General features: G+C 42.6%; 36 protein-coding genes and 1 pseudogene (1 of these 37 running past the window's edge). 9 read left to right on the top strand and 28 right to left on the bottom strand.

Annotated features, from left to right (window positions below; translation table 11 throughout):
* The 3 genes from R2Q85_RS23455 to R2Q85_RS23445 form a co-directional block, all read left to right on the top strand.
* On the top strand, positions 1-368 hold the 3' portion of the coding sequence (locus tag R2Q85_RS23455) for a DUF4890 domain-containing protein (RefSeq protein ID WP_316814244.1). Its footprint begins 40 nt before the window's first position; only the last 368 of its 408 coding nucleotides appear in the window; the start codon falls outside the window, past its left edge; the stop codon is at positions 366-368.
* Between the two features lie 121 nt (positions 369-489).
* Positions 490-1,539 carry an alpha/beta hydrolase gene (locus tag R2Q85_RS23450; protein WP_316814243.1) on the top strand — a complete coding sequence of 350 codons (1,050 nt, stop codon included), beginning with the start codon at positions 490-492 and terminating at the stop codon, positions 1,537-1,539.
* Between the two features lie 123 nt (positions 1,540-1,662).
* Entirely contained in the window at positions 1,663-2,037 is a 375-nt protein-coding gene (locus R2Q85_RS23445; RefSeq protein WP_316814242.1) for a hypothetical protein, read from the top strand.
* Positions 2,038-2,087: 50 nt separating this feature from the next.
* Here R2Q85_RS23445 and R2Q85_RS23440 read toward each other — a convergent pair whose 3' ends face one another.
* From R2Q85_RS23440 to R2Q85_RS23375, 14 genes are all read right to left on the bottom strand, one after another.
* Positions 2,088-2,651 carry an RNA polymerase sigma factor gene (locus tag R2Q85_RS23440; RefSeq protein ID WP_316814241.1) on the bottom strand — a complete coding sequence of 188 codons (564 nt, stop codon included), beginning with the start codon at positions 2,649-2,651 and terminating at the stop codon, positions 2,088-2,090.
* A gap of 164 nt (positions 2,652-2,815) precedes the next feature.
* Positions 2,816-6,904 carry a two-component regulator propeller domain-containing protein gene (locus R2Q85_RS23435; RefSeq protein WP_316814240.1) on the bottom strand — a complete coding sequence of 1,363 codons (4,089 nt, stop codon included), beginning with the start codon at positions 6,902-6,904 and terminating at the stop codon, positions 2,816-2,818.
* A 77-nt stretch (positions 6,905-6,981) separates the two neighbouring features.
* Positions 6,982-9,714, bottom strand: a complete 2,733-nt coding sequence (locus R2Q85_RS23430; RefSeq protein ID WP_316814239.1) for a hypothetical protein — start codon at positions 9,712-9,714, stop codon at positions 6,982-6,984.
* Between the two features lie 28 nt (positions 9,715-9,742).
* Positions 9,743-10,786: a LacI family DNA-binding transcriptional regulator gene (locus R2Q85_RS23425; protein ID WP_316814238.1), complete on the bottom strand. Its 1,044-nt coding sequence runs from the start codon at positions 10,784-10,786 to the stop codon at positions 9,743-9,745.
* A gap of 17 nt (positions 10,787-10,803) precedes the next feature.
* Positions 10,804-11,658 (bottom strand): hypothetical protein, encoded by an 855-nt coding sequence (locus tag R2Q85_RS23420; protein ID WP_316814237.1) that lies wholly within the window; start codon positions 11,656-11,658, stop codon positions 10,804-10,806.
* 40 nt (positions 11,659-11,698) lie between these two features.
* Positions 11,699-12,658, bottom strand: a complete 960-nt coding sequence (locus R2Q85_RS23415; RefSeq protein ID WP_316814236.1) for a DUF5017 domain-containing protein — start codon at positions 12,656-12,658, stop codon at positions 11,699-11,701.
* A gap of 25 nt (positions 12,659-12,683) precedes the next feature.
* Entirely contained in the window at positions 12,684-14,777 is a 2,094-nt protein-coding gene (locus R2Q85_RS23410; protein ID WP_316814235.1) for a RagB/SusD family nutrient uptake outer membrane protein, read from the bottom strand.
* Positions 14,778-14,797: 20 nt separating this feature from the next.
* The gene (locus R2Q85_RS23405) at positions 14,798-18,076 is read right to left on the bottom strand and encodes a TonB-dependent receptor (protein WP_316814234.1); all 3,279 of its coding nucleotides are present in this window, start codon (positions 18,074-18,076) and stop codon (positions 14,798-14,800) included.
* 153 nt (positions 18,077-18,229) lie between these two features.
* The gene (locus R2Q85_RS23400; protein ID WP_316814233.1) at positions 18,230-22,204 is read right to left on the bottom strand and encodes a glycosyl hydrolase; all 3,975 of its coding nucleotides are present in this window, start codon (positions 22,202-22,204) and stop codon (positions 18,230-18,232) included.
* Positions 22,205-22,250: 46 nt separating this feature from the next.
* Positions 22,251-24,722 carry a glycoside hydrolase family 95 protein gene (locus R2Q85_RS23395; protein WP_316814232.1) on the bottom strand — a complete coding sequence of 824 codons (2,472 nt, stop codon included), beginning with the start codon at positions 24,720-24,722 and terminating at the stop codon, positions 22,251-22,253.
* A 44-nt stretch (positions 24,723-24,766) separates the two neighbouring features.
* On the bottom strand, positions 24,767-26,500 hold the full coding sequence (locus R2Q85_RS23390; protein ID WP_316814231.1) for a hypothetical protein: 1,734 nt from the start codon (positions 26,498-26,500) through the stop codon (positions 24,767-24,769).
* A 26-nt stretch (positions 26,501-26,526) separates the two neighbouring features.
* Positions 26,527-29,304 (bottom strand): hypothetical protein, encoded by a 2,778-nt coding sequence (locus R2Q85_RS23385; protein ID WP_316814230.1) that lies wholly within the window; start codon positions 29,302-29,304, stop codon positions 26,527-26,529.
* A gap of 1 nt (position 29,305) precedes the next feature.
* On the bottom strand, positions 29,306-31,642 hold the full coding sequence (locus R2Q85_RS23380; protein ID WP_316814229.1) for a hypothetical protein: 2,337 nt from the start codon (positions 31,640-31,642) through the stop codon (positions 29,306-29,308).
* Between the two features lie 88 nt (positions 31,643-31,730).
* Positions 31,731-33,632 carry an alpha/beta fold hydrolase gene (locus R2Q85_RS23375; protein ID WP_316814228.1) on the bottom strand — a complete coding sequence of 634 codons (1,902 nt, stop codon included), beginning with the start codon at positions 33,630-33,632 and terminating at the stop codon, positions 31,731-31,733.
* 324 nt (positions 33,633-33,956) lie between these two features.
* On the opposite strand from R2Q85_RS23375, the gene R2Q85_RS23370 reads away from it, so the two are divergent.
* On the top strand, positions 33,957-34,364 hold the full coding sequence (locus R2Q85_RS23370) for a Dabb family protein (protein ID WP_316814227.1): 408 nt from the start codon (positions 33,957-33,959) through the stop codon (positions 34,362-34,364).
* Positions 34,365-34,633: 269 nt separating this feature from the next.
* Here R2Q85_RS23370 and R2Q85_RS23365 read toward each other — a convergent pair whose 3' ends face one another.
* From R2Q85_RS23365 to R2Q85_RS23330, 8 genes are all read right to left on the bottom strand, one after another.
* Positions 34,634-36,268 (bottom strand): glycoside hydrolase 43 family protein, encoded by a 1,635-nt coding sequence (locus tag R2Q85_RS23365; protein WP_316814226.1) that lies wholly within the window; start codon positions 36,266-36,268, stop codon positions 34,634-34,636.
* 33 nt (positions 36,269-36,301) lie between these two features.
* A complete protein-coding gene (gene fucP / locus R2Q85_RS23360; RefSeq protein WP_316814225.1) occupies positions 36,302-37,543 on the bottom strand; it encodes an L-fucose:H+ symporter permease in 1,242 nt (413 codons plus the stop codon).
* 31 nt (positions 37,544-37,574) lie between these two features.
* Positions 37,575-39,473, bottom strand: coding sequence for a glycoside hydrolase family 97 protein (locus R2Q85_RS23355; RefSeq protein ID WP_316814224.1), 1,899 nt, complete (start codon positions 39,471-39,473; stop codon positions 37,575-37,577).
* Between the two features lie 29 nt (positions 39,474-39,502).
* Positions 39,503-40,720, bottom strand: coding sequence for a glycoside hydrolase family 88 protein (locus R2Q85_RS23350; RefSeq protein WP_316814223.1), 1,218 nt, complete (start codon positions 40,718-40,720; stop codon positions 39,503-39,505).
* A gap of 92 nt (positions 40,721-40,812) precedes the next feature.
* Positions 40,813-42,747 carry a glycoside hydrolase family 127 protein gene (locus R2Q85_RS23345; protein ID WP_316814222.1) on the bottom strand — a complete coding sequence of 645 codons (1,935 nt, stop codon included), beginning with the start codon at positions 42,745-42,747 and terminating at the stop codon, positions 40,813-40,815.
* Positions 42,748-42,760: 13 nt separating this feature from the next.
* Positions 42,761-44,599 (bottom strand): glycoside hydrolase family 97 protein, encoded by a 1,839-nt coding sequence (locus R2Q85_RS23340; RefSeq protein WP_316814221.1) that lies wholly within the window; start codon positions 44,597-44,599, stop codon positions 42,761-42,763.
* Positions 44,600-44,627: 28 nt separating this feature from the next.
* Positions 44,628-45,641: an alginate lyase family protein gene (locus tag R2Q85_RS23335; RefSeq protein WP_316814248.1), complete on the bottom strand. Its 1,014-nt coding sequence runs from the start codon at positions 45,639-45,641 to the stop codon at positions 44,628-44,630.
* A 189-nt stretch (positions 45,642-45,830) separates the two neighbouring features.
* Positions 45,831-46,019: a hypothetical protein gene (locus tag R2Q85_RS23330; RefSeq protein ID WP_316814220.1), complete on the bottom strand. Its 189-nt coding sequence runs from the start codon at positions 46,017-46,019 to the stop codon at positions 45,831-45,833.
* A gap of 289 nt (positions 46,020-46,308) precedes the next feature.
* On the opposite strand from R2Q85_RS23330, the gene R2Q85_RS23325 reads away from it, so the two are divergent.
* On the top strand, positions 46,309-46,527 hold the full coding sequence (locus R2Q85_RS23325) for a DUF6965 family protein (RefSeq protein WP_316814219.1): 219 nt from the start codon (positions 46,309-46,311) through the stop codon (positions 46,525-46,527).
* 2 nt (positions 46,528-46,529) lie between these two features.
* Here R2Q85_RS23325 and R2Q85_RS23320 read toward each other — a convergent pair whose 3' ends face one another.
* The 3 genes from R2Q85_RS23320 to R2Q85_RS23310 all read right to left on the bottom strand — a co-directional run bounded on the left by R2Q85_RS23320 (position 46,530) and on the right by R2Q85_RS23310 (position 48,389).
* Complete coding sequence (locus R2Q85_RS23320; RefSeq protein ID WP_316814218.1) at positions 46,530-46,811, bottom strand: hypothetical protein; 282 nt, start codon at positions 46,809-46,811, stop codon at positions 46,530-46,532.
* Between the two features lie 94 nt (positions 46,812-46,905).
* A complete protein-coding gene (locus R2Q85_RS23315; RefSeq protein WP_316814217.1) occupies positions 46,906-47,634 on the bottom strand; it encodes a LytTR family DNA-binding domain-containing protein in 729 nt (242 codons plus the stop codon).
* Between the two features lie 83 nt (positions 47,635-47,717).
* Positions 47,718-48,389 (bottom strand): hypothetical protein, encoded by a 672-nt coding sequence (locus tag R2Q85_RS23310; protein ID WP_316814216.1) that lies wholly within the window; start codon positions 48,387-48,389, stop codon positions 47,718-47,720.
* A 193-nt stretch (positions 48,390-48,582) separates the two neighbouring features.
* Here R2Q85_RS23310 and R2Q85_RS23305 point away from each other — a divergent pair, with 193 nt between their 5' ends.
* Positions 48,583-50,631 (top strand): histidine kinase, encoded by a 2,049-nt coding sequence (locus R2Q85_RS23305; RefSeq protein WP_316814215.1) that lies wholly within the window; start codon positions 48,583-48,585, stop codon positions 50,629-50,631.
* A 55-nt stretch (positions 50,632-50,686) separates the two neighbouring features.
* On the opposite strand, the gene R2Q85_RS23300 is transcribed toward R2Q85_RS23305, so the two are convergent.
* The 3 genes from R2Q85_RS23300 to R2Q85_RS23290 all read right to left on the bottom strand — a co-directional run bounded on the left by R2Q85_RS23300 (position 50,687) and on the right by R2Q85_RS23290 (position 53,490).
* A complete protein-coding gene (locus tag R2Q85_RS23300) occupies positions 50,687-51,604 on the bottom strand; it encodes a sugar phosphate isomerase/epimerase family protein (RefSeq protein ID WP_316814214.1) in 918 nt (305 codons plus the stop codon).
* 182 nt (positions 51,605-51,786) lie between these two features.
* Entirely contained in the window at positions 51,787-52,611 is an 825-nt protein-coding gene (locus R2Q85_RS23295) for an alpha/beta hydrolase family protein (RefSeq protein WP_316814213.1), read from the bottom strand.
* A 9-nt stretch (positions 52,612-52,620) separates the two neighbouring features.
* A complete protein-coding gene (locus R2Q85_RS23290; protein ID WP_316814212.1) occupies positions 52,621-53,490 on the bottom strand; it encodes an ROK family protein in 870 nt (289 codons plus the stop codon).
* A 236-nt stretch (positions 53,491-53,726) separates the two neighbouring features.
* Here R2Q85_RS23290 and R2Q85_RS23285 point away from each other — a divergent pair, with 236 nt between their 5' ends.
* From R2Q85_RS23285 to R2Q85_RS23275, 3 genes and pseudogenes are all read left to right on the top strand, one after another.
* Positions 53,727-54,815: a helix-turn-helix domain-containing protein gene (locus tag R2Q85_RS23285; protein WP_316814211.1), complete on the top strand. Its 1,089-nt coding sequence runs from the start codon at positions 53,727-53,729 to the stop codon at positions 54,813-54,815.
* A gap of 324 nt (positions 54,816-55,139) precedes the next feature.
* Positions 55,140-55,655, top strand: a complete 516-nt coding sequence (locus R2Q85_RS23280) for a gliding motility-associated C-terminal domain-containing protein (RefSeq protein WP_316814210.1) — start codon at positions 55,140-55,142, stop codon at positions 55,653-55,655.
* A 91-nt stretch (positions 55,656-55,746) separates the two neighbouring features.
* Positions 55,747-57,671: pseudogene (locus R2Q85_RS23275) on the top strand (hypothetical protein); the annotation flags it as partial.

Genomic DNA, 57,671 nt, shown 5'->3' with positions numbered 1-57,671 from the left:
TGGGTACCATGGCATTCGCACAACAACAAGACAGCACCAAAAGAACGCGTAAAACTCCCGAAGAAAGAGCGCAGCACTTTACAGACGCCTTAGCAAAACAGCTTTCGCTTACTGAAGATCAGAAAACAAAAATCTATGCGATCAATCTGGAAGGCATGAACAAGGCAAAAGGTAGCCGGACAAAAGGCCAAAGACCAGACCGGGCAGCCATGAAAGCCTCCATGGACGAAAGAGATCAAAAGATCAATAGCATTTTAAATAAGGATCAGCGCAAAACTTACCAGAAGCTAAAAGCTAAAAGAGCCGAATCGTTTAAAAAACAGGGCAAAAGAGCGGAAAGAAAAGCCCCGGCAACAGAAAAAATATAATAAAACTGAATGGAGATATCGTGAGGGTGATTAAAAAGCGACAGTGTGAGCTGTCGCTTTTTTTTGGATGCTGAACTTAACCTCATTAAATTTATATTTGAAGGATAACAGCTTCTCCAAAATGAACCAGCAAAACAAAAACAATCCTTTACCAAAAAAACGACACAGCCGGACGGTGCTGATCTGGACCCTCGGCATAATAGTATTATTGATGTCCCTTACCTTTATCACCATGCAATTGAGCCCCTGGCCCTCCGCCATGCTCATCCGTTATGGATTTAACAAAGGCGGCAAAGCAACAAACCTCGCACTCGAACCCTTTGTACCGCAAGGAATTGCCCGGCAGCTTAACATTCCTTACACCAACACCTCCAATCCAGACACGAAGCTGGACATCTATTCGCCCGCCACAGTTAAGGGCGACAGTGGCACATTCCCGGTAATTGTATGGATTCACGGTGGTGCCTGGCTTGCAGGCAGTAAAGAATATGTTGGAAATTATTGCAAAATACTCGCAGGCAAAAACTATATCGTAGCGGCAATAAATTATTCTCTGGCGCCGGCAAGCACGTACCCTACACAATTGTTCCAGGTAAACCAGGCCATTGCATTTCTCAAAAAAAATGCCTGGAAATATAACATTGACCCCTCCAGATTTATACTTGCAGGTGATTCCGGAGGCGCACAGGTTGCTGCCCAAATGGCTGGAGTAATCAGTAACAGGGATTATGCTAGGGAAATAAACATAGAACCTTCTTTAAGCAATACTGAGCTCGCAGCTACATTGCTGTATTGCGGTGCATACGATTTTAGTCTGATCACACTGAAGGGGAGTTCTGCCTGGTTTTTAAAAACTGTGCTCTGGTCATTTACCGGAGATAAGCACTTTAGCAACAATCCCGCTTTTAACTCCATTTCCATAACCAAAAAAGTTACAGTTGCATTTCCTCCTACCTTTATCTCTGTAGGTAATGATGATCCTTTGGCCATACATTCACATGCCTTGGCAGCAAGGTTAAACAGTCTGGGTGTAAAAGTAGATAGCTTGTTTTTCACTAAAGACCACCAACCAGCCTTACCCCACGAATACCAGTTTAACCTGAATGGAAAAGATGGGCAGTTAGCGCTGCAAAAATCATTGCAATTTTTATCAGAACAGGTAAAAAGGTAAAATAATGAAATACCCACTCGTTATATCCAACTGTATAGCCATCTAATTGAAAAATTTTCTTCCCCGTTTTTGACCACCTAATCTTCAAAAAAAATTAGATTCACAATAATTAACTTAAGAACAATGAATCTAAAAACAGTATGTCTTCATTGTAAGGAGACTATCAAAGGACGCTCAGATAAAAAATTCTGCGATGACCACTGCCGCAGTGCCTACAACAATAACAATTATACAAACCGCAGCAGCCTGGTTAAAACAACTCATAAAACCCTTCAGAAAAACAGGCACATCCTCCAAACCTTAAACACTACAGGAAAATCCAAAGTCAGCAGGAAAGCCTTACAAGACAAAGGCTTCGACTTTAGCTATTTTACCGGCATCTACCATACCGGCAAAGGAGCCACTTATGTTTTCTGTTACGAAATGGGATATTTAAGCTTAAGAAATGAAGAGGTATTGCTGGTGAGGAAAATCGATTTCCCGAGGTGGCATGGCTGATCATATAGTGAACCATAAGATACGGGAAGCTCTTTTGATTATACGGTGCTTTAAGCAGCATACACAGCCGACAGTTCCGAGACCTGCCGCAATGATTGTACTGCACGATAAACGTGGTTGATAACAGATTGATAACGGATTCCAAGTACTGTCGCGATCTGCGGATAACTAAGCTCATCATAGAACCTCATATTGAGTATCTCTCTTTGTTTTGCAGGGAGTGAATTTAGCGCCGATAACACCAACTCCTTTGTCAGGCTATTGGATTCCTTTGAAACGATAATATCTTCGGTAGAGAAAACGTGCTCAGCCGGTGGCATAAGAACCAGTTTTGAATCGCGGTGTTTTTTCAAACGGATGTAATTTAGCACGATTGATCGGGTGGATCTATAGAAATAAGCCTCAATATTTTTTATTGCCCCGATCTTTTCCCTGTTTTCCCAGAACTTAACAAACAGGTCCTGTAAAAGATCGTCAACAAGATCATCATCATTGAGCATCTTTGATGCATATACAAATAGTTTGGGATAAAGTTTGGCGTGCAGGGTTCCATAATCCTTTTGACTTCCGGCAAGTGAGCCATCCCATAATGCAATCAATTTCTCAGACATCATAACATATCAATATTTGGTTGATACGAAGATGCATCGCAGGCAAAAAAACGATGAGTATAAATTCATAAAATAGGAGTGCATTTTCGCCTAACCGATTTAGCACACCAATAAAGTCCTGTTTTCAGAATAAGAACCGGGATAAATGATCAAATACTGAAGCATGCTTATTTAATTTTGTACCGTTTGTTAAAAGACTTCCTGTGTCTTTTGATAAACTCTGATGGATTTAACCCGAAAAGCCTGGAAAACTGCTTTCCAAAATATTTGGCATCATTGAATCCAGACCTGAATGCTACCTCAGTTACATTATGATCTGAGTTGATCATTAGTTCTGCGGCCTTACGAAGCCTGATGAACCTGATAAACGAATTTACCGATTGCCCGGAAATGGATTTCACCCGTTTATACAAGGTAGAGTGACTCATCCCTACTTCCTCTGCGAGGGCTTTGATACCAAAATCAGAATCCGTCAGATGCATTTCTACAACCTGTATACAGGTGTCCAGAAATTTCTTGTATTCCTCAGAGACCACCACTGAATTGGATTGAAGTGTGATTTCATTAAAGAAATAATTTTGCAGGTTGTTACGGTTTTTCAGGAGGTTGGCAACCCTGGCAACCAGATATTCACGCTCAAAGGGTTTGTTGATATAATCATCTGCACCCCCATGAACGCTCTTGAGCTTGATCTCCTGGGATGAACTGGCCGTAAGGAGGATTACAGGGATATAGGAAAGCGTAGGATTAGACTTGATTTTCTGACAGAGCTCAATCCCGTCAATCCCCTGCATCCTGTAATCAGTTATGATCAGGTCTGGAAGCTTCTCTGCCGCAAGCTCAAGTCCCTGCGCGCCATTTTCTGCTTCGTATACGGTATAGGTACTCTTAAATAGCCCAATAATGTATTTTCTGATATCCCTTTCATCATCAACCACCAAAATGGATTGCCTGTCACTGACCAGACTGGTTTCAAGGCTGATCAGTTCATTCTCCGATTGTTCGCTTTGATCTTCGGCAGTGAGTTCATCAAATAAATCGGATTCCTTATGGTCATCCAGGCTAAGCATCCCATCCAGATGTCCCGTACCCTTAAGCAGACTGATGCGGAAAATGCTTCCCCCCTCGCTGCTATTTTCAAAAGAGATCGTTCCGGAATGCGACTCCATAAATTGCTTAGCTAAATAAAGACCTATTCCAAATCCCGATTTATACACGCCATCCTTGCGCTCAACCTGATAAAAACGCTCAAATATCCGATCTTTGGCTGTGTCTGGGATACCAGGGCCGGAATCCGCTACCGTAAGCACCAGTTCCTGACCTTTTTCGCTAAGCCTTACAGTTACCCTACCACCTTTTGGGGTATATTTCAGCGCATTGGAAAGGAGATTAAAAAGTACGATCTCCACCTTGATCCTGTCTGCATATACTACTGCATCATTGGCAACAGATTCATACCTGTAATCAATGTCATTTGAGGCCGCCTGTTGGGTAAAACAGAGGTAAACCTCCTTGCTTAGTTTATCCAGGTTCAGTCTGGAAGCCTTGATGTCATCAAAGCCAGCGTCCGCCTTTCTAAAAAGCAGCAGCTGATCAACCAGGGTAAGCATCCTTTTGGCATTACGCTGTATCATATTCAGCTCTGCATTTTCCTGTCCGCTGGAAGTGTCTTTACTGATGAGATCATTAATAGGATTAATAATCAGCGAGAGCGGAGAACGAAACTCGTGGGATATATTGGTAAAAAAGGACATGCGTTTTTCCGTAAGTGCCTTTTCCTGCTCATTGATCAGCCTTTCCTTCTCATGGGCAATACGTTCCAGCCGCACCTCATATTCCAACCTCGTCTGGGCCGTTCTGTAACGCTGATAAGTATATAGCAGGGCGGCGATAACGGAAAAGTATCCGAAATAGGCCCACCAGGTTCTGTACCATGGGGGCAGCACAGTAATTTTTAGGGCGATCTCTTTTTTACCCCATGTTCCCGCAGCATTTGTACACTTAACCCTAAAAACATAACTACCTTCAGAAATATGTGTGTAGGTTGCTTTTCTCACCGTTCCTGAATTGTTCCATCCACGGTCCCAGCCTTCCATGATATACTGGTAAGAAATTTTGTCCGGCGATGAATATTCAAGCGCAGTAAAACCAAATGAGAATACTGCCTGGTCGTAAGGCACCCTGATCTCCTTTATCGTCTCCTTATCCGCATCTAAGATCAGATCAGGTTTTTTTTCTAAGGGAATGTTGTTAATGCTCAGGTCCGTAAGGAGCAGGTTTGGTTGAGGACGGGCCGGGACAATCTGGTGTGGATCAAAAATACTGAAGCCCTTTATGCCGCCAAAAACGATCTCTCCGGATTTGAGCCTGATACCGGCATTTACCTGAAACTGGTTGCTTTGCAATCCATCGCTTTGGTAAAAATTTCTGAAAGTCCGTTTCTTCAGGTTCATTGCAGATACTCCATAATAGGTGCTCATCCAAAGATTTCCCTGGTCGTCATCAATAAGGGTCAATACCGAATTGTTGCTAAGTCCTTCTGCGGTAGTAAAGCGAGCTATTGATTTCCCGCTTACCGGATCGAATAAAATAAGTCCGCCTCCTTCGGTTCCGATCCAAAGCAAGCCCTCACTGTCTTCATAGATTGCCCTGACGGTATAGCCTACATCATAAAAAACATGACGTTTTCCCCCTTTGTCAATCTTAACCAATTGGGTAAGGGTGCCTCCCCATAGGGTACCCTTTTTGGTTTGCATCATGGTAAAGAGATCGCTCAGTCTTAAATCGAAAAGCTCAAAGTTTTCCGTTAGCCTGTTCAGCTTGTAAAGTGCCCCGAAAAAACTTCCCCTGCGCAATGTTCCTGCCCAGATATCCTTGTCTGCATCCTCAAAAACGGTAAAGGCAACCTTCATCTCTGCACCGGTATGTGGATTGATCAGCTGATAGCGGCTAAACTTTCCTGTAGCCGGATCAAAGCGGTTAGGCCCCTCAGTAAAAGTGCCCATCCAGATTTGTCCCTTATCATCGGAAATCAGGGAAGTGATGAGATCAGAAGAAACCGAACTGGGATCTGCAGATCGCCTGAAATTGGTAAACCGATCAGTTTTTCTGTCCCATATGCGCAAGCCCGCTCCATCCGTACCGATATAAAGCCCTCCCCCTGGTCTTTCCAGGAATGCGGAGATGGCGTTGCCCTGAAAAGAATTGTTCCCGGGATTTTGTGACCATGTTCTAAACGTCTTCTTAAGGGGATCCACAACAGTCACCCCGCTAAAAGAAGTTCCGATCCATTTCCTGGAATTATGGTCTATGAATATCGAAAAGATCTGTTCTCCGTTCAGCCTGTCACCATTGCTCCCCACAGCCAATGGGGCTGCAGTATCATTTTTCGGATTATAGTGATACACGCCATCTCCGTTAGTGCCCAGGTAAAGATCACCATCTTTATCCAGGGTTATACTGGAAACGATCTTGCCTGCAAGTTCGTTCTGCGAACCAGGGACCCATACCATTTCTTTTTTTGCGATGTCATAACGGTATAGCCCGTTAAAAGTTCCGATAAAAACCTGTTGAGCCGTTACGGCCATAGCTATCGCGAGTCCTATTTTCGTATCGCAAAGAATGAGCTTGCCTTTCAGAGGATCCAGATAACAAAGGCCCAGGTTCTGGGCAAATACCCATACTCTGCCGTTCCGTTCTACTTTTACCGACTGAACACCATAAGAAGTAGTCTGGATATCATTCAAAATCAGCGGAACCTGTTCAGTAACAACGGAGCCTCTTTTACTGATCAATAAACCCAGCCCCTCGGTGCCGATGAGCATGGTATTTTGAGGGCCCGGAACGATTTCCCTGATTACGTTAGTGATTGGAGCGACCTTTCCTGTTGTAAAATTACGGAAACTTGCCGTTGTAAATGTTCCCTTCAAGTCATCATAAACGCTCAGCCCCTGCCGGGTACCGATCCAAAGATTATAGTCCGCATCACTGTTAATGGTATGTATGATGTTGTGGACCAGTGAAAGTTTATCGTTGATCTGGTTCCTGAATACCTTGAAACCATAACCATCATAGCGGCTTAGTCCATCTTTGGTCCCGAACCAGAAGAAACCCTTTTTATCCTGATAAACAGAACGTACAAAATTATTGGAAAGCCCATCTTCTATACCTAAATGACGCACAGTGGGAGGATCTACGGGAGCACCTATGCAAAGAACGGAGTAGAGCAACAGAAAGGATAAAAAGGCTTTAAGCACGTCAGTTGGAATTCTAGATGACTAAAATAACGAAACATTATTACAATAAGACATTTTTAGCTATCCCATTTTTCACTTTATAAGTCAATTTTTTGATAGGATAATTTTCCGAACTTCGTTGCTCTTCCTTTACCCTTTGTAATTGAAACAGGTGCTTCGCAGGTAAGATAATAAGCTCCATTTTTACACGTAAGGACCGCCGATGTTTTCTCTTTAGCAGTTATTGTAAAACCTTTTGCCTTCAACTCCATACCATTCCCCAGGAAAAGCGTATAATCATCATTGTCTTCAGTTACAATTGCGTAAGTAGCCCTGGCCGACATGTTTTCGTATCGCACAGTTTCATCCTTCACCGAAGAAAAAATATAATCCTTTCTGCCCGTTTTACTTTTTACCAGGATGCCAACAAAATCAGGTGAAGCGTCAACCGGCTTAAATGAACTTATCGATTCAATAGATTTCCCTTCTTTTGCTGTGCTTGGTTCAAAAACAGACACAAAGGGGTGTTTCCAGGCTTCGCCATGCTGACGCGCGGCGATAGTTAAAAACGGGGCTTTCTCAACATCATAGGGAATCCCATGTCCATCTTTGCGAAAGGCTTTAGTAGGCGGCGATTTTATGGAGAATACCTCTCTGCCCGGATAACCTTTCATCCAAAGGTTCATGTAAACATGATTGCCGCCTGGCATACTCATTTTCCATTCGGCTTTATAATCTTTACCGGTACTTACCGACTTTTTGTCCCACATATAATCTAAAGCGAACAAATGCCCTCCCGCAAAAGCCATCTCTTCACTGGGTTTCAATATTAAGGCCTGATTATTGTCATCCGTGAGGGTCATTTCCTGTCCTAAATTGTGATAAAAATAATCGTGAAATTTATCTCCCTGACGCTGTTTTTTTGAGCGAAATATATCTACATAATAGCCAGTTGATTCACCAGTACGTATGATGCTTAAAAAACGATTCTGATCACTCCTGCTTTCCGGTTCCAGGAAATAAACATCAGAAAATGTAACATCCGGATAAAAACCTTCTTTTTGTTCTGGTTTTGGATAGCAGCTCAGCAAGTCAAATGCGTGATTGCTCAACATTTCCGGATAGGCTGATATGCCATCAACCATAACGGTATTATGAGCTGGAAACTGCGAATAATATTCTTTATAATCTGGTTGAAAATAGGTAGATCCAATGCCCGATTCAGCGCCCTGTACAAAACCTTTACCATATAATTCTATGGAAACTCCATTGGCATGCATATGATTGCCTAATGAGGCGTTTTGTGAAATCATTAAGCCATTGTCTTTATCATCGTAGCCAGTGCGCTGAACAAACCAGCTTACATTAGGGGCATAAAATGTTTGTGTGATGAAATCCTGAATCCTTCCCGGCGATATTTGTTGATCTAGTTTTAAGGGTTTACTGGTAAAAAATGAGGATACCTGGGGAGCAAGGTCCTGAACTCCTGAATACCCCAGCTCTGCCTTAGGGCTAAACAGCCGGTACATTTGGGTAAATGTAGTCTCCTCTTCCTTACGTTTATACTTTTGGGCCATCCTTACCATGTCACTAAATGCTTCGGTATAAACAGGCCCATAATGTGTATCGCCAAAGGCTGTGATATGTCCATTTGGAAACAGGTATTGGGGCAACATTTTAACTGCCTTAGTCATAACGGGCGTATAAGGCAGTAAATTCTGGTTAAAAGTATTGTCGTAATCACGGATAAAATTGGTCAGATCTTTGGTAACACCCTGTGAATAACCAGGAGATTCGGCCCATACACCGGTATTGGCATCATATCCATACTGCATGAATTTGGTCAATGACCATTGACGTGCTGATGTTTTGTTCAGGATATAGTCTATGTAATATTCACGTCCCTTACCATCTGCATATTTTTTGTTTTCTTCCAATACCATGGCTACTTTTAAGATGAACTTGGCCTGGTGCAGATTCCAGTTATTTTGAGGAACCCCATTTTTAATGGTGATGTCTATCCATTTTTTTAATGTGGCTTCGTATTTATCCGTTTTATCTCCATGTTTTGAACGGACATAGGGGTAAAGGAAATCATACAAATAGGCAAGCTCATTTAAAATACGCTCCTGGATCACCTCAAAGGTAGATAACCCCACTAAGGTCTGAGCATGGCTATTGTTTAAATCAATGGGCTCATTACGGTAATACATGCCCATCATATAGGTATCGAAAATAGCGTAGGCAAACTTTGCATACTTTTCATCACCGTAAAGCCAGTAAATAAAAGCAGCATCCTTACCAAGCCCCATAATTTGTTCGTTAATGCTTTCTATGCCTGAAGCGTTGGCTTGTTCGCCCCATTCCAAAGGCATACCTGCTTTTTTGGTATTGTGAAAATAAACACCTTTGGTATCATCCATATAAGGAGTAATATCTTCTAATTTTGGCCTGCTGTATACTGCAGCCTGGCCCCTGGTACTGCCAAAACGAACTGTTGGTACTGGCGCCTCCCCGTCTGCGTGTGAATATACCCCACCCTTTATGTATACATTTGTGGCTTTACTTTTCCAGTACATCATTAGCCTGGAGGACATCCAGGTTGGGTCGCTAACATGTTGATCAACGTATTTATCAATCCGGTTTTTGATACCTTTCAGTACCTCTTGTGCCCATTTTTCTTTTTTAATCTGTTCAAGAACAACTTGTTTACCTGCAACAGTAGTCATCAGCCGTGGATGGTTTTCCGGCAAATTGGCTGGCAAAGGTATTTGTTGTGCAATGGTAGAATTAACAAGAAGCAGCACAACCATAATAAGGATATATCTCATTTTCATGCGTTATTTAAAGGCTTTAAACTTAACTTATATTCGATTCACAATGAAACTTTCTTTTCGTGGAATCTCTGATGATGAGCTCTGCCGCTACCTCAATCTTCTCTGTTTTTTTAGAATCTCCTTTAGCGTTGAGCATGTTCAATAACGCATTAATGGATTGCAGCGCAAGTTTTTGAATGGGTTGTGCAACGGCTGTAATAGAAGGGGAATAAATATTAAAAACCTCATGGTCATCAAATGCAACAATAGCAATACCATCCGGAGTATTTATTTTTAACTGGTTCATTGCTTTAATGCCACTAAATGCCAGGTAGTTTGTTGCAAAAAAAATCGCATCAATCTGTGGATTTTTTTTTATGAACTTCACCATTTCCTTTACTTTATGGTCGAAATCACTGTTAAATGGAATTGCTTTGATCAGCAAAGGCAGGTCACGCTCAGCCAATGCCTTTTGGTACCCTTCCCGACGATCCTGCATCTGGACCTGGTTGGAATCCAGTTCCAGAAAAGCTATATTTTTAAAGCCTTTCTTTGTAAGGTACTTCGCAGCGTCATAGCTTGCCTTATAATTGTCGAGCACCACATAGCTGGAATCTACTCCTCTCAGGTACCGGTCAAAAAGCACAACGGGCAAGCCATCATCAATGAGTTCCTGAATATCATTTTCTATACCTGATGGTGGGGTAATGATATAGCCGTCTACGTGCCTTTCGCGAAAAAGCCTGATCAGCCCTTTCGTTTTTTGAAGGTCATTATCGGTGCTGCAATAAATGATCCGGTAACCATTCTTATAGGCCAGCTCTTCGATATGATAAGCAACCTGGGCAAAGAAATAATCAGAAATATTCTCTACCATCAGGCCTATGATCATTGTTTTTCCAGTACTCAGGCTTTTGGCCAGCTGATTGGGTTTATATTCTCTTTGTGCTGCATATTTAACTACACGTTCAGCAAGTTCATCGCTGATCCGCTTTTCTTTCGCCTTACCATTTAAAATAAAGGAAATGGTTGTTTTTGATATGTTCAGCTCAGTAGCAATATCACGTATGGATAATCTCTTTGCCATCTTATTGCCTGCGCTTATTAAAAGCTTCGTATTGCCCTCACGCCAAACCTGAATTTTTCCTTGAACGTATTATTGATCCAAACCGTCTGTCCGTCATACGTCTTTCTATTGGTAAAATTTGACGAATCCTTTAAATACGGGCCAAAAGTGATGAAATATGCATGGCTTATCGGGGTACCTGCACCTGTATTGGTACTATTATATTCTGTAGAGCACCAATAATTGCTTTCTTTTAAGCCACCAATAATATCTTTCCTGGAGCGGATGATGGCCAGTTCTTCTACACTTGGCAAATACCAGTCTGCATAACCTCCGCCTTTGTAGTTTTTTGCCCACCAGGCAGCATAATCACCTTCGCCCCCCATAGATGCGATGATTTTATCTGTATTTGTTAAACCAGTACCCTGAGGAATGGTGGTACCAACAATGACCAGCTTGCCGCTGCTCCAGGGCGCATAGGCAACATCCTGTTCAGAGATGATCATACCGCCTCCGGCGGCATTAATATAAAATATAATTCCACCCTGATACCATTGCCCCAGTTTTAAGGGGCTTCCCTGTGCAAGCACTTCAAATGTAGCCGTAGTGGTTGCCGAAGCATAACCTCCTGAGGCAGCCTGTACAGCAGTAATTGTAGTCTGGCCTGCAGCCTTTATGGTAACTGTATTTCCTGCTATCTCGGCTACAGCCAGATTACTGCTGGTATAAGTGAAGGTTCCGTCACTGTCACTCACTGGCGGTACAATGTTGAAAGGTGCAGTACCGGCATTCCGTGCATTCACGGTAAAAGAAAGTACCGGGGCTGTACCTTCGTCTTTTTTACAGGAAAGCAGTGTAAAAAAGCAAAGGATTATTATCGTTAATCTTTTCATCTTCTATATGTTAAATTTCTTTGTTCCTGACTGATACAAACTACTCTACCTTAATGGTAAGGTCCCTGACCGTTGATTTAGAGCCACCTTCAACTGTTGAATTTATGGCAACAAAAGTTACTTTATAGGTTCCCGGCGCAGTAAATCTGTACCGATAATTATTCACCACATCCAGTCTTTTTTTAATGTATACCCCTCTGTCCAGTATGATGCTCGACAATTTAAATGCTCTCGAGATCATCCAATCCTCATCGCTATAGCCGTCTGCGCCGGTTGGAAAAGTGGAGCTGGCATCAAGTGTCCATTTTAAGGAATCCTTTACAGATTCGCCCTTAAAACTGTAGGCATTAAATCCGGCAAGCCTGTTGTCATTTGCCGAACTTACATTATTTGTGGTAATGCCATTTAAATACACCAGACCGTTAGACCCTATGTTATTGAGCTTAAAATTCGTCATTTGCCATGACCTTGCCTTTGAAGTGGCCGACGAAGTGGTACTTTTATACCTGAATGCAATAAATACGGTATCTCTTGGGCTACGAAAATCAGAGATATCAAACAGACTGGTCACAGTTGCTGTACTTGTTACCGCAGGCCAGGTGGCACGATTTGAAATATCCACCCATTCGCCATTGCGTACACTTGCAGAATCGCTCCAGTTCCCATTAAATTTGTTGGACGCAAATACACTCAGGTTTCGAGGCTGATTGATGGCAGCATTGGTAAAATTATCATTGTATTTAACTGTAAAACCGAGTTGATTTCTAGCATTTGGATCGGTGATCCGCTCTATTTTATCATATTCCTTACCAGGCTGTCCAGAATAAAAAGTGATCATATCCGGGTTACCGGTGAAGGTAAATACTGCATCTTCGCTGGTGGAAACCGTAGTCTTCTCTGCCGATACTTCAAAATCCGGTGTGGTTAAAGCATCCTTTTTACAGGCATAAAACGCTACTGCAATCAGGCTTAAGTGTACAAGAAATCTATATTTTTTCATCGTATTTTTTTTTAATCCTGGCATCTTAATAGCCCGGGTTCTGAATAATCTTCTTGTTTAAAGTAATTTCGGAAGTTGGTATCGGCCAGATCACGCTCTGTTCTGTCACATTATCTGCAGGCTGTCTTGCCGCTACATCCGAGTTGGCATAGATACCAGGGAATGAGGAATTTGAACCCAATACATCATTGAGCATACTCCTCATCGTTGGTACAATAATGCCCCAGCGTTTCAGGTCCTGGTACCTTACACATTCAAAAGCAAGTTCCAGGTACCGTTCATTTTGTATGGCTGCTAAAAACTGCTGAGGTCCCAAACCTGACGGTAACTCTGCTGCAGTAGCAGAAGGAATATAGCGGTTAACCGTAATTCTTGGCGCTTCACCGGCATAGGTAAACACTGCACCCGTTTGTGCTGCAACTGATGCGCCACTTGTATTGGCTGGTGCAGTTGCCGTAGAGGTACCTGCTGTAGTTACCCTGTATAATCTTCCAATTCCCAGCGGTGTACTAAGATCTGGTATGGTCACGTAATCGTTCAGCGCATAAGCGGTGCCTGCTGCCCAGTTACCCCTGCTCAAAGTAACAGTTGGATTGGCAATATAGTTATTACCCTGGGCAAAAACCGCAATCTGAAGTTTATTTGGTGGGTTGTATGGATCACTTGTGCCTCCAACAAATGCCAGGATCCCACCTCCGGTGCCTCCACCCCCTACAAGCCTTACAGCTGGTACAGCTCCGGCAAAAGTTGTCGTCGTACCATTTTCTACAGTAACACTTTCCAGAATAGGCGTAGTACTGTATGCCCGTTTGCGGACCTGGTTAACCGCATTATAAGCGGCCAAAGTTGGGCCATTAACGTAGTTTTCAGCTTCAGCGAACATGAGCAGTACATCCGAATAACGCAATACCGGGAAATTACTATCGCTATTGCCCCGTTGTCTTCTGCTGATGCTTCCTTCTTCCTGTCTTCTCCACTTGCCCGGATATCTGCCCCATACTACTTTGTCGTTAAAATAGGTACGAGCCGGAACCGGTGATGCCGATACAGATACTGTTGGCCAGCTATAATTAGCTACGGTCCTGTTTCTGCGCAAATCACCCGGCTTGTACGATTGGTACAACCTGGCATGGACCATGATATTTCCGAGTGCAAATCCGGTATCGATGGCGTTTACCCCGTCCGATCCAACGGCAACTGCCTGTCCGATTTCTGACGACATTTTTACCCCGTTAAAATTACCAAGTGGGCCGCCCATACTTTGATTAGCTGCAGCACCGGTATATATAAATCCCAGTTCCCAGATCACTTCCTGGTTGTATATATTCTGGGCCTCATCAATAAATATTTTTGAAAAATCGCCCAGAGCTACCGGATAATCAGTCATCACTTTCAGCGCCCATGCCCTTGCCTCTTTATACCTTTCCACATCATTAACCGGAAAACCTGCTGCATGCAGGCACACCCTTGCAAGTATACCCTGAACCGCTTCCCTGCTTACCCTTTCCGTATGGCCAAGTCCTGCACGGGTCTGTTTTTGCAGCAGTCCCTCGGCTTCTGTCATATCGGTGATGATCTGATCATAAACCTGCTTTGCCGTAGATTTTTCGATCTGACCATCTTCTACTGTCTGAGGAGGTGTTAAACGGACAGGAACACCGCCAAACCATTGTACCAGCATAAAATAATAATAACCGCGTAAAAATAAGGCTTCACCTTTTGCTGCATTGATCTCATCCGGCGTAAGCTTGCCACCAGCATTATCAATATTTTTCAAAAAAATATTGATCTGGTTAATAGATTGATAACAAGCCGTCCAATGGCTGCTTACCTGGCCATTACCTGGAATAGAGGTAAAAGACGTAGGAGAATTGGCCTGAGGGTCTCTGCGGTAGCTTTCATCTGTAGGCGCATTGGCAAATACGATCAGGTTTTCACATAGCGCAGCACTTCTAAGGTTCGAATACATCGCAGTTAAGGCATAATCAACCTGCCATTTCTCTGAATAGAATTGCTCAGGGCTTAGGTAATCCTGGGGTTGCTGGTCCAGGTATTTCTTGCATGAACCCAATAACATCAGGTTGCAAAGGCTTATTAAAATAATGATATATCGTTTCATAATTTCTTCAGTTTTTCAGATTAAAAAGTAACATTTGCGCCCAGTACAACAGTTCTGGTTCTTGGATACGGGGAATAATCGAAACCCGGGGTGGTCGAACTGTTCTGCGTAGAAACTTCAGGATCCGGCCCTTTATAATTGGTCCAGGTATACAGGTTCTGCGCCGACACATACAATCTGGCATTTGAAATTTTTACCTTGCTCAATAGCTTACTCGAGAAATTATAGCCAAGGTTTACTGTTTTTAAACGAAGGTAAGAAGCGTCTTCGATGAAGCGGGTACTGTAGTTACGTACCCCAAAAGCATTTACCAAAGGTCTTGGATATTCCGCATCATCATTGTCTACAGTATAGTAATCCGCATATTGGGCAAACATATTTAAGCCCAGATTTCTATTGTCCCCGGTTGTTCCACCCTCCATAACTGTCCTGTTTCCATTGTAAACCTCATTACCATAGCTCCATTGAAAAAATACACCAAGATCAAAGCCTTTATAACTGAAATTATTAGAAATACCACCGATGTGACTTGGATTTGGGTTACCAATGATTGTCAGATCACCTACATCCACAATACCGTCTCCATTCAGGTCTTTAAACTTTACATCACCAGGTTGCACAAGCTGCGTTGCGTTATTAAACACCGGGACATTTGGTTTTATCCTGTAATTGGTAAAAGCTCCGTTATAGCTGACATCAAAATCTTCCAAACGGTACAGACCGTCACTGATGTATCCAAAAAAACGTGCGATCGGCTCGCCAATCTGCGCAATGTATAAAGGATTGGTATAGTTAGAACTAAATCTTGGATTAGAACCCAAAACCCTTTGATTTCGGGCCAGGCCCAAAACTTCATTTCTTGCAAAAGTTATATTTAAACTCGTTGTCCAGCTAAAGTTTTTATTCCTGATGTTATTGGACGTAAAGGAAATCTCAATCCCTTCATTCTGTATATCCCCTATGTTTTCAAGGATACTTCCAAAACCCATATTTGGTGGCAGTTGTGCACCCAAAAGCAGGTTGTAAGTCTTTTTGTTGTAATAGTCAACTTCCAGCGCAAAGCGGTCTTTTAAAAATCCAAGTTCCAGTCCCACATCCAGCATTTTTGCAGTTTCCCATTTCAGATAGGGATTGGCCATGGTAACTGGTGCAGCACCTGGCAGGATTGCATTATTAAATGAAGCCCTGGTGCCGGGAATGGCACTGGTAATCTCCACCCTGGACTGGTATGGATAATCACCCACCCGGTTGTTCCCTCCCAGACCATAACTAACCCTCAATCCCGAATTACTGATCACATTTTCAAGCGGTTTCATAAATGATTCCTGTGAAATGTTCCATTTTAAGGCTGCAGAAGGAAAGTAACCCCATTTATTGGCAGTTGGAAACTTTGACGAACCATCTGCCCGGAAAGTTGCGGTAAAAATATATTTTGATTTGTAGTTATAATCCACACGTCCAAAAAAAGAAGCCAGGTTATTCTGTGACGCGGTTACTGTTGCTGGCAAAATTGTTCCCTCATCAATCCCATTGATCCCCAGACTTTCATTTGGAACTTGTATTGCAGAAAAAAGATTCCGGTCCGACTTTCTCAGCTGGTTACTAAATCCTGCCAGTGCAGTAACTGTATGTACTTTATCGATTGTCTTTTTGTAGCTAAGCGTGTTTACATTTTCAAAACCATACTCCCCGATATCATCAATGCTGCCATTGATGCCGTTGGCTCTGCCCTGAATGGTAAATGGACTGCCCCCCCTGGTAAAACGGTTATTAAAGGCCGTAACTTTCCGGTTAATGACATTGATGTTAAACGTACTTCGCAGTTTAAAATCTTTTAAAAAGGTCACTTCTGCATAGGAATTCGCCAGCAGATTTTTCTCAGTGGAAACATTATCTGAATTCAGGGCAAGCAGATAAGGGTTAATCCTGTCCTGTGCCCTTGGAGAAGCTTCGTCGGCATCCGAGAAATTGTCTTCCAGCTCACTTAAATCGCCGGAAGCATTTACCGGCCTGGAACTCCATATGGAGTTCATCAGGTTAAAATCAGCACTATTGGTACCAGAACCACTTGCATTTGAAGGGATACCAATCGACTGCTGACGCGGGGAATTGCCAAATTGCCTGGTTTGCGAATAATTGGCGGTGATACCGGCCTTAAAGTTTTTGGAAATCTCCTGATCAAGTGTGATCCTGCCTTGGTAGCGCTTAAATCCGCTGGCAACCACCAGACCTGTCTGGTCTACATAATTACCAGAAATATAATAGTTGGTTTTATCTGCCCTCCCAGATAAGGTCAGGTTATGGTTCATGAAAGGCGCCACCTGGAACACTTTATCCTGCCAGTCTATACTTGGCGAATTTCTATAGGATTCCAAAGTTCTGCCATTGGTTAAATAAGCAGCCCTGCCATAGTCCTTGTCAATATCGATCTGTAACCGTACAAAATCATAGGCGTTCATTACTTTCATGGCAGATATATTAGACTGTGTACCCGCGTAAACGTTATAAGCAATTTGTGGTGTTCCGGCCTTGCCCCTTTTGGTAGTGATGAGTACCACACCATTAGCTCCCCTCGATCCATAAATAGCTGTAGAAGAGGCATCTTTCAAGACACTGATCGACTCGATATCGTTCGGACTAATTGTATTCAGGGCATTGCCTTCCTGTGCAAAACCATCTATCACATACAATGGACTGGAACTGTTGGTAATAGAACCTGTACCGCGCACCTGAATATCAGATACTGCACCTGGCTGTCCATCGGGCGATATGATCTGCACCCCGGCAACACGTCCGGCCAATGCCTCGTCAACTGAAGCAACAGGCGCTTTATTGACATCTTCCATATTCACTACGCCAACTGCTCCGGTCAGATCAGGTTTCTTTACTGAGCCATAACCAATAACAATTACCTCGTTCAGCGCGCTGTTGTCTTCCTTGAGACTTACATTTACAGCGGTTTTGCCCCCTAAAGCAACTTCCTGTGAAACAAACCCGATATACGAGATCACCAGTACCGCAGCATTATTACCGGCAGGTAGCCTGAGGCTAAATTTTCCATCAGCTAAAGTAGAGGTTCCAGCCGTACTGCTTTTTACTTTAATACTTACACCCGGCATGCCCTTCCCTTCCGAGTCTATCACTACGCCTGTGATCACCTTTTCCTGGGCAAAAGTGTTTAGGGATAAAAGTTGTAAAAAGACGAGCAACGAAAATAACAGCCTGCCAGGTTTTATTTTGCAGGTGTAATTCCTGATACGATAACTTGTCGTACAAAATTGAGTAAAACTTTGTTTCATGAATATTTGGTTAAAATGAAAAAGTTACATGTCAGTGGCCCCTATTATAACCATCTAACTGACAATATATTTAAAGACAAACAGAACTGCATCTTATACTCAGGATTTTAATCTTTTATATAAAAAACTTTTGCAGCACCATTTACCTGGAAATTAATCTATTATTTTTTGAACTGCAACAAGCAGCTTTACCGGCCCCAGCAAGCCAGATTCCAATAAAGGGTCTTTCGCATTCAGATTTTTCCAAACGGCAAAAGATTTACGGTCTCCGGGCTTCATCTGGTTTTTCACATACCAGTCTGGCAATTTTTCTATAAACCCATGCACGCTGTATTTATTTTCAGCCGGAAGGTGCTCATCACCGATCAAACGATTATGCCATTGTGTAGTTACTCTTACCGCTATCAGATTCTTTCCAACTTTCAGCACATCAGTAACATCAGCTCTAAATGGTTCTTTCCACAATATGGCTACCTGCTTGCCGTTAACCTGAAGGTCTGCAATAACTTCTACCCTACCCAGGTCTAAAAAGAGTCTTTTTCCCGATCCAAAATCAGCGCTGTTTACAATCAGGACCTTGCTGTAAACCACTGTTCCCGCAAAATGTTTCACATTAAAATCGCTGTGGTCTTTTAAAGAAATCAATTCTGGTAAAGCCAATTGCCTGGCAATACCTGAATTTTCAGGAAACTGAAGGTTCCAGGTACCTGTCAGCACTTCTTCTTTACAATGGTTAACGCTTGCCCATTCTTTTTGCTGCCCATTCTTTTTTACAGAATAGCGCCCGTTTTTCCAAATCAAGGCATTCACTTTGCCAGATGGGTTTTGAAAGAGCTGAACAGGTGGTTCCAGCTGCAACGGTGGCAGTCCTTTTTCAAACATCTTTTTTACATCGGCTGCTGAAAATGAGGTGCTAAACAGCTCAGGTTTCGTATAATTCCCTTCAAAATAGGTGGTATACTGTTCCTGGTCTGCAGGGGTATCAAGCCCGGGGTGAACCAATGCTCCAGAGGATTTTCCTGTCGCAGCCAGTTTTCCATTTACATACAAAGCAGGTATACCACCAGTATAAACCAATGCAAAATGCGTCCAGCCGCTTACAGGATCCTGATAGGTTAATACTTCTCTGGCAGAACCAGATGTCCTTTCATATATCCTTATTGCATTTTGCCCTGCCGATACTGCACAGGCTGCGTGCCCTTTGCCATATATTTTTTCAGCCAGTGGCGCATGGAACAACATGCTTCTGCCGCTGCGGGCAAAGGTATCTGGTTTAATCCAGGCCGCTATGGTAAAAGTATTCATCAACGCCTTATGCAGTTCAGGTTTGGGTAAACCAAAATCCCTGGTCGAAATCAAAACGCTATCGTCCTTTCTAATATCCTCAAACGATGCACCCTTGCTATTTCTAAAAACAATAAACAACGCAGCAGCAGGATCCAGCTCTAATGGTATACGGGTTCGGCCATTTTCGGTATCAAACACAGCCGCAAGATAATAAGTTCCATCCTCGGCATTCCATATTTCCGGGTGCCGGCCCTGTGTTCTCAAACTAACCACCAGTTTTTCCTTTCTGCGCTTGTGGTTACTCAGCAGGTAAAATTCCACATCACCAATGGTTTTATGGATATAGTGTATAGTGGCATCCTGGTTTTCAGCAGTGAATTTAAAATCAGGCGCAATATTCAGTGCTTTAAATAATCCGGCTAAATCGTTATTCCAGATTAGTTTTCCCTTGCCATAAACCTGTTCGGTGTATTTTACCCCATCCAGTGGCCCATACAATTCTTTAACCAGGTCTGTTACTTCACTGTCCTTTCCCTGCAGCCCGTATGCTTTTGCCGGTTTGTTGTTCACTACCAGAATCATGCCCTCTGCAACCAATTGTTTAATTCTTTGCAATGTGGCTGGTAAAATTGCATCTAGCGAAGCCATGATACAGATACGGTAAGTCATACCATCCGGAAGTACGATCTGATTATTTTTGATGCTAAAGCGTTTGTGAAAAGCATCTGCACCAATCACATCCCCCGCATAGCCAAACGGAAGAAATTTATAAATATCCGGGACACCGGACTCTGGCTCATCTCCTTTGAAATAACAGATATCTGCCACGGTTAAACCTTGCTGTAGTAAATATTGTGCGCGCTTCAGATATCCGGTCCATGCGCTGGCCTGTTCCGTCCAGCTGTTGTTACGGTCTATGTGCATGCCAAATGGCCCCATGGTCATCCCGGGGAGACCAGTTGTATAAGGCTGATGTACAAAGGTGTGGAACACCAGCCGGTTTACACCAAGTGTAAAGAAATAATCACCTTCGGCTTTAAGGGAGTAAGGATAATCGGTCCATTTAGACAGTTCCGGCATGGCTGTGTAAGCTTCGGCCGCTACAATCTTCTTTCCGTAAACATGGGCTACAGCAGCTGCCTGTTTGGAAGTGGTGTCGCTGCCGTACATATATCTTGTCCAGAATTCTGACATGGTAATATCCAGGTTGGCGCCAATTTTTAAGCTGTCCAGGTTTCCGTCACCATATGGCTCGGCGTAGAACTCCAATCCCCGCTTATGACTGCATTCCGCATAATATCCATAAAAATTTTCGGCAAGCAGATCAGCCTGGACCTTTCTTACGTCCCATAAAAAACGTTCTGTATCGGAAACGCTTCCTACAATTCGTCCTGTCAAGGCAGGCATCCATTGTTTAATACTATAATTTTTTCTGGATAAAAACTCCTGTGGAAAATCAGCAGTCCAGTTCTGTTTACCAGCTTCCCAGCTATCAACCGTAATTCCCTTCAAGCCCTTGCCAATATTTGGTTTTACCCGACCAATCAATGGATCAAGAAATGCCTTAAAATGAAAATCGAGCGCCTCCTTTCTGAATTTATCGATTTCTAAACCTTTTCCAGCATCTGGATGTGCTGCAGGTTCTTCTCCTGTAGTCGTATGGCCAATGCGAAGTATCGTCCAGTTGCCAGCCGGGGCCTTCCACTTCAGCAAACCATTTTTATCCATTTCAGCAGAAAGGTCAATCACCTGTTCTGGCCGGATGAGCTCGCTTTGATTTACTTCAGGTGTTTCCCCATTGTAATTGCCATGCGTGTTATTGGTTTTCCCTCCCCATCCGCCTAAACGTGGCCCGCTATACAGTTCAATGTCGGAAAGCCATGTGGCAGTATCGGCTCTCAAGCGATAATATTTTGCAGAAACAGCATCAAAACTAAGTGTTGCAGGTGTATCCATTTCCCTTAAAGCCGGGCATTCTACCCGGCCTAATGACCTAAAGTTTATTCCATCTGCGGATGCCGCTAAATGAAAAACCGGAGGATGATCACGTGGGCCGTCAAACAGATCTTCCGGAATCTCAGGCTTTCTTAAAATGCTGATCGCCCTGGCTTCGAAAAATCCTGCAAATTCAAGTAATATTTCTATGCCCCCGTTGGCGGTATAACCTTTTTCCAAACGGATCTTTGTTTCCCGATTACCGTCTGTCAGTATATTTTTGTCAATTTGCTTTCCATTGGCCAGTATGCTTTTTAGTTTATCCTTCATCAAACCTTTTTCAGCTGATAAGGAAGGGTAAGCAATAACCATGGCATCCTGGTAATAGTTGTGTTTGGCATACGGTTTTGCCAGTTCAACTGAAACCTGGCCCTTTACCTGTGTTTCTGTCCATACCAGTTGCTGCATACTCATTTCGGGTGTAACCCAGGGGCCGCCACAGCCCGAATAACCTGGTGAGTTGTGAATTGCAAGCTGCAGCCCAAGCCTTTCCGCTTCCTGAATGGCATGTACAGTGGCAGCCATCCACTCATCTCCCGCATAGTCTACATGGCCTCTGGGTATGCCAACTGCAGAGTTAAAGCAAATTGCCCCCCCAATCCCCATGCGTTTCATTGCTTCCAGATCGAGAGTGATACCTTCTTTGGTGATGTTGCCATTCATCCACATGTAAAATACCCAGGGGCGGGCCGAATCTGGTGGATGGAAGAAGTATTTTTCTATGTCGGCGATGTCCTGTACACCCTGGCCCCCGGAGGCAAACCAGCCGGCCTTCGACAATGCCGGAGCAGCAAAAATACCGGCGGAACTGATCAGTGTATGTTTTAAAAATTTTCTTCTCTGCATGATGTGTGTTTGTCATACACAAGACAACTATTTATGCAATTCATGCTCAAAATAGCGCTATCAGGTAGGTTTTACCTTTAATGGTATCAAATCCGATCTCGAAACCATTATCCACCTTCTTACTCCTACTTTTTACACCCTTAATCCTAAAATTTACAGCTGTTCGAACCACACATTTCTGGCCCTGTAGTGATTTGATGCTTGCAGCATATAACTTTCCACCTTTCCATTTCAGGCCTATTTCAAATGCGCCCCTTGCTTTAAGACCAATGACATCCCCTTCTGCCCAGGCTCCGGGTAAGGCAGGTAATAAATGAATAAAACCCAAATGACTTTGGACCAGCATTTCAGCCATCCCGGCAGTTCCCGCAAAATTGCCGTCGATCTGAAAAGGCGGGTGTGCATCAAAAAAATTAGGATAAGTACCGCCTCCCATTACCCCGCCGCCAGTAGTTTCTACGTAGTTTAACAATTGCCTGATCAGGCTATAAGCATGGTCCCCATCTTGCAATCTGGCCCACCAGTTAATTTTCCAGCCCTTACTCCAACCGGTACCATCATCTCCTCTAATTTCCAGTGTTTTTCTTGCCGCAGCAAAATACGCCGGGGTTAAAGGGGATATCTCGCGCCCCGGATAGAGTCCAAAAAGATGCGAAACATGCCTGTGATGAATATCGGTTTCAGGGAAATCCTTATACCATTCCTGAACCTGTCCTTTACTTCCGATTTTTAAGGGGTATAGTTTCTTTTGCTTTGCAATCAGTAAATCACGAAAAGCGTTATCCGTGCCTAAAACATTTGCAGCTTCAATTACATTTGCAAAAAGATCCCTGATGATGGACATATCCATGGTGGTTGCAACAGATACTGCCTGCTGATTTCCTGCTGCGTCTTTGAACTTGTTTTCAGGAGATGTTGCCGGCGCAGTGACCAGGTACCCATTTTTATCTTCAACAAGCCAGTCCAGTGTAAAACGGGCCGCCTCCTTCATTACAGGATAAGCGCGCGCTGCCAGAAACTTTTTATCACCTGTATATAGGTAATGTTCATACAAATGTTGAGAAAGCCAGTTGCCACCCATTGCCCAGTTTGCCCAAACCGGATCACCTGCACCACGGTCACCTACAGGATTACTTAAAGCCCATAAGTCAGAGTTATGATGTGCTACCCAGCCATTTGCATTGTAAAATTCCTTTGCGGTTACTTTTCCTGTCCTTGCTAAACTTTGTATCCAGCTCAGCAAGGGCTCATGCATTTCCGAAAGATTGGTCAGCTCCGCAGGCCAGTAATTCATCTCCGTATTGATGTTAATCGTATAATTCGAACTCCATGGTGCCCTGAGCTCCTTATTCCAGATTCCCTGAAGATTTGCAGGAGGCCCACCGGGTCGTGATGCGGATATCAGCAGATATCTCCCATATTGAAAATAGAGTGTTTCCAGACCAGGATCATAAACTCCTGAAGCATACCGCTTCAATCGTTCATCTGACGGCAGGTTAACATTTAGATTACCAGCCAGGGTATCTTTAACAGTAAAAGATACCCGATCAAAATATTTTTTAAAATCAGCAACATGCGAATTTAAAAGACCCGGATAGGTTCTTTTTAAGGCATTACGGATTAAATCGCCTGCAAGTTTATTTTCATCCTTTCCCTCTTTATCCGGGCATTTATCAAACCCGTTATAACTGGTTGCCGCTGCTACATACAACAACACTTCGGTAGCCCCCCTTACCAGCAACTGTCCGTCCTGCGTACTTACGCGCCCGCCTTTATTTACTGCCTTAATGCGGTACTGAAACCGCATCCCATTGCAACCTGTAGTGTCTTTATAAACAACAGGCTCCATACCTTTAGGATTATAATAGGAAGGGTTTACACTGGCAGGTGCTTTACCACTTACCACCAGCTCATTTCCTGATTGCAGGGATACACCATATTTCAATAAACTCTTTACGGATAAGGCCAGGTTAAGTTTACCAGTCTTGCTTGCACGGATGCTAACCACCATCAGGTTATCTGGTGCAGAGGTAAAAATCTCACGGGTATATTGTATGCCTTCAATCGTGAAGCGAGTGGTAGCGATCCCGTTCTGCAAATTCAGGTCGCGGTAATAATTACTGGCTTTTAAGCTTCCAAAATCCTGTTTGATCAGGATATCACCCATGGGCAGATAGGATTGGGAGTATAATCCCTGCATTTTTTTTGACAGCAGATTTGCTGCTGTATAATCTTCATTTCCCAGTAAGGCCTCACGTAATTTCGGAAGGTAGTTTTTGGCCTCAGGATTTACCCCTTTTTTTACCGGCCCACCGCTCCACAAGGTACTTTCATTGAGTTGGATCAGTTCTTCTGCTATGCCACCAAAAACCATGGCCCCGATTTTCCCATTTCCAAGAGGTAAAGCTTCTACCCACTTTTCAGCAGGTTTGTTATACCATAATTTTAAATTTCTATTATCCTGAGAAAACCCCGAAAGAACAACAATTGATAAAAAGAAGGTGTAAAATAATTTCATCGGACTATATCTGGGTTTCAATGGTCAATAAGTTATCAATTTTCCTAGTGTTTACCAATATAAAATGTGCGCTCAACTGGCTCCGCTGTTTTTACAGACTGTCCAGCCAGGGGTACAGACATCCCCACAGTTCTTGCCGCCAGTTCCTCATTTCTGCCCCATTGCAAGGCTACAACAGTAACTTTAACAGGATAACGTGCCTTAGGAGGTATTTTTGTTAGCTTCAGACGATTGCCTTGAAGAACAGCCGGTCCTTCTAAAATATAGTATTGTACAGGAAGCCCTTTATCAGATGTTGCATTTAAAGTGATTTCCTTAACGTTAGGCTTAATATTCGGTATTTCCGGAAAATTGATAATCTGGATATTTTTTCCGTTGTTGACCACCGGAATATCCATATCGGCCTGCAGCACTGAGGGCTTATACTGCTCATCGCCGGGATGCGCAAGAGAAAAAATAGCTGTATGTTTATAGTTCGCCGGGACAGTACCTAAACCTGGCTCCAGCATCAGGCGGAAAGTAGTTAATCCGCTTGTTTTATCATATCCCTGCCTTACAAATGGCCCAATTGTTTTATCAATGACAGCTAATTCCGGATTGGAAGGCCTACCAATCTTCGCACCTACCGGCTGCCCGGCCCAGCCTCTTAAGCGGCCACTTACCGCAGGTACTGTATCTAAAAACGAAGACGAAAGCACAAAATCAAGACTATCGTTCAATGGAATAAACTTTAAGGTTACCTGTACATGGTTATTGGTTTGGGTTACTTGCATACCGTTCTGATTGTAAGCTAAAAGGCAGGGGATCTTTTTATAGTAAGCACCCTGATACTCCTCAATCCTTTTGGCCATTTCCTGATCAAAACACCAGAATGATTCTTTCCTGATACCAGTATATGCGGCAACTGTATTAAGGGGATATCGGGGCATTTTATCCTTTTCCCATCGGTCTACCAGCCAACCCGTGTTTATCGGGTCAATAGGTTTTAAAGTTGCCAGTGATTTTTCTGTAGCATCCTTAATCAATCTGTAATGCGCAGCAGTTTTAATATAGTAGGCTATAAAGTCTGTTTTTTTCTGACTCGTAGCAAAATGATATTCCCCGGCACATGGCAGTACGGTTACTGCGGTATGCGGATGTGCCTCCCTCCGGTTAAATATTTTATTGAAATTCGCATTGGGGCTGCTCGCGCCTTCGTATTCTCCAACCGTCATTAATGATGGGATATCATCCACGGTCCGGCCTTCCCAGGTATCCAGGCCAAAAGTGTTGTCAAAATCATACGGATACATTCCACTAACAGAAATGCCGCATAGCGTTCGTTCCGGAAACCAGGCCGAAAAACTGTAGGGAAAATTAGCTGAAGCCGAATGCCCCATAGGTACCATCGGCACAAAATTAAGCTCATGGTATCCTGAACTATCTGCAAGATCCGCAATAAACCGGGTAAAAACTTTACCTGAGCCTTTTGGCACATTAAATAAGATATCAAAAGCAGGTGAAACCCATATGATCCCAAAGCCGATAGTGGTCATTGAATCCCTGAAACTTTTATTTTCAATAATGGATAGTTCCTCCATGTTATTCTGAGCCAGTATCACGCCGCGCAACTTCTTACATTCCGGTGGTATCCATAAAAATGCCCTGGAGGATCCTTTCTTGCTAATCCCTCCTTCAACAGGGACAGACCATTGCCAGGATTGGCTGTATGCTGCTTCATGACAACAGATCATCATGCATAACAATACACTAAAAAAATAATAGACTGGTTTCTTCATTGAACTATTCATTTTAGGTTTCAAATCTATTTCAGTTTGATCTCAATTTCATATCCTGCAGGAAACACAGCACTCATTACTCCTGCCTGTTTATCCACCGTTGTGATCAGTTTACTTGTCCCGGCTGACCCGGTAATATAAAATTCTTTTCCTTGTTTTACAGGAACGGTAATCTTTACAGAACTTGTAGCCGAATAATGCATTACCCCATTGCTCATCATTAAGCAAGCTCCGCCGTTTTTTCCTTCAACTTCAAGGCCATATTTGCCACTTTTTAACAGGTTTCCCTTTCCAAGATAAAGATACTGAAGTCCATTGTTATTTTCGGAGATGACACCTAGTGTTCCCATAAAGCTAACTTGCCCAGGTAAGTTATATTTTTTTGGTGAGACGGAATGCAGGATGATCTGACTTCCAATTCCGGCAGCTTTGTGATTGACCTGTAAGGCAGTTAAATCTTTCTGATCCGATAAAGACTGAATGCCGGTTATGGATTTTGCGCCATCATCATGCGGTTCAAACACCCCTACAAAGGGCTGTTCCCAGCCCTTCACATTGTTTTGCCTCACAATGATGGCATGTGTTGGATCGGGTGCGATATTCACTTTATTGGGTGATACAGCGGCATTCAAATTGGTGTACGGGGCCTGCACACGGATCAGTTCACGCTGCTGTGCTCCTTTCATCCACATGTCCATGACCAGCGCCGGTTTAACCGAACTGATGATCCAGGAAGCATTGATGTCCTCGCTTATCATCGTTGCTTCCGGTTTTTTGAAATAGCTGTAAGCAGCATTGTAAACCGTATCCAGATCAGGTATCTTTTTTAAGATCAAAGGTTTGTTATCATTTCCATATAGCTTTAATACCTTGCCAAGGTTGTGGTACAGATAATCATTGTTCTGCTGGCCGGAGCGAAAAATGTCTACATAATATCCTGTGTTTGTTCCTGTCCGGATCATGGCAACCGTTCTCCTTTTTTCTGCAGCAGAAACATCTGCAAAGGAACAAAAAGAGGACAGTGCTGTCGAATTGGTAAAAGCTGTTGAATCTATAAAGGGTTCTACCGCATTAACTGTAATGGGCCCTGCGGTATAACCGGGCAATATGGTATTGCTTCCTGTTGCGCTCTGGTGATAGTTATAATCGGGTGTCCAATAGGAAGTATATCCGGAGGCATCTGGGGCCAGGGCCCAGCCTTTTCCATACAGTTGCAATGCCAGTCCATTGGGCGACATGTGTTTCTGTTTGGCATAGCCCCCATAAAGTGTGAACATCAGTGCATTGGTACTGTCGTTTCCATTCTTTTGTATCAGGTGACGATGAACAGGCGAATAAGCTGTTCGTGCATAGCTCAAAGCCTTACCTGAAACTGGAATTCTTGCCACATTGAAACAAAGGTTCTTCCAGTCCCCATCTGCCCGATTATATTGTCCTGCCACTATCCCCTGCTGTAAAGCAGCAGCAGCCAGGTTTACGTTTTGCTGATCATTTGTCCATTGGTAATAGGTAAGCAGGTTTTCAAAACGACCGTAATCTCCAGGGCCACCTCTTCCGTCACCAAAGTTAACCAGGTTACCACGGGCATCCAGCCAGGGGAAAATAGACAAAGCGGCCTTTTGCATCATGGGGTTGCCACTGATGGTGTTTAACCCGCTTTTATACAGGGGAAGCGCCATTTTTAGTAAAGAGCTGATGGTGCCCGAAGCATATCCGGGAGATTCCGGCCACAACCCTGTTACCGGATCATAAGCAGCTAAAATATCAGGAAGTGCATCGTGGTAAGGTGTCGATTCAGTAGTATAATATTTCAGGTAATAGGCTTTGCCTTTTCCGTCCGCATAACTGCTGTTTGCATCCAAAGTAAGTATGGCAGGCATGATCATTTCCCAGCCATTCACATTCCAGTTTCCTTTCTTCCCACCCCTCACCATACCAATCTCAATAAAACGTTTAAATACCGCAGCGGCTACTTCATCATAACTTTTGCCTGTAGCTGCAACGGCCGGAGCATTGTGTTTTTTCAGGTAATCCGCCATAAAATCATATACCACAGCGGTATGTGTAGACAGGTCATCATGAATTTGTTCATAGTCATAATAGCCCAGGATCCCGCCTGGTTCGTATCCACCCGGCCCCCCAGAAGATTTTCCCGGATCGAGAATAGGGTTCATGTAATAGGTTCCGATCAGCCAGGTATTGAAAATATCTGCCGCAAATTTTGCATATTTTTCTTCAGCGGTAATCCAGTAAACGAATGCAGCTTTTTCGGCCAGTGTCAGGATTTCGTTGTTGTTTCCCCTGATCATATGCCCACTTTTTTTGTAAGGTACCAGTACCACCCCTTTCTCAGGATTTGCCCTGCTGATCCCTTTCATATCCCCGGTTTCGTTGTAGGGTTTCCTGTCTTCCAGCGGAACGTTCAGGTACTCATTCCATACCCGCATACCAGGCATTCTTACGGTTGGCACCGGCGCATTGCCTGTTCCATAATCCCAGTTCTGCTCCCTGAGATAACATTGTGTATAGTGTTCACCCTTCTTCCAGTACATCGCCAGGCGTGAAGTGATCCATTTGGGGTCTTGCTGGTGACGATTCACATATTTATCTATGCCGTCCAGTATTTTTTTCCAGGATCCGGCAGCCCAGGCTTCTGTTTTAATCTTTTGCTGAATTGCTGCCTTGTCCCCTTCAACTGCATAGATAGACGGACGCGCAGATTGCGCCAGCGTATTAGCAGCATGCCCTATCGCGTATGCAAAAACAAAGCAAAACAGACTTATTTTAAAGTAGGTTATTTTCATATTATTTTTTAACAAATACCAGTGTACTGAAAGGTGATACGGTCAGCTTACCGGCAGTAATTATTTTTTTTGTTTTAAGGTTTATCGCATTTTTAAATCCTTCCGGGATGATCAGTCCGAAACTTTTGTGCTTAGTTGTATTCATTGCAATCAGGTATTTGCCATATTCCATACTGTAAAAGCTTGCTTTACCCGCATAAACGTTTTCGTCACCAGGCTTAAATTTCACGCCACCGGGAATTTTAGCTATAGGCAACTCCTCTCCCGTATGGGCTGATGCTATGCCTTTATAAAACTCACGCCCACCCTGAAAGCCTAAATTAACCCAATTCTGGCGTATATAGGTCATCCCGGAAGGTTCAAATTCCGAATGTATATAAATATTGGACAACCTGTCGATGGTTGGTGTGATGTAATGTACTTTAGCCAAACGGTTAATGGCATTGCGTGCTCTCCAGTATAAAGAAGCGTATAACCGTTCATTACCGTTCTTAATCGCCACTACTCCGTCTTCCTCATCAGAAAAAATGAAATCCGGCATGTTGTCTGCCATAGGCAGGCTCACTTTTTGGACTTTCTGCTTTTTGATCAACTCATATTCATCTGGTATGTTCAGCAAACTTTTGGTTACCCTTATTCCTTTCAGGTCCATTTTGTCCTGTAAAATCTTAAAGAACTGGTTGTCGGCTATCATTTGCTGGGCAATGCCTACCATCTGCGGATCCAGTGTTGCCGCAGCTGTCATTAATGGTGTAGCATCCCATGCAATCCCCCTATCGCCATAAATTACGTCGCCAGGATAATGACTGCCATCTCTCCATCCAATAACAGCTTCAATGCGCATGGCTTTAAAACCATCCGGATCCAGTGCAGGATACCTGAAATAACTCCGGGCATTTGCCATCTTTAACAATTGCTTTTTTATCTCCGGATCGCCAGAACCAGGAACACCGTGCTTACCAGTAGTTTTATACATATCTACTATCCAATCCAGCACCTCACCATAGTAACCTACATAACCCAGTTCTTTTGTTAAACCCTTTTCTGTAAGCTGCCAGTAATTATCACCCAGGTTACGTTCCGGCCCTGTCGGAGTTTCTTTTCCCAGCCAGGGTTTCAAACCAACTGATTCGTGCAGATAGCCAAGTGTTTTTTCCTCCGGGAGCGCTTTTGCCGGATCCAGTAATTGTAAGGCCCTGTTGCAATCGTAAAGAAACATATCAATGATCATCGACTGATTGGTGTAGTGACGCCGGTGCGTTGCACTGTGTTTGATCCCTTCATCCATCAGGATTGACCAGGCCTTACGGTGACTGATCTGATTTCCTTTTCCATCGTCAACTGTCTGGTCAAGCATGGGTTTTAGTTCTGGCCAGAGTTGAACAATGGCCCTTCCTATTGGCCCTGTTACCAGCCAATCTCCATTATATATGGTTTGATCCGTATAAATTAATTTCGGATCATCTAAAAACTTTTTATAGTGTTCATCCATCCCTCTGGCGATTTTGGCAACCACCTCCGGGTTGTGGTAGGCAACGGTCCATTTTACTTCATAGGCGGGAGCCAGGAACATGATCTCATGCTGATTTAAGGCCCTGGTAAGTTTAAAGATATCCATCAGCTCCTTATTTACACGGTTCTTCAGTACTGTAAGCATTTCTTCACCAGGACCTTTACGTAAAGGGGGATTGCTTATCGCCTTTCCTTGTACCTCATCTTTCGGTGGTTCGATCATGGTGCTGGTATGTGTATAGGCTTTATAGAACCCTAAACTGGGCTTTGTCATATTCCTTTGGTATTGGGCAAAAGTATAGCCATAGCCCCAGATGTCTCCGTAAGAACGGAGTTCCAGATCCATCTGCGTTTTACCTGTAGTTTGCTGAAGGGGAATAGGAATGGTCACATAAAAGAACCGTTCATCAAAAGCTGGCTGTCCATTACCCAGCCAAAGCAGGTCAATGTCTCCCAGATGACGGTAGCCCACCTGTTTACCTTCTGCGAAAAGCATGATCATTGACTTATCCCGATCAGATCCCCAGAATTTCACCGTAAAATAGTTTTGCTTAACCGGGTCAACTGCCATTTTAAAAGCTATAGTTCCTCCTTCAAATGTAGGCGTTTGCATGGGCAGCAACACCCTGGCAGGCTCGTTTAGCCCAGCTGTAATGACTTTACTGTCTCTGCTGTTCAAAGCATGCTGTTGTTCAGATGCTGCTTTACCAAAACTCAGGATATCTTTTATGCCGTCCTGTGCTTTGGTTAAATTGGCAATAAGTAAAAATGAAAGGCAAAGTGCTGCCCCTGAGGTGCACTTTTTGACTGTTTGAAATCTGTTCATTTGTGTGTTTTAAATCAGTAATCCCGCTAATCCAACCCTTTAAGAAAGGACAGTAAAAAACTGATTATATACTCTTAAATGAGGAGAACTATCGTAAATGTGACAAAAAGGATAATAAAGCCTCATTAAATCCTTCAGGGTTCTCCAGATTACTCACATGACCGGCATTTCTGATCATGACCTGCTTTGCCGAAGGAATAGCTTCCAGCAGTTTGTTTCTAAGCCCTGTATCCGCATCGCCGGTTAACACCATTACAGGAACGGTTACTTTAATGGTCTTTAATCTGCCCGCCAGATCATTGCCCAGCAAAAATCTTGGTTCGTGATGTTGCGGTTGCCATGCATCCCATTTGTAGATCATTGTCCATAGTGGCCTCCTTAAATTTTGAATAAGCTGTCCATTTCGGATGGTTAATGCATCAAACCATTCCCTTTTCCTGGCATCTGCACCTTTTAACTGCCATGCTTTTATCCGCGAGGTCTGGTTGTCCCATTCTTCTTTTGTCCATGGCCGGGAGGGGCCATTTACGCTAAAAAAATCACCACTTGCTGCCGTTGCTGTTAAAATCCGTTCCTGATAAAGGGCAATGAAATCTGAAACGATAAAACCGCCCAGTGAAAGCCCGACTAGATGTGCTTTCTTAATTTTCAGATAGTCAAGCAATGCAGCAAGGTCATCGGCATGCAAGGTTTTTTGTGTTTCGGAAGGCATAGATGACCAGCCATAACCACGCAGGTCATAACGGATCACCCTGTATTTTTTAGACAGTTCAAAAAACTGCGGATCCCATGCGGTACGGTCAAAAGAATGCCCGTGAATCAGTACCAGTGGTTCTCCCTTTCCCGTTTCCTCATAATACAGCCTTCCCTGCTCAGGCGCGTTTATATAACCATGTTTCACTTCCCGATGTTCAGCCTGGTCCAATACATCCCGAACCAGGAAAGGTAACACCGGACTGCCTAAAAAAGAGTTGAAACCGTTTTTCATCTGGCTGATTCTTGCCAGGAAAAAACCATAAACCCCATTCTTTTTATCAATCCAGGGATATGCCCCTGCCCAACCCGGACTGCTGATCAGCGTAGCATTGCCATTTTCATCAATCTCCTCACGCCATTCGCCCAAACCGTAAATGTCATTTCGTGGATTTGCCCGGGCATTGGCCACATACTCCCCGGGCGAAACTTTGGTCTTTCCAATCTGATCGGCCTGCATTTCTTTGATGGCCTTTTGGGTTAAAATGCTTTTTCCATTGAATGTTCCGCTATTGCTGATCATATGGAGGAAATTTGCATAATCCTGTAAACAGGTTCTGGCGCCCCCACCCAACATAGGGCTGTGTCCAGGCGTGGTATCTACAGGCGTAAAATGTGTAGCCTTCATTTGCAAAGGTCTGGCAATTTTTTCCTGAAAAATAGTTTCCCATTCTTTCCCGGTAGCCAATTCTGCCATACGGCCTGCCACCTGCATGGCTAAACCACCGTATTTGAATTTAGTGCCGGATATGGTATCTGCCGGCAGCTTTAACAATGCTGCAACAGATTCGGATAAGGTCTGGTAATTGTCGGTCTGGTTTCCTTTAGGCTGATAATCCGGATAGCCTGCTGTATGTGAAAGCAATTGGCGTAAAGTTGCCTGTCCCTTTACATCTTTAAATTCGGGCAGCCACTTATTTACCTGGTCATCCCAGGATAGCTTTCCCTCATCCACAACCGCTGCAATGGTGGCTGCTGCCAGCCACTTCCCCGCAGAGGCGATATAGGCTACCGTTCCGGCATTATAATTTCCATAGTATTTTTGATGGATAACCTGATTGTTTTTTACCACAATGACGGCTGATCCTTTGTAATACCCGCTATCTACCCAACCTTGTATTTTAAGGTCAAAGTAAGAAAAATCGTATTTACCGGGTTTCAGTTTTTGTTGTCCGGATGCGGTTAAGGCAAACTGCAGCAAAGCAAGAAAAATCACAACCGTTATGCGTGTCTTCATAAACATACCAAAGTACTATGTTTTAACCTTATGACAGCTAAAACTGAATGATATACTCCTATTTCCAATGTTTCTTTTATTCTTATGCAAAAATATTCAACACGTCAAAGAACTTTTCGAGGCGTTTCTTTGACCTGGGCTATCTAAAATTTGATTCCGAAAAAGGCGTATTCATTTCCAAAGAACTTCAGGCCTACTACGATCTTGAAAATACGGGCAGTAACCAAATATCACAAGAAATTGCAGCAATTATAACAAAGCACTTAAACTGTTATGAGCATGTTATAACTATAAAACACATTTTTTTTTATAGATTTATGCATTATGAATAAGTCTAATAGAAGAAAATTTATTGGAACAGCTGCTGCCCTTTCAATTGGATCAATCGCAACAGCAATGCCATTAACAAGTATGGAAAAGAAATATCCGGTAATACATCACGTATTTTTCTGGTTAAAAAATCCAGATTCAAAAGAAGATCGTGATCATCTGGTTGCAGGAGTGAGAACACTTTCAAAAATACCTACAGTCCGTGAAATACATGTCGGCGTTGTTGCCAGTACCGAAAAGCGTGATGTTGTGGACAATAGCTGGGGTGTATCTGAGTTGATGTTCTTTAGTGACCTTGAAGGACAAGCAACTTACCAGACGCATCCAATACACCTGGAGTTTATTAAAAATTATAGCCATTTGTGGGATAAAGTAATTGTTTACGACATCATCGATGCCTAGCTCGCAATCCATTTGATCTCTAACTTCACATTCGGGATTTAATATGCATAGGTATCTTTTAGCAGAAACCGAAATTTGCCTAAGTATCCCGAATAGTCGTTGTACCGCTTAGCATCAACAAAGCCTTTGAATAATTTTTCTATATTTATATAGGTATTGCAAGCCTGTTGGCTTGGTGTTGAAAGGGGGTTGGTATGGTATTTACCCTATCCAACCCCCTCAGAATACCCCTTCAAAAACCATTGAACCTGCACGTCATATTAAACCATCTACTTATCTATTCTAAACCAATCGAAATCTGCATAACCACCGGTGCGCACATCGGGCTTGCTGATACAAAACAAACCTACTTTTGCACCGATCCATTTATCTGGCTGGGCCTTAAAAGCAATTCCTATGGGCTTAAAACTAATGCCATCTTCACTATAGCTGAATGTACATGTGGCATCAGGAGCTGCCAACTGCAGCCTTAAATATACTTCAGCACCTGCTATCGCCTTTTCTTCGATCAGGCTTTCTGAAGAACCATTCAAAGCTTCTTTACAAAGTACCTGGCTTACTTTATATCCTTTTTCATCTTTTGATATAGATAAATATGCATAATCATTTCCCATGACCAGCAATCCGGCTTTCTTACTTTGCCAAACATCCCATTCTGTGCTAAACTTAACTTTTGTGGTGGCGGTAAAATCCGGAGCCGGCAGTTTTTGCAGCAGCAAATTTGGTACCGGCCATAAGTTTACAGCATCCTTTGGAGTAGGGTAGGCAAACAGGCGCAGATAACCCGAATTCCTGATCTGAGCACTCCACTGTATTTTTTCATTGGCATGCCATTGCCATTGCAGGCCTGGTTCTTCGCCATTAAATTTATCGCTTTCTGCGGGGGTAACCAAAGGGTAAACCTTACCCACATCCGGCTTTTTAAACGAAAGTACAGGCTCTCCCTTACCATCGCCATCTGGGTCTGATCCTATTACCGGCCAGTTGTTTACCCATTTTACAGGCTGCAAATGTAAAATACGTCCGTAAGCAAACTTATCCTGAAAGTGCAGGAACCAGTCTTCTCCTTTTTGCGTGCGCACCAGTGCCCCTTGGTGTGGCCCGTTTATTGCCGTTTTTCCCTGGTCCATCACAACCTTTTCCTCGTAAGGCCCATAAATATTTTTCGACCGCAAAACCAGCTGCCAGCCAGTGGCTACCCCCCCGGCCGGGGCGAAAAGGTAATAATAGCCGTTGCGTTTATAAAATTTAGGTCCTTCTACTGTATGGTGATGTTCGTGACCATCAAACACATGTTTCCCTTTTCCTGTAACTTGTGTGCCAGCGCTGTTCATTGGATAGATAGTTAACAAGCTATTTACACCAGCCCGGCTGCCTGCCCAGGCAAGAGCCAGGTAAGCTTTGCCGTCATCATCCCAAAAGGCACTGGGGTCTATTAATCCCTTTCCGGCCATTACCAATTCAGGCTTGCTCCATTCTCCGGCAGGGTCTTTGGCTTTTACCATAAAAATCCCAAAGTCTGGATCAGGGTAGTAGATGCGGTATGCTCCATGATGGAAAATTATGCTCGGTGCCCAAACGCCTTTACCATGTTGGGGGGCATTGTATGCTTCTTCCGGTTCCTGTTTTTTTAAGGCATGATTAATTAACTTCCAGTTCACGAGATCTTTAGAATGCAAAATGGGTAAGCCAGGAACGCAGTTAAAGCTGGACGCGGTCATATAATAATCATCACCTACCCTAATGGCATCCGGATCCGAATAATCTGCATAAAGTATAGGGTTTTTATAGGTGCCATTGCCTTGATCTGCTACCCAAACTTTGCTGATATCCTGTGAAAAAACAGGTAGCACATGGCTTAAAAAGGTTAAGCAAAGCAACAGGGGATTAAAGATCTTCTTCATTTTATTTTTTAACATATTACTGTAGCAAAAGATCTAATGTTTTACCTTATAGAATTTATAGCCAAAAAGAAAAATCACCAGGTAACAGATGATCGGCGCATAATATGCACTGGCGATTCCTGCACTATCTGCAACTGCGCCCATGATAAAAGGGAAAAACGCACCTCCAACCACACCCATTGATAAGAATGAAGCTGCTTGCTGTGTACGGGCGCCCAGATTTTTAAGTCCAAGACTGAATATCGTCGGAAACATGATACTAAAAAAGAAATTTATCATCAGCAATGCGATGAAAGATGGCCATCCCAGGCTCTGCGCTACAATGATGCACATCAGGATATTACCCAAAGCAAATGAAGCCAACAACTTGTTTGGTGCAATTACCCGCATCAAAAAGGTACCTATAAAACGACCAGCCAGCATCATACCCATAAACAACACCATGTAATTCCCGGCTTCTGCATCAGTAAAGCCCATTTTTTCATGACCATAATTGATAAAAAATGCCCATGTTCCGGCTTGAGCAGCAACATTAAAGAACTGAGCGGCAACCGCCCAGACGAAATGTTTATGATCAAACAACTTTTTATCCGGAGCGATATCGATATTTACCGCATCAGCGTCTGCCGCAGCAACGGCATGTGGATCTGTTGTAGGTGGTACCTTAACAAAAGAAAAAGACAGCGCAACCAATAAAATAACTACCCCAATTACGGCATACAATACTTTTACAGAGGTTAGATCTGTACTGCCCGCTACATTATTGCGCAATAGAAAATAGCTGCCAATTGCAGGCCCCAACATTGCACCAACTGCGTTAAAAGATTGGGCAAAATTAATGCGCTGGTCGCTCGTGCGCTGATCACCCAGCGAAGCCACAAAAGGATGCGCAACGGTTTCCAGCGTTGATAATCCACATCCTACAATAAATAAAGCAACTCCGAAAAAAGCAAAGGAGGAAATGTTCGCCGCGGGTACGAAAAGAAAAGCCCCTGTAGCAAAAAGCGATAAGCCTAATAATACCCCCTTTTTGTATCCAAAACGCTTCATAAATAATCCTGCGGGGATACCCATTACAGCATAAGCGCCAAAAACTGCGAACTGCACAAAAGCTGATTGTGATTTGGAGAGGCTCATGGTATGTTGAAAATGTTTGTTCAATACATCGGCCATGGTGATGGCGATGCCCCAGAACATAAAAAGGGAGGTGACAAAGACAAGGGTAACCATAAATTTCTTGTCCGTAAAGGCAGCTTTGGTTGTGAATTCGCTCATTTTATTTTAATCAGGTTATTTAGTTGATCTGTTACTTGGGTTGCAGCCAGATGGACTGTCCGCCTGAAGCTTTTAATTTAATTTCGAGTACAGTGCCTGCGTTCACTTGTTTGGTTTCCACACCAACTTTAGTAGCCGTATTCACGTTATCATTATCACTATAAATCTTAGCAAGGAAAGTTTTTCCCTTTGGTAAAAAATCAAATTTTAATTTTATACTTCTCGCTGCTGTATTGGTAATTGTACCTATGAACCACTGGTTGCCGCTTCTCCTGGCAACGCTTACGAATTCTCCTGGAGTGCCTTGTAACACCTTTGTTTCATGCCAGGAAGCTGGTATTTTATCCCAGAATTCCAGCTCGGGTTCGTTTTGGTAAAAGGATGGCTTATCGTACCAGTATAGGGTTTGCAATGGACTGAAATAGATAGCCGCCAATGCAAGCTGATGGCCATGGGTAGTTTTAATCCGCCTATCAAAATAGCAAATGGTATAATCTGCCGCTCCCGCAATGTAACGGGTAAAAGGCATCACCGTATTATTGGTAGCATCAGGCATTTCTTCATTTCCCCGTATACCTTCCGAAGTCATCAGGTTTGGCCAGCTGCGCTGTTCACCTGTCGGCCGCCAGTCATCGTGAATATTTACCATAATCTGGTTAGCCGCTGCCTGTTGTATGGCTTTCTCTACCCAGGTAGTCCAGCGGTGAGAACCGGACTGCACAAAACCAAATTTCACACCTGCCACTCCCCATTTTTTATAGATGGAGAACAAGCTGTCACTTTGCATTAACAGGGCCTGCTGGTTCACATACAACCATATACCAATCCCTTTTTCTTTTCCGTATTTTATAATTGCAGGAAGGTCAAAATCTTTAATGGCAACCTTTGAAGCATCAGAACTGAAGCTAAAAGCAGGCCCATACCATTTCCAGTCGAAGAGGATATATTGCAAATTCCGGGCAACTACAAAATCAATGTTTTCCAGGGCATCTTTGGTGGTCTGCGACATTACCCTTATGATCTTTCCAGGTTTGATCCAGCTTTCATCTTTTATTTTTGATGGCTCATTCAGGTTCAGGATGAGGTGATTGTTCTCCGCAAGTTGTGCCGGACTTTCTGCCACCATAATTACCCGCCATGGTGTAGCAAAAGGTGAGATCAGATCGGCTGGAGTGAACATCGCTGTCTGTATGGTATTGGCCTTTGTTGTACTCAATTTGAACTTGGTACGTGCATAATCTACCATTTGTGCTTCGGCCAATACGGCATGCAGTCCGTTTGGCAATTCCAGTGTCAAAGGCCGTTCGGCTTCATACCCCCAATTGCTTAAGGGCAGTTTCTCATAAGGTGCCTGTGCCCATTTGGCTACCCAGGCCTTTGTACCTTCAGGCAAGGAAAACTCTGTGTTCTCTGACGTGATCCTGTAATAAGTTCCTTTTTCATTTTCGGGAAAGAAGAAACGGAAAGCTATACCTTCATTATAAGCCCTAAGCTCAATATTCATTAAATAAATAGGATTGTCATCTTTAACGGTTTCAATTGTTACTGCGTTAAAATGATCACGAATGATTTCATTTTCACCATATACAGGTTTCCAGGAAGTATCTTTAGTGGAAGTTATGATCCTTTTAACCTGCAGGTTCTCGAACCATCGCTGGCGTTTATCAACAGGAAGGGCCATTGCACTTTCAGATAAATGGTTATCCAATTGAAGTTCCATTACCGATTCGGAGATAACAACTTTATCTTTATAGCTTACCTGGTAATAGCAGGTTCTTTTACCAGCAGCATCGCTTTTCTGATAAAATTTAAGGGCAGTACTTTTATCCGGCGAAAACAGGTTGGTTTCTGTACCCTTTACCACTTCTTGTGCAAATGAGAGGTTACAGCTAATTAAAACAAGAAAAAGGCATTTGAATAATCGGGTCATCGTTTCTAATTATGTTTATATGAGGTAAACTAGGAGCTAAGATTCGTATAAATACTTAAGCCTTTCTGAAGTTTTTTGAGTCGTAATAAAGCCTCGATGTAATAGTAATCGGCATAGATAATGGAAGCATCTATTTCCGAACCGTTAGGCTTATGCCCGGTGGAGTGTAATAGAAAAGCACTGTTCTTTTCCCTGCTTTGGTACTGTCCAGATGACAAAGAGATCAGCATCTGCTCTGCCTTTTTACGATATACTTTTGCTTTAGCCTTATTCTTCGTTAGTGTGGAAAGCTCTAGCAAGGCTGAAGCAACAACCCCGGCCGCGGAAGCATCACGGGGCACATTCGGAATAGCCGGATCATTAAAATCCCAATACGGGATCAGATCGGCTGGCAAGTCTTTTAAATAAACATCGGTTACCTTTTCGGCGAAATCCAAAAATGCCGGGTCTTTGGTTTCCCTATAGCACATGGCATAGCCATATATCGCCCAGGATTGCCCTCTGGCCCACATCGAATCATCTGCATATCCCTGATGAGTTACTGCTTTAATTTTCTGTCCTGTTTCTTTATCATAAACCACCGCATGATAGGATGTATAATCTGGTCTGAAATGGTTTTTCATGGTAGTTTTGGCATGTGATACTGCAATATCATAGAGTCTTTTACTGCCGCCGTTCTTTGATGCCCAGAACAATAGCTCCAGGTTGATCATGTTGTCTATGATCGTATTGTGTTGCGGCCATTCCATATTGGCTACTGGCCTTGGCCAGGACAAAATAGTGCCTACTTTAGGATTGAACAGTGTTGCCAGGGTATCGGCAGCAGCAAGTATGATCTGCTTATATTCCGGATTCTTTGTTAAACGGTAACCATTACCAAAGCTATTGAAGAGCTGAAAGCCAAGGTCGTGGTCAAAAGCTTTCATCATAGAAAGTGGGGTAAGTTCCCTTGAAAATTTATCGGCCTCAGTTTTAAATTTCAGTTGATGCGTACCTTCATAGACATACCAAAGTACTCCAGGCCAAAAACCGCTGCACCAATCTTTATACCCGATAAAACGCCATTGTTTTTGGCCCTGTTCGATGTTACGGGGAATATTAATGCTGTCGGCAGGTATTAGCTTCAGGGTTTTATCAGCTTGAACAGCACAATAAGCTATTGCTTTTGAAGTATTTAACTGGGCATTTCCATCGGAAAAAATAAATAAAAGTATCGCAGTTAAAAACAGGTTTCGGAAAACGGTCATGATCGGTTAAATATGTTTTAACCTTATGACAGTTAAAGCTGGATTATATACTCATATTTCCTGCTTTTCTTTTAAGAAACATCATTATGCAACTATTTTAAGTTCCAGTATACCACATACCTTTCCCTATGGATGTCATAAAGCGGACGTAATACTACCCCCTCCTTTAAAGTTTTGAAGGTAAGTGGTTTCCCACTTATTGGTTGGATCGCAACATTTATATTGTCCTTCTTTAAGGTAAGTGAACTCACAATTCCTGAGGGTACCTTATAGTCGTAGGTATAATAGTCATTGTACAATTCAGGATTTGAAAAAGGTGCCGGGGCTTTCATACCGGAGGTGCCCATCTTTCCTGCCAATACAATTGGCCCGTAAGCTATTGCAGCTACGTCAGGATCATCATTTGTAGCCAAAACACGCAATGACATTGGATAATTCAGTTCTACCCGGTCGCCGGCTTTCCATTTCCTGCTGATCAGTACATAACTGCCCGGGTTTTGCTTCACTGGTACAATTTTGCCATTTACTTTCAATACGGCTCCATTAAGCGCCCATGAAGGATACCTGATCTGCAATCCCATTTGCGAAGCAGGGCTTTGCAGAATGTTAAACCTGATTGTTCCGTTTTCGGGAAAATTGGTTTCCTGTTTCAATTTAAAGCCCTTTTCTTTCCAGTTCAGTTCTGAGGCTATAAAAAGGTTAACATACACCTCATTTTCAGTATGGTAATAGATGGCTTCGCCATATTTTGCCTGGTTCTCAAAGCCACTCCCTACACAACACCAGAATGAACTATCGGGCGTACTGTAAACTTTATGAGCGCCCGGAAGCATGGGTAAAAAGTAGGAAATCATACCTGAACCGGGGTCTTGCTGACCTAAAATGTGGTTGTATAGGGCTTTTTCATAATAGTCTGCATATTTAATGTCGGCTGTATGCGAAAACAGATGTTTAGTTAGCTTCAGCATATTGTATACATTACAGCTCTCACCTGTGTATCCTGTTAAATGTGCCGACTGCTGATCTGGTTTAAAGAACTTTTCTTTATCGCTATTACTCCCGGTCGCAAAGGAATGATGATCGTTAACCGTTTGCCAAAAGAAACTGGCAATTTTATCTCCATCTCCTTTGCCTTCTATTTCATAATCACGGCTCAGCCCTATCAATTTAGGGATATAGGTATTGGCATGTTTTTTCTCCAGAATATCTTTGCCTTCCTTCAGGGGATCAAGCATTTCATTATGATAAAAGAATTCTGCGAGCCATTTGTCCCCAGGATTACCGGTAATAGAATAAAGGTTATAAAAGGACTCATTGATTCCTCCAAACTCATTGCGCAACATTAGCGTTCGTTGTTGCGGGCTTACGGGCTGCAATTTTTGATAAGCCCATGAGGCCATTTTTTTAACTACTTCGAGTGCCAGTTTATTATTGCAGTACAGGTACTGATCAATCAATCCGCTATAGATTTTATGTAAGGTATACCAGGGGGCCCAAACCCTTTTGCCTTCCATGTTCCTGTTGATCAGCTCCTGTGGGAAAGCACTGAGGTATCCATCCTGATTTAAAACCTGTTGCACCTCGGCCAGGCCGGTTACCAGGCTGTCTGCTTTAATTTTATACTGTTCATCACCTGTTGAGGCATACATTAAAGCCAGCCCTGATAAGATATGCCCTGTAGCATGCCCTCGTAACTCACAGTCCAGTGATTCCCAGCCGGCAAGTTTCTTTATTTCAAAATAACCGCCTTCATTCGCATCATATATCCCCGCATTGGTTCTAAAACCATGTAGCAGACGCTTTGTGGCTATACCCGCTAACCATTTTTGCTCACGCTCCATGTTTTGTTTAAAGCGGCTGTCCAGTAACCGGACGGCTTCCAGGTCAAAACTGTATACAGCAGGTTTTAATTTGTCTACTATGGCAAATTTACCTTGATGCTGGCCGGGATAGTGCGACTGCGCATACAAAACAGCAGGAAACGTCAAAGTCAGCAAACAGCCTATCAATCTAATTTTTTGTATCATCGTCATATATTTTTTATTCCTGCACAATCATCATAGCCAAACCACCTTTTGCCTTTATTTCAAATGAAAAACGGTCTCCTTTTTTCACAGAAATGTTCCGCTTTGAAATGCTTCCATTGGAGGCATCCTCATAAATGGTAGCCGTATATTTTTTCCCCCGGCTAAGAAAATCAAATGCAATGCTGTCTTTCCAATCCTGGAAACCAGCGGCATTACCTATAAACCAGGTGTCGCCTTTACGACGGGCCACGCTGATACTTTCGCCGATTTCGCCACTCAGATACTTTGATTCATCCCATGTTGTGGGCACCTCCCTGAAAAATTCTATCTCGTCCCAATTGGTATAATCCAGGGGTCTTCCATACCAGAACATGGCCTGAAGCGGACTAAAATAAACAACGGTAAGCGCAAGCTGCTGGGCTTTACTGACTTTGATGTTTTTGCTAAAACTATTTTTAGGATTAGGAAAGCAAAAGGTAAAATCAGCAGCGCCCGCCAGAAACCTGGTATAAGGTAAAACTGTGGTATGAAAAGCATCAGGGCTATTTTCGTCACCTCTTATACCTTCCTGGCTTAGCAATTCCGGAAAGGTTCTGCTCAGGCCTGTTGGTTTATAATTGTCATGGATATTGAGCATCAGCCCGTAATCGTTCACTTTTTTAATGGCAGAACTTAACCAGCTCAGGCCCTTCTGGCTAAAGCCGTCTATAAATCCAAACTTCATGCCCGCCACACCCCATTTTTTATACAGTGGTAAAATTTCATCCAGGTGATGCTGCAGGCCAATGTAATTAACATATAAAATAACCCCTATGCCATTTTCTTTTCCATATTGAATTACTTTTTGCAGGTCTATTTCAGGAATAGCCACACGGGGATCGGATGAGGTTGCGCGCTCAGGCCCATACCAGCCTGCATCGAACATAATGTGCTTGAAGTTCATTTTCCGGGCAAAATCTATGCAATCCAGTCCACTTTGCGTATTCAGTTGCGCCCTGATCAGCTTTCCGGGAACAATACTTTCAGGAACCGCTCCTGTTGAAGCCGGGTTCAATTTCAGATAAAGATCACTGTATTGGTGCAAGCCAATAGCAGTGTTGGAAAAACTTATCGTTCGCCATGGTGTTTCAAAAGCAGCAGGAAATTTAAGTTCCTGATCCCGTGGAAAAACGATGTGGAGCGAATTGGATTCATTTCCCTTTGCCAGCTCTGCTTTGGTGTAATCGAGATTACCGGCCTCGCCTACGCTCATGTAAATATTTCCGTTTGTTAAGGTGGCTGGAAAATCACAGCTGGTCGTTAATGAATCCACATCAACTGGCGTAAAAACAGATTCATGATGATATTGATAGATTTTATAGGGTTGGGTAAAATTAAAAGCCGTGAGTTCTCTTTTTACCACGCGGTTCTCCATATCATCTTGTCCGGGCAAAATATACTTGAAAGCAACCGCCCCATTAAATACCCTGGCCAAAAAACGATACTTAATGGCTCCGGAAATACAGTTTAGATTCATTTCATTGTAGTTATTCTCCACAAATTCATTTTCCCCAAGTGGCCACCTGAATTTTTCGGTATGCTTTTTTTGAACTGTATTGGTTACAGAGCTCTCTTTGCCAATTACAACATTGCCCAGGTCCAGCCCGAGTTCAGACCAATTGACAACAGTTTTCCCCTCATAGTTGAGCATATATTGCATGTCTCCATCGGCATTTACAGTGAAAATGACCTCAGTTAATTTATCAGGAGAGTTCACTTGGTATGATTTCTTAAGCTGCGAAAAAGCTGCTAAGCCGGTAAAAAATAAAAACAGTATCAGGAGGGAGAAAAAAAGTTTAATGTTCCGTATCATTATAAATGTTTAACTGAATTATTTTCTATTATTTATTTCCTGGATTGTTGAATGTTAATGTACCGAATGCAGGCTGGTCCCTGTCGTATCCTTCAGGCCTGATTTTTTCAATCACCTGTTTTGTAAAAGGCATAGCTAAACCTTTACGCCGAACGTAATGGTTATAAACCATCTCATATACCGGAATAAAATTCCCTCGGCTAATGGTTGAGATTTTAGTCCAGTCGCTATATTTACCAGTAACATCTTTCCAAACGACAAATGGGACATCATCGTTTCCAAGGTTGTATTTTGCTACATATTCAAATCCCTTCAGTAACCTGTTGTGGAGTGCCCTATACAGATCATCTCCCTGGTTCCAGGCAATTTCACAAATTGAAGCAAGCCCTCCTAAACCAAGTTGTGAATGCCCCTGATCACGGCCACTTTCCTGGATCTGGCCTGTATCATTGATGTAATTTTTTATTGTTCCATTGTCATTGCCATTGGTGTAAAAGTCAACAGCCTTATTGTACATCTTTTCATCGTTAAAATAGATCGCTGCTCCAATATACATTCGGGTTACTATTGCACCCCAGTTTCCATTTGTGTATGCCTTAGCCTGATAGAAGCCATCACATACCGGGAGAAATATTCCGGTAATCATTTTATTGATTTTAGCAACCTGTTCTTTTTTTATGCCACTATTGGAATGTAACAATAGTTCCATGGCATTCACAATTTTTGAGCCTTCCAGACCCGCAAGTAAGGGTGCGTCATTTGTTGCAGGAATTGTCTTTAAAACATCTGCGTAAGCTACCAGCACCTCGATAGCTTTTTTTGCATGTTCTTTATTTTTAGTGATGGCCCACATTAATGCATTCAAATATGCTGCGCTAAAATCCATTTCCATTTTACTTTTGGTAAACCGAAATTCACCATCACGGGAAATGGTTTGAAATGGTCCGTTTAGCTGGTATGATGGGCTTGCACAGGGATGTGCAGCTAGCAAGAGGTATGACCCATATCCAGGCAAGGTTTTATTTTGTACCACACCCTGCATGCTGTTCAATGAGGCTTGGTTATGTAAAATTCCTGGATGAACAAAAGTGCGCTGGCCTTTGACGCTCATTGCAGCCAAAAAAAATAAAAGGAAAAATAGCTGTTTTTTCATGTGCTGGAATTCATTTCGTTAGCCTATATGACAATAGAATTTCGTTTACATACTCATAGCTATGATTTACAGAAAATGCTAATGAGCATTGTTTTGATCTGGATCATTGGTTTCTGCTCTCTTACTGTTGCCAGGCTCACCAGCGTTCTGTTTTGAAGCAATTTGTTCCGCTATTTTTTGCCAATGCCCATTTATTTTTTCAGCTGAAACTGCTTTCTTTTTAAAAGAGAATGGTAATTTTTGTTTGGAAGGATTATTTCTCTTCATATTGATATAACAGCGTAAATTAATTTACATACTCATATCTTCCCAAATTTATTTGATTCTATCAAATAATCCTATAAAGATTTAAGTCCTGTCTTTCTTTGAAGAAATCTAAAAGTATAAATTTTATTTTCTTACCCCCTGGGTATTACCTCGTCAATACGAACAAGGTATCCAGGAGCTGATAAGCAGCCCATTATAAAATATAATTGAATATGAATTGCCCCAAAGCGGATTTACTGAGTTTCAAAATATTGTTCAGATGGACGAATTGTTTGCTATTTTTGTACATATGACAGCCGAACAAGTAGAAGATTTAGCAAACAGACTCCACGGGTTACAATTACCAGCAGCCCCATTTGAGCTTTATCCGGGTACCATCATCGCAGATATAGAAGCCTTTATAGAAGCTCAGCTCATTATGTTGAGACACAATCCTGAAACGAAGACATCACAGCCCGCAGCCTGGCGGCTGCTGAAGTTTCTGGAACTGGTAGAGCCGATGCAGTGAGGTCACCTGGGGTCCAAACTGGAATACCAGTTTACCGGTTGCGACCTTAACCTGAACCCATCACTTTCCACATGATAAAGAATCAATGGAATACTAAAATCAACAAGGCGATCCATCTTCAAAGAGAGGGATTCTGAAAAATCCAGACTGGAGATCCCCTCTTTTAGATAAATATAGATCACTGTAGCAGTTTTAAACTCAAAACGTTCAATCTTTCCTGGCCATTCTGCCCTGATCCTGCTCAAAAAGGCCGGGATTTTCTTTTTTTCTTTTAGATCTTCCATACGCTTGAAGAATTGATTACCTAAATTTAACCAATTAAGCCGAAAAACATCAACTGTAACAAATCCTATACAATAGGATTACTTATTCCTGTATTTATACGGGAAACATGATTTTCATCAACGCCATTTTTTTTGATGGGGAAACTTCGATTTCAACACCGTCATCCATCTCTAAAGTCCCACCCTCTCCCTTTCTATATTTTACAACAAGATTAAGATTGACAATTACAGAGCGGTTAACACGTAAAAAATTTTCATCCTGTAAAATGCTTTCATATTCTTTGAGTGTCCTGGAAACCATAATGGTCTTAGCATCCTGTAAATAAAATATACTATAGTTACTCATGGCCTCAACTCTCCTGATACTGCTTTTATTTATAAAGTAAATGCCTTCTGCGGTTGATAAGGCAAGTCTGTTGAGGGCCGAGTTCTGATCTGCTGAGGAAGTCCGTTTCATGCCACCTGCAACCCGTTTTTTGAGTCTAAAAATAGCGGTATGCAGTTCATCCTCATCAATTGGCTTAACCAGGTAATCTACAGCACTCAAACGTAGCGCTTCCAGCGTATAGGTATCATAAGCAGTGGTAAAAATAACCTGAAAATTAAAAGATCCAAGTTTTTCCAGGAATTGAAAACCATTTAATCCGGGCATTTCCACGTCTAAAAAAAGCACATCAGGATCCAACTCGACAATTTTTGAAAGCGCTTTAAAAGGATCATTGAAAATAGCCTCTACCTGCAGTTCTTCCGCAAATGCTTCCAGTTTACGGTTTAGCAGCGTACTTCCTCTTATTTCATCATCTAATATGACCGCTTTTAGCATGATTGATGTTTTTTGATATATTAAATCTCGTCTTTTTATGGTTACTGTACAAGTTACTGATAAAACCCACTCGAACCTTATTTTTACTGAAAGGGTATAATCATTTCTGAATCTTCCCTGGTTAAACCCATAGCCACCTGGTTGTGTTCATCAGGTGCGCTGAACCCCATATAGTCCTTACCGTCCAGTCTTCCTTTCCAGGCTCCCTTGGCGATTTCATAAAAAGTTCCGGTTTTACCAGCTACAGGGTTAAATGTCCAGGTATCTGTAGTGAATTTTAGCTCATAATTAGTACCGTCTACACTTTTGAAGGTTTTACCCTTAAAACCTGGAAAGTCACTTAGCCAGATCACCGCAATAGGCATTGTTATAGAAGGGTCATTCAGATTTTGATATTTGCTTGAACCCATAATAACCACCCCCTTTTCATCCCTTTTTAAATTGAACTCGTAAACAAATTTGCCATCCTCGTCCGAATCGAAAGTAAAACGATTATCTGTAACCGTAATGGCCCGGATCCTTCGTGATTGTACACCATCCATTGTCGCCATTACCTCATTTCCCGATTTGGCAAAATGAAATAACTTTGGCGGGACGTTTGCCGCCGGAGACTTAAAAGCGACGACGATCTGATAACCTACCAGTTCGTCTGTTATGATCGGTTTAGGCTCCGGTTTAGGTTCATTACTGTTTTTTTTACAGGCCGTAAAGCTGATCAGCAGGAGTATCGAGGCCACAATGTGTGTTGTTTTCATAAGGATGATTTTATTTTAACAATTCGGTTGATTTTAGTTTAAATGTGCAGCTAAAATCAAGTACTTTTTCCTGGAATGAGTGCATGGGGGCTATGGATGAGCGAACATCCATTTCTGTTTAGCCTGGCTTACTGGTATTCAGGAGAATATTGTGTTATTTTGAATTGTTGCTAATGAATAAATCATCATGTTTATGAAATCATTGATTAAAACTGTATTCATCTTGCTTTTCCTGATGGTTGTCCAGAGGGCATATACCCAAAAACGCGGACTGGCTGCCATCGACTCTATGAAGGCACAATCAAAAACACTTCGTAATTCAGATACCAACGGGATAAAGACCATTTACCGGATCTCTGATCTATATAAGAATATAGACGGTGATTCTGCAATGCGCTACTCAAATATTGGTTTGGCACTGGCAAAAAAAGCAAAATGGAATAAGGGTATTGCTGCATTCTATGATGGCATTGGCAGTCTGTATAGTAATAACAGCAACTATAATAAGGCACTTCAATATTACAATGCTTCACTCAAAATTAATCAGCGTATTGGTAATAAAAGAAATATGGCGGGCAACATCATCAACATCGGCTCCGTTTATCAAAGGCAAGGCAATGACACCAGGGCACTTGAATACGACTTTAAAGCGTTAAACATTACAGAAGCTATTGGAGAAGCACCCTGGACCGCATTGCTGTACGCCAATATCGCTGATATTTATTTTGCGCAGGCAAATTATGAAAAATCGCTTTTTTATAATTTTAAGGCTTATAAAAAGGCTAAGGAAACAGGTGATCAGAACAGGCTCGCCGATGCTGCGGATGGAATAGGGAACATTTACCTGGCAAAAAGACAAACCGAAAAGGCCAATGGTTATTACAGGGAGGCCCTGAAAACTTACGAAAGCATAGATCATAGAACAGGCGAAGCGATTGTGCTTTCGCACATTGCATTGCTGCACGAGCAGGATAAGGATAAAAAACTGGGCTACTTAATGATGGCACAGCGGCTCTTCGATGAGATCAATCCGCTGCATGCCAACTCGATAAACAATTTGGGGACTATAGGCAGTACCTACGCCAGTATCCTCATACACAAAACAAAGGACGCACGTAAAACTTATCTTTACATTCCCGAAAGCTATGATCACATTGCCCAAAAAGCAGCCTTTTTTTTGAACAAAGCGATAGCTGCGAGTAAACAGGTAGGAGATAAAGATAATTTAGGTTCCTTCTCCGAAGAGCTGGCCCTGTTACAGGAAAATAGCGGACAATACCAAGAAGCGCTAATAAATTATAAGAAGTCCCGGCAGATCAGCGATTCCCTATATTCACAGGAAAGTAAAAACAAGATTGCTTCGCTACAGGCGCAATATGCTTTTCAGAAAAAAGAAGATGGTTATAAGCAGCAGCAACAGTTAGCAAAGTTAAAGATGAAGCAGGTTTATCTTTATGGGGCATTAATTATTATATTGGTCAGTTCAATTTTGATTTTTTTATTAAATCGTTCCCGTATCAGTCAGCTCCGGCTAAAAAATGAACTGCAAAAGAAAGAAGCTGAAGAAAAAACGAAGGAATTGTTGCATAGGAACAAATTGTCAGAAAGTGAATTAAAGGCAATCAGGGCACAAATGAACCCTCACTTTATTTTTAATGTACTCAACTCCATCGAATCCTATATCGTAGAAAATGATTCAAAGACTGCCAGCAGACTGGTACAGAAGTTTGCTTCTTTAAGCAGGCTGATCCTGGAAAACTCTACGCAGAGTATGGTTTCGGCCGACAGGGAATGGAAAGCACTCCGGCTGTATGCAGAACTGGAGGTCATGCGTTTCAATAAACAGTTTAGCTGTTCTTTTCATGCCGATCCATCAATTGACCTTTCCAGATTAATGTTGCCGCCCATGCTGGTACAACCGTTAATTGAAAATTCCATACATCATGGCATGCGAAATTCAACTGCCGAAAATAACGCCATTACGGTACATCTGGAACAAACTGAAAGCACCTTGTTCTTTACCATAGCCGACAATGGAATAGGCATGGATGAAGCAGGGAAATTCAAAACTTTTTCGGCCATCAAAAGTAAATCGATAGGCATTTCTTCTATAAAGGAACGGATAGAGATCTTTAATCTGATGAATGAAGGACAGCCAGCCAGCTTCGATATACGTAATAAACAACCGGAAGAGGGAAACGGCACGATTGCGATACTGACGCTGCCTAAGGTTATCAGGTAACAGGCTTCATCGGGTGTTAATAAAGCGCAATGAAGCCTGTCAATGAGTATCGCTGCTAACCTTGTTTAAAAACCTTTTCCAGTAAAGTCTTGGTTTTCCTGATGCCTTCATCTTCAGAGAACCCGGCACCGGAGTACTCAATACCTACTATCCCCTGCCATTTTGCAGCTTTAATGATCTTGAACATGCGACTGTAATCAATATCGCTTTCCTCACCATCAGCGTTAAATTTCATTGTTTTAGCACTTACTCCTTTGGCATAAGGCATCATTTCTTCAACCCCAAGATATCTATCGTATTCCTTGCCACCACCCAGTGCAAAGTTTCCAAAATCCGGCAAAGTTCCACAATAAGGGCTATTAACGCCTTTAATCACCGATGTAAGCCATTTCCCGTCGGAAGAGTAACCGCCATGATTTTCTACAATAACATTGATTTTGTTCTTTTTACCATATTCAGTTAACCGGCCCAAGCCATCAATGGCAGCTGCCTTTACTGCTTCGGCAGTTCCCTTACCTCCCGCATTTACCCTGATGGTTTTGCAGCCAAGATACTTAGCCGCATCTACCCATTTATAGTGGTTCTCTACCGCGGTAAGCCTCACTTTGTCATCTGTATCACCAAGATTGCCTTCACGGTCTACCATGATCAGGTGGTTCTGGATCCCTTCTGAATCAGTACGGTTTTTTAATTCTTTGAGGTAGGCTGGATCTTTCTCTTTCTTATCAAAAAATATACTTACATATTCAACAATATGAATGTCAAAATCCTTTTTAGCTTTCAACGGAAAATCAAGGTTATCCAGTTTTTTAGCTAATAACGTATTGTGTAACGACCATTGGGCCAGAGAAATACTGAAAGACTCTTTTTTAAACGCACTAAAAGCATCTAAAGGCAATAAAGAAGCAAGACCTGCTCCCGCCGATAACATTCCTAAATCTTTAATAAAACTTCTGCGATCTTTTGTTTCCATGATGTGTGTGTGTTTATTTTGAGTGTGTTATGTGAAAAAATTGAAAGAAAATTTACCTTCTCTGAAGAATACGATCTATTCTCCCAATTTGACAGAAAATATACCTTCTTCGAAGCGGCATAGCGTCTTTTCATTTTTTTCAGTAAAAAAAATGAAATTATGCAGCCGCAGAAGAGAACGGTTTATTTTCCCTTTTTATTAAAAAACGTATTAAAATACAACAACTGGTATTTAATGGCATTATTCCAATACGGGCCATTATGCGCACCCGGTCTGATGATAAAATCGTGGGGAATATTGCTATACTGCAATTGCTCATGAAGTTTCATATTTACCTCGTAAAAGAAATCCTCTTTGCCACAATCAATGATCAGGGCAAGACGGTTAGGAACCAATAAATGAATCATATTTACAATTGTATTTTCCTTCCAGCGTTGCGGAAACTTATCATAGTCACCCAATCTTTTAGCAATGTTCCAGTTCAGCGGGAAAGGTGTAAAATCAACCCCACCACTCATACTGCCCGCAGCACCAAAAACATCCTGATGTTTAAAAGAAAGGTACAGCGCACCATGTCCGCCCATACTCAGACCGGTAATGGCCCTTGCTTTCCGGTCTTTGATCGTTTTATAATTCTTATCGATCCAGTTCACCAGTTCGGTAGCCACATAAGTTTCATATTTCCATTCCGGATCTACAGGACTATCAAAATACCAACTGGTTACATTACCATCAGGACAGACGATGAGGGTTTGATACTGATCAGCATATTGCCCAAGCTCGGGTGCAATATTGATCCAGTTGGCATAATTGCCCCCGGCACCATGTAACACATATACCGTTGGATAACTATTGCCCTCCTTATAGCTATCCGGCGTAATCACTACAGCCTTAATATTTTTTTTCATCGATGCACTGTAAGTTTGCACCGTATCTACCTTAGCAGCAAAAGTTAGCTGTGTGCCAAGCAGCCATACCAGGCACAAAAGAAAAAGAGATTTTCTCATTTTTTAGATTTATTGATTTATCCATACGCAGGCGGCACCAACCAATGCAGCATTTTCCCACATTTCGGTTTGCCTGATGATTACTTTTTTATTTACAATGAGCTGTTCCAGCTTAGGCATAAAATGGTCCCATGTCCGGGCGATGTTTCCACCAATTACCAATAATTCAGGATCCTCATCAGCTATAAAATCATTGATAAAACTGCCAAGGTTTATGGCAAATTCATCAAATATTTGATTCTTTATTACAGGCTCGGCAACGTTGAGCAATTCTTCAACATTCTTTATATCAAATCCTGTAAGCTCACGATAGCGTTTTAAAAACCACCTCGTAGAAATGTATTCCTCCGCATTTTGATCCAGAAAAGGCAAGGCCGCACGGTTAACATCCATTGGAGCACCTTTACAATTACTGGCCGATCCCAAACCCGTACCCAGGGTTATGCCAATGGCTTTTTTTACAGCCGACGCAGCGCCAGCAGCAAGCTCACCACGTAAAAAGGCCTCCGCATCATTAATAAAAATAATATTTTCCAAGGGCACATTTAAATCCCTGGATAAAGCATCGCCTATATCTATACCATACAAAGCATCATATTTCTGGACTCCTTTAAATAAGGCGATGCCATTTTGATAATCAAAAGGACCAGGCATAGCAATGCCTATTTTAATTTGCCCGGCTGGAAATCCAGCCAGTAAAGGCGATATCCCTTCTACCCACGAATTTAAAATAATAGCAGCCGTTTCCTTAGGCGCTACACGCTGGCGTTTCAAGCTGTCTTCCAGCACATGGTATGCTGAAGAATCAACATGTGCAGCAGTGATATGGGAGCCGCCTATATCTACCCCAATAAAGGGCAATGGATTGTTTAAAATCATGGGATCTGTTTAAAATTTGGTTCCGTTTCTCAAATAAAGCTAATTAATGTGCTTTATTAAAATCTTTTACCATTTTTTATCAGAAGCGCCAATAGATTCTAAAAAACATCTTATATTCCCTCAAATTTTCAATGGGATTTTTAAATTTTATTATTGGAGCCTGCTCTTTTCTGATACTCCTGTTTTCTATTCATTTGCTGTATGCAAATCAGGGAAACAGGTTACTAAACCGTTTTTTGTCTATTATTTTATTTGCCAGGTTTGGTCAAATCATCATTTATCTGCTGATTACTAATAATGAGCTGACCTACTTCCCGTTTATTCAAAAAATATATACACCATTTTATTATGCTGCACCGGCTTGTTTTTACCTTTATATTACCGGATTCATTAAAAACCGCTCCGATATCGGAAAATTTGGCTGGCTTCATTTTGCGCCTGCAGTGCTCTCCATTATCCATGTATTGCCCTGGCATTTTTCATCATCCGTAAATTGGAATGAAGTTGCCGATCAGATCAAGGGCAACAGACAACTTTTTATTACAGAACAAACAGGCTTGTTCCCTGCCTATTTTCAATATGCATTCAGACCTTTGTTAATCATCAGCTACCTCACGGCAACATGGATTGTAGCTTTAAGATCAGGCATTATCCAGCAGAGGAACTGGAACAATATCAGCAATATATGGGTGTTCTTTTGCCTTATTGCCGGTGCAGTTTTTCAAATGCTCAGTATACTTCCCTTAGTATTTGGCGGGCTGCAGCTTGCAGCAGCATTTTATCCCTGGTACATTTTTTTAAACAGTCTGACCTTATTGACAGCAATCAGCTTTGTACTTCATCAGCCAAAGTTGCTGTATGGGTATCTGCTGGTAGCTGTAAACTGGAGAACTACCTCGCTCGAAACAGACTTAACGGAAACGACAACACCGGCCACATTATCAAAAAAAGCCATCTTATTACCTGAACAACTCAGTGTTTATGCCAATGCCATGAAAATGCTGATGGAGACGGAAAAACCTTTTCTAATACCAGATTTTCAAATGATCCACCTGGCCCAAAAGCTAAATATACCTGTTCATCATTGTTCTTTTGTGATCAACAATGTAATCGGGAAAAATTTCCGGGACTGGATTAACGCTTACCGGATTGAAGATTTTATGCAGCAGCATACACTAAAAGGGAATAAAATGACCATCGAAGCCATTGCTTATGAATCTGGTTTTAAAAGCCTCGCTACATTTTATAGCGCTTTTAAAAAAGAGACCGGATTAATACCTAAGGCTTATTTTTCTGACTTAAAGCGTCAACAGATCTCATCTTAGTTTTTTCTTTTTTATACAACCCTTGAATGGTTAAAGAAATTTGGCTGTTCATTTTATTCAAAATGTAACGATATAAATACATTTGCAGCAATCATTCCCAAACTGTTTTCGAATTGCGTTAAATGCTATAAATGACTTTGTCATTTACAGGCATCATGCTATCGATCGATTTGGGAATTTTTATTTGTACCAGATATGATTTGAGCCGTATTCTTTCCACGGAATATTGAACCGAACAAGCTCATAAAAGATCTGAAACAACAATGACCACTCTGGTTAGGGAAGGGTGGTAAATACTGTTTATGGAGACGTTATAATAATAAAATGAAAAGAATCATTGTAAATGGGATAATGGTGTTCATTGCATTTACCAGTGTCAACAGCAACGCACAAAATATAGGCCCGGCAACACTGAATGCCGCCGGAAGCAATTATTTGTATAGTGGCATTATTTACGAATGGAGCATAGGCGAAATAGCTGTTGTGGAAACCATGAGTAACAGTAGAACTATTGTTACTAACGGTGTGCTCCAACCTCTTTTTCCCGATCCGCTACTTAACGAAGTCAAAACGATTGTCGCAACCAATATCCTTTCTCCCAATGCAGACGGAGATAATGATACCTGGATTATTGAGGATATTGAAAAATATCCAGACAATGAAGTAACAGTATTTGACAGGTCCGGCCGTACAGTATACCACACTAAAAACTACAAGAATACCTGGAACGGAACGCTTTCTGGCCTTCCCTTATCAGAAAACACCTATTACTATCTGATCAAACTTAAAAAAGGCAATCGTTATGTTATCCAAAAAGGTTACATCACCATCGTAAATTAGAATTCTTTCATCTAAACATATGCTTCAAAAACATCAAAAACGCACACTTTTATTCTTATTTTTATTTAACCTTGTTGCGTGTTGTAATTTAATGGCACAACAACTTCCGCAGATCAATTACCAAGGTGTCGCAAGAAAGGCAGATGGCACACCGATCATAGAACAGGCCATTACACTTAAGCTAACCATTAGAGACGGAGGAACAACTGGCACCAGTGTTTATTCCGAAACCAGGCGAAGAACAACCAACAAGTTTGGTTTATTTACTGCGGTTATTGGAGGTACCGATGCCCTGTCACAAAGTGGTACTATGGCGGGTATTAACTGGTCTACAGGAAATAAATTTCTGCAGGTAGAAATGGATCCTGCAGGGGGCAGCAGTTTTATAAATATGGGCACATCACAGCTACAATCGGTGCCTTATGCCATCTATGCTGGTGCAGCTACGCCAAGTGGAACGGCGGCTGGCGATTTAAGTGGAGCATACCCCAACCCTACTGTGAGTAAACTCCAGGGATTTAGTATAAGTATTACAGCTCCGGCTACCGGACAAATATTAAAATGGAATGGTAGTGCCTGGGCACCGGCAAATGAGTCGGCAGGAACAGGAACAGGAGCACCGGGCCCACAGGGACCTATTGGGTTAACTGGTCCGGCCGGACCACAGGGTGTTCCTGGTCAAATGGGTTTAACAGGTGCAACAGGCCCTACTGGTGCTACGGGAGCAACAGGAGCCGTTGGCCCAATCGGAGCTCAGGGGGCGACCGGTGCAATTGGATCACAAGGTTTAGTTGGGCCTCAGGGTCCGCTTGGATTGACGGGAGCAACGGGGCCGCAGGGGATTCAGGGACCAATAGGTTTGACAGGTGCAACAGGACCACAAGGTATTCAGGGATTAATTGGTGTGACAGGATTAATTGGACCAGCAGGTGCCGATGGTGTAACAGGGCCGCTTGGATTAACCGGAGCTACCGGACCACAAGGCTTGCAAGGTATTCAGGGATTAATTGGTGTGACAGGACCGATTGGACTAACCGGAGCTACCGGACCACAAGGTATACAAGGACCAATTGGATTGACAGGTGCAACAGGATTAACGGGACTAGCAGGTGCCGATGGTGCAACCGGACCAATTGGATTAACCGGAGCTACCGGACTACAAGGCTTGCAAGGTATTCAGGGATTAATTGGTTTGACAGGGCCTGCAGGAGCCGATGGTGCAACCGGACCAATTGGATTAACCGGAGCTACCGGACTACAAGGCTTGCAAGGTATTCAGGGATTAATTGGTTTGACAGGGCCTGCAGGAGCCGATGGTGCAACAGGACCAATTGGATTAACCGGAGCTACCGGACCGCAAGGAATTCAAGGACCAATTGGATTGACAGGTGCAACAGGATCAACGGGACCAGCAGGTACTGATGGTGTAACAGGGCCGATTGGATTAACCGGAGCTACCGGACTACAAGGCTTGCAAGGTATTCAGGGATTAATTGGTTTGACAGGGCATGCAGGAGCCGATGGTGCAACAGGACCACAAGGTATACAAGGATCAATTGGATTGACAGGTGCAACAGGATTAACGGGACTAGCAGGTACTGATGGTGTAACAGGGCCGATTGGATTAACCGGAGCTACCGGACCACAAGGAATTCAAGGAATTCCAGGAATAAACAATTTAACTTCACTTGGATCCATTAGCAATAGTCCTGAAGTTAATGGAGCTAGTCTTAGTGGAGGCGTTTTAACGTTAGCTGCCGCTAGTGCAGGAAACGGAGGAGTAGTTACAACCGGAAGCCAAACCTTTTCGGGCGTTAAAGCCTTTACAGATCCAATCGCAGGTAATATCACAGGAAACGCCGCAACTGCAACTACAGCAGTAAATGCAACTTTAGCTGCAGAAGCAACCAAGCTAGCCACAGCAAGAAACATCAACGGTGTAGCTTTTGACGGAACAGCGGATGTAACTATACCTGCTGCAGCAGCAGGTTTAACCGGTACAACATTACCAACAAA

The sequence above is a fragment of the Pedobacter heparinus genome (assembly GCF_032678725.1).
Classification (GTDB): Bacteria; Bacteroidota; Bacteroidia; order Sphingobacteriales; family Sphingobacteriaceae; genus Pedobacter; species Pedobacter heparinus_A.
The sequence above is the reverse complement of the archived record's forward strand: the minus strand, read 5'-3'. Positions and strand labels throughout refer to the sequence as shown.

What these genes read in the sequence shown, in the direction of transcription:
- R2Q85_RS23450 (WP_316814243.1), top strand. Translation starts at nt 490, where the DNA reads ATGAACCAGCAAAACAAAAACAATCCTTTACCAAAAAAACGACACAGC.
- R2Q85_RS23445 (WP_316814242.1), top strand. Translation starts at nt 1,663, where the DNA reads ATGAATCTAAAAACAGTATGTCTTCATTGTAAGGAGACTATCAAAGGA.
- R2Q85_RS23440 (WP_316814241.1), bottom strand. Translation starts at nt 2,651, where the DNA reads ATGATGTCTGAGAAATTGATTGCATTATGGGATGGCTCACTTGCCGGA.
- R2Q85_RS23430 (WP_316814239.1), bottom strand. Translation starts at nt 9,714, where the DNA reads ATGAGATATATCCTTATTATGGTTGTGCTGCTTCTTGTTAATTCTACC.
- R2Q85_RS23425 (WP_316814238.1), bottom strand. Translation starts at nt 10,786, where the DNA reads ATGGCAAAGAGATTATCCATACGTGATATTGCTACTGAGCTGAACATA.
- R2Q85_RS23420 (WP_316814237.1), bottom strand. Translation starts at nt 11,658, where the DNA reads ATGAAAAGATTAACGATAATAATCCTTTGCTTTTTTACACTGCTTTCC.
- R2Q85_RS23415 (WP_316814236.1), bottom strand. Translation starts at nt 12,658, where the DNA reads ATGAAAAAATATAGATTTCTTGTACACTTAAGCCTGATTGCAGTAGCG.
- R2Q85_RS23410 (WP_316814235.1), bottom strand. Translation starts at nt 14,777, where the DNA reads ATGAAACGATATATCATTATTTTAATAAGCCTTTGCAACCTGATGTTA.
- R2Q85_RS23405 (WP_316814234.1), bottom strand. Translation starts at nt 18,076, where the DNA reads ATGAAACAAAGTTTTACTCAATTTTGTACGACAAGTTATCGTATCAGG.
- R2Q85_RS23400 (WP_316814233.1), bottom strand. Translation starts at nt 22,204, where the DNA reads ATGCAGAGAAGAAAATTTTTAAAACATACACTGATCAGTTCCGCCGGT.
- R2Q85_RS23395 (WP_316814232.1), bottom strand. Translation starts at nt 24,722, where the DNA reads ATGAAATTATTTTACACCTTCTTTTTATCAATTGTTGTTCTTTCGGGG.
- R2Q85_RS23390 (WP_316814231.1), bottom strand. Translation starts at nt 26,500, where the DNA reads ATGAAGAAACCAGTCTATTATTTTTTTAGTGTATTGTTATGCATGATG.
- R2Q85_RS23385 (WP_316814230.1), bottom strand. Translation starts at nt 29,304, where the DNA reads ATGAAAATAACCTACTTTAAAATAAGTCTGTTTTGCTTTGTTTTTGCA.
- R2Q85_RS23380 (WP_316814229.1), bottom strand. Translation starts at nt 31,642, where the DNA reads ATGAACAGATTTCAAACAGTCAAAAAGTGCACCTCAGGGGCAGCACTT.
- R2Q85_RS23375 (WP_316814228.1), bottom strand. Translation starts at nt 33,632, where the DNA reads ATGAAGACACGCATAACGGTTGTGATTTTTCTTGCTTTGCTGCAGTTT.
- R2Q85_RS23370 (WP_316814227.1), top strand. Translation starts at nt 33,957, where the DNA reads ATGAATAAGTCTAATAGAAGAAAATTTATTGGAACAGCTGCTGCCCTT.
- R2Q85_RS23365 (WP_316814226.1), bottom strand. Translation starts at nt 36,268, where the DNA reads ATGAAGAAGATCTTTAATCCCCTGTTGCTTTGCTTAACCTTTTTAAGC.
- fucP (WP_316814225.1), bottom strand. Translation starts at nt 37,543, where the DNA reads ATGAGCGAATTCACAACCAAAGCTGCCTTTACGGACAAGAAATTTATG.
- R2Q85_RS23355 (WP_316814224.1), bottom strand. Translation starts at nt 39,473, where the DNA reads ATGACCCGATTATTCAAATGCCTTTTTCTTGTTTTAATTAGCTGTAAC.
- R2Q85_RS23350 (WP_316814223.1), bottom strand. Translation starts at nt 40,720, where the DNA reads ATGACCGTTTTCCGAAACCTGTTTTTAACTGCGATACTTTTATTTATT.
- R2Q85_RS23345 (WP_316814222.1), bottom strand. Translation starts at nt 42,747, where the DNA reads ATGATACAAAAAATTAGATTGATAGGCTGTTTGCTGACTTTGACGTTT.
- R2Q85_RS23340 (WP_316814221.1), bottom strand. Translation starts at nt 44,599, where the DNA reads ATGATACGGAACATTAAACTTTTTTTCTCCCTCCTGATACTGTTTTTA.
- R2Q85_RS23335 (WP_316814248.1), bottom strand. Translation starts at nt 45,641, where the DNA reads ATGCAGGGTGTGGTACAAAATAAAACCTTGCCTGGATATGGGTCATAC.
- R2Q85_RS23330 (WP_316814220.1), bottom strand. Translation starts at nt 46,019, where the DNA reads ATGAAGAGAAATAATCCTTCCAAACAAAAATTACCATTCTCTTTTAAA.
- R2Q85_RS23325 (WP_316814219.1), top strand. Translation starts at nt 46,309, where the DNA reads ATGACAGCCGAACAAGTAGAAGATTTAGCAAACAGACTCCACGGGTTA.
- R2Q85_RS23320 (WP_316814218.1), bottom strand. Translation starts at nt 46,811, where the DNA reads ATGGAAGATCTAAAAGAAAAAAAGAAAATCCCGGCCTTTTTGAGCAGG.
- R2Q85_RS23315 (WP_316814217.1), bottom strand. Translation starts at nt 47,634, where the DNA reads ATGCTAAAAGCGGTCATATTAGATGATGAAATAAGAGGAAGTACGCTG.
- R2Q85_RS23310 (WP_316814216.1), bottom strand. Translation starts at nt 48,389, where the DNA reads ATGAAAACAACACACATTGTGGCCTCGATACTCCTGCTGATCAGCTTT.
- R2Q85_RS23305 (WP_316814215.1), top strand. Translation starts at nt 48,583, where the DNA reads ATGAAATCATTGATTAAAACTGTATTCATCTTGCTTTTCCTGATGGTT.
- R2Q85_RS23300 (WP_316814214.1), bottom strand. Translation starts at nt 51,604, where the DNA reads ATGGAAACAAAAGATCGCAGAAGTTTTATTAAAGATTTAGGAATGTTA.
- R2Q85_RS23295 (WP_316814213.1), bottom strand. Translation starts at nt 52,611, where the DNA reads ATGAGAAAATCTCTTTTTCTTTTGTGCCTGGTATGGCTGCTTGGCACA.
- R2Q85_RS23290 (WP_316814212.1), bottom strand. Translation starts at nt 53,490, where the DNA reads ATGATTTTAAACAATCCATTGCCCTTTATTGGGGTAGATATAGGCGGC.
- R2Q85_RS23280 (WP_316814210.1), top strand. Translation starts at nt 55,140, where the DNA reads ATGAAAAGAATCATTGTAAATGGGATAATGGTGTTCATTGCATTTACC.